Below are 57,671 nucleotides of genomic sequence, written 5' to 3' on the forward strand. Positions count from 1 at the left end.
GTATTTGTAGAAGTCTCCGCCCTGTTCGAGGATGCCGCCGACGATCCACTGCGGCTGGGCGGGCACGTCTTCGGGGCTGGCCAGTTTCGCCTGGTAGAGCGCGGCGAGCATTTCCGGGAGGCTCATCGGGCGGGGCTCGTCGCGATCGTCGGGCATGTAGTCCTCGCCTTCGTCCTCGTCGAACTGGACGACGCCGCCGTCTTCATGGGTGATGACGATGCCGAGCTGGAGGAGCGTCGGTTCGAGCTCGTTGACCTGTAGCGGGCCGGGTTCGAGGAAGGGCAAGCGGACGGCGCGGGACATCACCGGCGGAACAGGAAGCACGGATTCCAACGCTTGGAGGCGCTCCTGTGGGCTGGCGGGGACCAGTGTTTTCGCCAGGAACCGGCCGTAGAGGGGATCGATGCTGCGGAATTCGAGCAGACTTTCGATACCCTCGGCGAGTTGCACGGACTGGCCGTCTTCGCTGACGGTGAGATGGCCGAAGGCGGCGAGATTCTTCACCATGTGGTCGAGCTGATCCTGAAACTTGGAGAGTCGCTCGGGGGTGTTGAAGCGGCGGGAGAGGAATTCGCGGACGCCCTGGAGGGAGCCGGTGTTGAGCAGGAGGTAGATCAGCACCTGGTAGGGAATCATCGAGCGGCTGAAGAGGTCGGCGGGTCCGGCCTTGATGAGCGTGCCAAACTGCCCTTCGGTCCAGTATTGCTCGGTCTTGCGCCGCGTGGGGCGTTTGCGTTCGAGGTCCTTCTTGGCGCGGAGCAGGCCGGGGTCCTTGGTCTTGGGGTCGATCTGCTCGTATTTCTTCCGCCATTTTTCGATCTTGACGTCGTCCTCGTGGGCGAGGGCGAACACGTAGCCCTTCTTGTCGAACTGCGGGCGCCCGGCGCGGCCGAACATCTGGTGGGCGGCGGAGGGGGCGATGAGCTTCTTCTCGCCGCGCTTGCCTTTGAGCAATTCGCTGAGAACGACGGAGCGTGCGGGGAGATTGATGCCCGCGGCAAGGGTTTCCGTGCAGATGACGAAGGGGATGAGCTTCTGGAGAAACAGCGACTCGACAACTTCCTTGTACTTGGGCAGCACGCCGGCGTGGTGGACGGCGACGCCGCGGAGAAGCATCTGCTTGAGCTTGGGGCCGATGCCTTCGGTGAATAGTGCTCCGTCGAGCTGCTCGTCGATGCGCTTGCGCGTGGGTTCGTCGATCAGGGTGACGCCTTTGATCCGCTCGGCGACGCTCCAGCACTCCTCGCGATTGAAGCAGAAGACGAGGGCGGGGGCGCGGTTGGCTTCGTCGTCGGCCGCGAGCATGAGCGGCAGTTGCTCGGTGAGGAGCTTGTCGCCGACCCAGCAGAACTCGAGGGGGACGCGGCGCTCCTGCGATTCGACGAGACGGAGCTTGCGATCGTGCTTCTCGCTGAGCCAGCCGAGGAACTGGCGGCTGTTGCCCACGGTCGCGGAAAGGAGCATCAGGCGGATGTGCTTGGGCAGCAGGACGAGAGAGAGTTCCCAGACCACGCCGCGTTCGAAGTCGTTGAAGTAGTGGAACTCGTCCATGACCACGCCGCGGACGTCGCGGAGCTGGTCGGGATCGCCGAGAAGGTGGTTGAGGAGGATTTCGGCGACGACCACGCGAACGCGGGCGTCGGGATTGATCTTGCGGTTGCCGGTGACGAGGCCGACGTCGTCGCGGCGAAAGCCCCAATCCTCGGCCTTGTCCTGGAACTCGCGGAACTTCTGGTCGGTGAGGGCGATGAGCGGGGTGGTGTAGTAAAGGCGGTCGCCGGTGACGAGGGCTTCGTAGATGGCTGCCTCGGCGATGAGGGTCTTGCCCATGCCGGTGGGCGCGGCGACGAGCACGCCCTGCTCGGCCTCGAACCACGCGAGGAGAGCTTCCTCCTGGAAGGGATAGAGGTCGAATTCGAGCCGTTCGAGAAACTGGGTGCAGACGTCGCCGCGATCCATGAGACGACCATAGCACGGAATGTTGCTGATTACACGCTCGGAGGCGGTATGCGGGGACGAGCCGGATTCTGGAAATCGCTCAGGCGCTCAAGGCACCGAACCCATACACGATTCCAACTTGCACGAGTCGCCGTCGCTGCCGATGGCGAATCGGCCGACGAACTTTTCCCCCGCCAAACGGAACTCGATCCGGTCGGGAATCTGGGAAAGGAGCTCGAAAGTCCCTGATTCGACGCGGGTTACCGTTCCCCGGTTGCCACTGACGGGGCCCTCGTAATCGAGATAGGCCTTGCGGTGGTCGGCGATGCGGCGGGCGGGAATGGGCAGCGCCTCGGGGCCGGTGGGCTCCCGGGACAACTGCCACGTCATCAGAACATCCCCCGCCTCGAGCATGAAGTCCCAGTGCTCGCCCTGGGCCCGCCGGTGGTGTAGGATGACAAATCGGGTGGTCATGGGGAATAGCCCCCGAGGACCGAGCCGCCGCGACGGGAATCCGGACGGTCGTGACGGACGATCCTTGCAGGGTTGTACTTGACAGGAAGGAGATCGGCCATGCAACTCCGTCTGCCGGGACGGACGGGACGGGGCGTGAATGTGGGGCTCGCCCTTTCGATTGCCGCGCTGGTCGGCGCGGGAAGCGGGTGCGGACCGACGTACCGCGATCTGCGCATCCAGGGACAGATGGCCATGGCCGAGCAGAACTACGCGCCGGCGCGCGTCCTGCTCGAGCAGGCGGATGAGAAAAACCCCCGGCAACTGGAGAATCTCTACGATCTGGCCACGTGCAGCACGATGATCGCGCGGGAGCGTGCCGGGGAGATGAACCGGCCCGCCGCGATGCGCGAACTGGATGAGGCGATCGCTTACTACCGGCGGGCGCTGGAGGTTCAGCCCGGAAACCAGGCGGTGCTCGAAGGACTCAACTCGGCGCTGGAGTTGCGCGGGGATCGCGAAAAGGCTCTGGAGCAGGCGGAGTGGGCGGCGCGGTTCGTCGGCCCCATGGCGCGGCAATATTTATTTCTGGCACGGGAACTCGAGGAGCGCGGGCAGATGGACGAAGCGCTGCTGCGCTACCGGCAGGCGGTGACAATCGAGCCGCGAAACGCGGAGGCGCATCGGGCGTTTGCCCGGTTCCTTCTGAATACCGGCAACGAGACGGCCGCCATCTATCATCTTCAGGCGGCCTACCGTCTCGATCCGCGCAACGAGTGGGTGCTCGACCAGCTTGCCGCGCGCGGGCGCGTGCCGGCTCTTACCGAAGCGTCAACCACTACTACGACTCGCTGACTCAACTTCATGTGTGGCATCGCGGGCACGATTCGCTGGGACGGTCAGCCGGTGGAGCGCGACCGCCTCACGGTTGCCTGCGCTTCCTTGCGACATCGCGGTCCCGACGACAGCGACACCTGGGTGAGCCAGGCTCGGGAAGTCGGGCTGGGTGCGGTGCGGCTGGCGGTGCTCGATCCCAGCCCGGCTGGGCGGCAACCGATGCACGACCCGTCCCGTCGATTCCATCTCGCGTACAACGGTGAACTCTACAACTTCCGCGAGATCCGACAGGCCTTGATTCAGGAAGGGGTCACGTTCCGTACCGAGACGGATACGGAGGTCATTCTGGCAGCGATTTCGCGCTGGGGGCCCGAGTCGCTGCTGCGTTTCGACGGGATGTGGGCACTTGCGTTTTACGATTCTTTGGAACGGTGTGGCTTCCTCGCCCGGGACTTTTTTGGCATCAAGCCGCTCGTCTACGCGGAAGTCGGGGAATGCCTGCACTTCGCCAGCGAGCTCGATGCACTTCGTGAATTGACCTCAGTGGACGGCGAGATCGACCAGCACGCTCTGCGGGAGCACCTTCAATACGGTTTCATTGCCGCACCGCGGACCATCTTCCGCCAGGCGCGGCGGCTGCCACCGGGCTTCGTTCTTGAATTCGACCACCGAGGAGCCAAGGTGCCTCGACGCTACTTCGACCCAGTGTCTAATCGACGAACGGATATTGCGGAGGACTACGGCGATGCCCGCGCGGCCGTGCGACAACTGATCACGGAATCCGTCATCCGTCGGCGCGTCTCCGACGTTCCCATTGGCGCGTTCCTTTCCGGAGGGTTGGATTCGTCGATTGTGGCTTGGCATTTGGCGAAGTCGGTTGGCCGTCCCATCGCCACGTTCTGTATCGGCTACGCCGACGGCGCCGCGTACGACGAATCGCCGGCCGCGCGATCGATCGCCAGGTGGATCGGAACCAATCATCACGAAATCATGCTTTCCCACGGCGAGGTGCTGGCCGCGATCCCGCCCCTGCTCGATCACCTGGGTGAGCCGGTGGGCGACAGTTCGATTATCCCGACATCGATGGTGTCGCGATTCGCCCGGGAGCACGTCACGGTGGCGCTGAGCGGAGACGCCGGGGACGAGCTGTTCGGCGGATATTGGCGTTATACGGCCCACGCCGCGCTGGAAGCATGGCAGCGTTGGCCGGGGTGGATCAGGCGGGGTCTCATCGAGCCGATCATGCGGCGCGGGGGGACGTCGCGGTCGTCCGCCTGGCAGAATCGGGCTCGACAGTTGCACAAACTGTTGCGAGGCGCCGGCAAGGGGTGGCTCGATCGGCACCTCCAGTGGTCGCGAATCATGTCGCCGGAGGCGGAGCGGGTGTTTTCCAACGGGGTCGCAGCAGGCGATCTCGATGCGGAGATTGCCGAATCAGTTGCGCCGATTGTCGCGCCGATGCCCCGTGAAGATCCGCTCAATGCGATTTTCGCCCTCGACCTTCAGCATCAGCTTCCTTCGGACATGCTTCAGAAGGTGGATCTGGCCAGCATGATGCATTCGCTAGAGGTTCGCGTCCCGTTTCTGGACGACCGGTTGGTTGCCCTGGCACTGGGGCTACCCTCAGGCTGGAAGGTCCGAGGCGGTTTGCGGAAGCAGATCCTTATTGATGCGTACCGTGGCCACTTGCCCGACGAGGTGCTGGACCGCCCCAAGCGGGGATTTGAAGTGCCGGTGGGCGAGTACCTGCGGGGTCCCTTGCGCGAAATGTTTGAATCCGTGGTCACGCGTGAGACCGTCGAATCGCTCGGCGTAGTCGACCACGCCGGGGTACAGCGCGTCTACGGCGACCATCTCGGCCGGCGGGGCGATCATGCCGAGCTGCTCTGGGCGTTACTTTCTCTATGCTGGTGGCGCAGTCGTAAATTGGGTCGACAGCGGGCATCGTGAAGCTTCGCTGGAATCTTGTCCGACTTGCCTCGGCCCATCGCGGTGCTATAGTAAAGGGCTCGACATTTTTTGTGGCCGAGCGGTTGGAACAGGATTGAGCCGGGCATCTTCCCGGAGGCGGCAAACGACCATGAAAGAAGGCATTCACCCCAAGTATGAGAAGTGCACGGTAAGCTGCGGTTGCGGCGCCTCGTGGGAGACGCGCAGCACGGTTCCCGAGATCAAAGTCGAAATCTGCTCGTCGTGCCATCCGTTCTTCACCGGCACGCAGAAGATGGTGGACTCGCTCGGACGTGTGGATCGCTTCACCAAGAAATTCGGCGGCGAGTATTTCAAGAAGGCGCCGAAGAAGCAGCAGACCGCCAAGCGCTTTTCGGTTTAGGTTCGTTCGATTCAACGAAGGCACGCGCGTCGACCGCCCTGACGGACGATGCGCGTGTTTTTTGTTAGCGATCGAAACAACTGGAAGCAGAACCCATCCGGAGACGGGGCGGACCATTTCGAACCCGAGCGGCGGCGGTCTCCCGCTCGCGGCTTGAAGAGCGGCACGAGGCATCGAGTGAACCATGTCCAGCAACGATGTCAATGAGAAACTGATTGCCCGCCTCCAGGAACTCGCGGGGCGCGCCGACTCCCTGATGGAGCAGCTTTCCTCGCCGGAAGTGGCGATGGACGGGCAAAAGAGCGTGGCGATCAACAAAGAGCTGGGGCGCCTGCGCCGCCTGGTCGAACCGTACCGCAAGTTCCAGCAGGTGCGGGATCAACTGTCCGGTGCCGAGGCGATCGTGGCCGACCGGTCCCAGGACGCGGATATGCGCGAACTGGCTGAGACGGAGGCGTCGGAGCTTCGCGAGCGGTACGAAACGATGCTCGAGGATCTCAAGGGGCGCATCGTGAGCGATGAAGACGCCGCCATCCGCTCGGTCATACTCGAAATCCGGGCGGGCACCGGCGGTGACGAGGCCGCCCTCTTCGCCCGCGACCTGCTGGAGATGTACCAGCACTTCTGCGACCGCCGCGGCTTCAAGGTCGAGATGCTGGACTTGAGCGGGTCCGAGCTGGGAGGCATCCGGGAGGTCGTTTGCAATATTCGCGGCGAAGAGGTGTATCGCTGGCTGGGATATGAGGGCGGCGGGCACCGTGTGCAACGCGTGCCGGAGACGGAAGCGCAGGGGCGGATACACACGTCCGCCGCGACCGTGGCTGTGCTCCCCGAGCCGGAGGAAATCAACATCGAGATCAACTGGGAGGCCGACGTCGAGGAGTTCGTTTCCCGGGCGGGCGGTCCCGGCGGTCAGAATGTCAACAAGGTATCGTCGGCCATTCGCCTGGTGCACAAGGCGACGGGGCTGACCGTTTCGATGCGTGACGAGAAGAGTCAGCACAAGAACCGGGCCAAGGCGCGGCGCATTCTGACCACGCGTCTGTACGACCATTTCCAGCAACAGTCCTCGGCGCAGCGGGCGTCGACGCGCAAGTCGATGATTGGAAGCGGGGACCGGTCGGAGCGCATCCGAACCTACAACTTCCCGCAGAACCGGGTGACGGACCATCGCATCGGCCTGGACCTGTACAAGCTCGAGCGGATCATGCAGGGCGAACTTGATGAGCTGATCGAGGCGCTTCAGACCCATGATCGCGAGCAGCGTCTACGCGATTTGTAACGGTTCGCCCGGGATCACCTCGGCCCGAGGTGAGGCATGACCGGATGTTCCGATAACCCAACTCCTACGTTCGTTTTCCTTCCGTCCGACGGCAGCCATTTGCCCCCTGCTCTTCTTCCCGAATTATGGGGCGTCTGGTAAACTGGGGATTGCCGTTGAGAGAAAGCGCGACGGTGTACGGGGGGGCAGACTTGTCCGGGGGTCGCAGTTTTCAGTTCCAGTTCTTCTGGGCCTTGGTCGCGGTACTCAGCCTGGGTCAATCCGCCTTCGGCGAACCCGTTTTCGGCAAGGTCATGGCCCATCGCATGCCCGACGGTTCGCAGGCCTGGGTACGCGTCTGGGGCGACGAGTTTCATACGGTCGTCGAGTCACTCGACGGCTACACGCTGGTGCGGGACGCCGATACGGGACAGGTCTTCTACGCCACGCTTTCGCCCGACGGCGAAACACTCGAATCCACGGGAATTCCGCTTCAGGCTTCCGCGCCGGCCGAACTGGCGATTCCGCGCGGTCTGCGCCCGTCGGCGGACGCCATGCGCCGGGCCCCGCAGCTCGCGCGGGCACAGCGCGATGCACTGGGGACTTCTCCGCTCAGCGCGCTCGCCGGCGACCGCCGACAAGTCATCACGCACGGGAATATCCGCGGCATCGTGCTGCTGGTCGATTTCAACGATGACGTCGGGACGATTGCGCCGGCGGAAGTCGAGCGCTACTGCAACATGCCCGGATACACCGGATTCGGGAACAACGGCTCCGTTCGCGATTACTACTTCGATGTATCCGACGGTGCGCTGACGTACACCAACTTTGTTCCCACGGCCTACTATCGCGCCGCTTTTAATAAGCTGTATTACGTGGATCGCCACCAGCCATTCGGGATCCGCGCGCGGGAGCTGGTTCTCGAGGCGCTCAACGCCCTCGAGGCGGGCGGGCTCGACTTCAGCCAGTTCGATGCGAACGAGGACGGCGTCATCGACGGCCTGACGTGCTTGTATGCAGGCTATCGCCAAAGCGCCTGGGGTGACGGGCTCTGGCCTCATTCCTGGACGGTGGATTTTGCCGCTGACGGCGTCTTCACGGACACCTACGCGATCATGGACATCGACGACGCGCTCCGCCTGAGCACGTTCTGCCACGAGAACGGCCACATGCTTTTCGACTGGCCCGACCTGTACGACTACGGCTTCGAGTCCAACGGGGTAGGGAGCTACTGCCTGATGAGCGGCTCCCAGGGATATGCATCGCCCTTCAATATCCAGGAGCCGTGCGCGTACCTGAAGTACATTAATGGATGGACGACGACGAATCTTCTTACAACGCCGCAAGACGCGCTGACCATCCCGGCCGGAACCAATTGGATCTACAAGTATCCCCATCCGACGCTTTCGACGGAGTATTTTCTCATCGAGAATCGCGAGCAGTCGGGCCGGGATGCCGGACTTCCCGACGCAGGGCTGGCCGTGTGGCACATCGACGAGCTGGGAAGTAACAACTTCGAGGATATGACGCCCGAGCGTCACTACGAGGTGACGCTGGTTCAGGCGGACGGCCGATGGGATCTCGAGAACGACGTGAACTTCGGCGATAGCACGGACCTCTGGCACGCGCCCACCTACACGCTACTCACGCCGAGCACGAACCCCAACACGCACTGGTGGGACGGGTCGCCGTCACTGCTGCACCTTCGCTCGATCAGCGCGTCCGGGCCGATGATGTCGTTCGATTACGATCGCGGTCCGGACTGTAACGGGAATTCCATACCGGACATCTGGGACATCGAGAATCTGACCAGCGAAGACTGCAACTTCAACTACATTCCCGACGAATGCGAGATCGCCGACGGAAGCGGGACGGATTGCGACGGCAACGGTCATCTGGATGCGTGCGAGCTTTCCGGTCACGACTGCAATTCGAACGGCACTCTCGATGCGTGTGAGCTTGCCGGCAACGACTGCAACAACAACGGCACGCCCGATGACTGTGATCTTGCCGGAGGCGATTGCAACGGCAACGGGGTTCCCGACGAATGCGAGCTCGCCTCCAACGATTGCAACGGCAATGGAATTCTCGACGCCTGCGAATCGTCGACGGACTGCGACGGGAACGACATTCCGGACGAGTGCGAACTCGCCGGGAACGACTGCGATGGTAATGGGGTACTCGACCGGTGTGAGCTGGCGGGCAACGACTGCAACGCATCCGGCATTCCCGATAACTGCGAAATTCAGGACAACGACTGCAACGCCAACGGGGTTCCCGACGAGTGCGATCTTGGCAGCGGAGACTGCGACGGGAACGGAGTCCCTGATGAATGCGAACTCGCCACGGGCGACTGCGACAGCAATGGAACACTGGACATCTGCGAACTCGCGGGAAGCGACTGCGACGGCAATGCCGTGCTGGACGTCTGCCAGCTTGCCGCCGGTGAGCCGGACTGCAACGGCAATGGAACGCTCGACGCATGCGACCTGGCAGGCGGCGCGGCCGACTGCAACGGCAACAGCGTTCCCGACGACTGTGAGCTCACGGCCAATGACTGTAATGTGGACGGCGTTCCGGACGACTGCCAGCTCGCGGCGAACGATTGCAATGCCAACCTGATTCCGGATGACTGCGAATTGGCCGCCGGAGATTGTGACGGCAACGGAACACTCGATGCCTGCGAGCTCGAGGGCCGTGATTGCGACGGGAACGGCCAGCTCGACGCCTGCGAACTGGGCGATCGCGACTGTAACGGGAATGGACGATTGGATTCCTGTGACCTCGTCGAAGGCAACAGCCTGGATTGCAACCTGAACAGCCAACCCGACGAGTGCGACATTTCGGATTCGACCAGCCCGGACTGCAATACAGACGGAGTTCCGGACGAGTGCCAGCTCACGGACAACGATTGCAATGCCAACGGAAGGCTGGACGAATGCGATCTCGTCGGCAACGACTGCAACACGAACACGGTTCCCGACGACTGCGAGATTGACGGGAACGATTGCGACAACAGCGGGGTACTCGACGTCTGCGAGTTGTCCGGGCGAGATTGCGACGGTAACGGCGTGCTCGATTCCTGCGAGCTTGTCGGCCGGGATTGCGATGCAGACGGCGCTTTGGACTCGTGCGAACTGGCCAGCGGCACGGAGCTTGACTGCAATCTCAATGGCATTCCGGATCGATGCGACCTCTCCGGCGGCTCAAGTTCGGACTGCAACGGCTCGCAGGTCCCCGATGAGTGCGAGCTGGTGGACAACGATTGCAACGCCAACACCATTCCCGATGACTGCGAGTTGACCGGCAACGACTGCGATGGAAACGGGCGGCCGGACGAATGTGACCTCGTCGGCGCCGATTGCAACGCAAATGGCGTTCCGGATTCGTGCGAGCTGGCCGGCAACGACTGCAATAGCAACGGGCTGCTCGACGAGTGTGATATTTCCGGCGGTGGCAGCCTCGACTGCAATAGCAACGGCCGGCCCGACGAGTGTGACATCGCATCCTCGCCGGGTCTGGACTGCGACGGCAACGGTGTACCCGATTCCTGCGAGCTGTCGACGCGGGATTGCGACGGAAACGGGACGGTCGACGCGTGCGAACTGATGGGCGCGGACTGCAATGCGGACGGTGTCCTGGATCGATGCCAACTCGCCGGAAATGACTGCGACGCGAATGGAATCCCGGACGATTGCCAGCTCGCTGAAAGTGACTGCAACGGCAACGGGCAAGTTGATTCGTGTGATCTCGCATCGGGCGGGAGCAACGATTGCAATGCGAATGACGTTCCGGACGAGTGCGATCTCGAGGCGCCCGGCGCTGCGGACTGCCAGGACGACGGCATTCCTGACGAATGCCAATTGATCGGCAACGACTGCAATGGCAGTGGAATCCCGGACGACTGCGAATTGGCCGGGAACGACTGCAATGTCACCGGCATTCCCGATGAGTGCGAGCTTGCCAACAACGACTGCAATACCAACGCACTTCCGGATGACTGCGAACTCGCGGGTGGCGATTGCAACAACGATCAAGTACTCGATGAATGTCAACTCTCCGGCAATGATTGCGACGGAGACGGCACCCTCGACGCATGTCAGATCCCGGGCAACGATTGCAACGGGAACGGCCAGCTTGACCGCTGCGACATCAGCCAGGGGGCCAGCGACGATTGTGACATGAACGGTGTTCCGGACGAGTGTCAGATCACGGGTGGCCAGAGCGCGGACTGCAACGCGAACAACATTCCCGACTTGTGTGAACTCGTCGGCAACGACTGCAACGGCAACAGTCGGCCGGACGACTGCGACCTGATCGGCAACGACTGCCAGCCGGACGGCATACCCGACGATTGCCAACTTGCCGCGCAGGATTGCGACAGCAACGGCGTCGTCGATTCGTGCGAACTTACAGGCAACGACTGCAACGGCAATGGCATTCTGGATTCGTGCGACCTTTCCAACGGCGGGTTCGTGGATTGCGACGCGGACCAGATCCCCGATGTCTGCCAGCTTGTCGGCAACGACTGCAATGGGAACGGTACGCTGGATCGCTGTGAACTTGCCGGCGGCGATTGCGACGGCAACCAGGTACTTGACGCCTGTGAGCTGGCGGGTCGGGACTGCGACGACAATCAGGTACTCGATTCGTGCGAGCTGGCCGGGAATGATTGCGACGGCAACCTCGTGTTGGACGCCTGCGAACTGACCGGTGCCGACTGTGACGGCAACCTGATCCTCGATCGTTGCGAGTTGGAGGGCAACGACTGCAACGGCAACCTACAGCTCGACCGCTGCGATATTGCACTGGGAGTCAGCGGCGATTGCGATCTGAACGGCGTTCCCGATGAGTGCCAGATCAGTGGTGGTCAGAGCGATGACTGCAATTCGAACAGCATCCCCGACCTGTGCGAACTTACAGGCAACGACTGCAACGGGAACGGCCGGCCGGATGAATGTGACCTCAACGGCAACGACTGCCAGCCGGACGGCATACCCGACGATTGCCAGCTCGCCACGCAAGACTGCAATGCGAACGGCGTTGTTGATTCGTGCGAACTTACAGGCAACGACTGCAATGGCAATGGCATTCTGGATTCGTGCGACCTTTCCGGCGGGGGATTTGCGGATTGCGACGCGGACCAGATCCCCGATGTCTGCCAGCTTGTCGGCAACGACTGCAATGGGAACGGTACGCTGGATCGCTGTGAACTTCCCAGTGGCGATTGCGACGGCAACCAGGTACTCGACGCCTGTGAGCTGGCAGGTCGGGATTGCAACGACAATCAGGTTCTCGATTCGTGTGAGCTGGCCGGGAATGATTGCGACGGCAATCTCGTGCTGGACGCGTGCGAGCTCTCCGGTGCCGATTGTGACGGCAATCTGGTCCTGGATCGGTGCGAGCTGTCCGGCAATGACTGTGATTCGAACCAGATCCTGGACCGCTGCGAACTGACCGGCAACGACTGCGACGGAGACGGCGTCCTCGATGCATGTCAGATCGCGGGCAACGATTGCAATGATAACGGCCGTCTGGATCGGTGCGACATCAGCCTGGGTGGCAGCGGCGATTGCGACACAAACGGCATTCCCGATGAATGCCAGATCGCCGGAGGGCAGAGCGCGGACTGTAACGCGAACAACATTCCCGACTTGTGCGAACTCGTCGGAAACGACTGCAACGGAAACGGCCGGCCGGATGACTGCGACCTGACCGGCAATGACTGCCAGCCGGACGGCATACCCGACGATTGCCAACTTGCCGCGCAGGATTGCGACAGCAACGGCGTCGTCGATTCATGCGAACTTACAGGCAACGACTGCAACGGCAATGGCATTCTGGATTCGTGCGACCTTTCCGGCGGCGGATTTGCGGATTGCGACACGGACCAGATCCCCGATGTCTGCCAGCTTGTCGGCAACGACTGCAATGGAAACGGCACGCTGGATCGCTGTGAACTGGAGGGCGCCGACTGCGACGGCAATCTCGTACTGGATATTTGCGAGCTGGAGGGGCAGGATTGCGACGGCAACGGCATACTGGATCGTTGCGAGCTCACCGGGAATGACTGCAACGAAAACCAGGTACTTGACCGGTGTGAACTTCCGGGAAACGACTGCGATGGCAACCAGATCCTGGATACGTGCGAGCTGGCCGGTGCCGACTGTGACGTCAACGGCGTGCTGGACCGGTGCGAACTCACGGCACGCGACTGTGATGATAACGGCATCGTAGACGCCTGCGAAATCGAACAGAATGACTGCGACGGCAACGGAACGCTCGATCGGTGTGAGATCGCAGGCCAGGACTGCGACGGGAATCAGACGCTCGATCGCTGTGAACTGGAAGGCCGGGACTGCGACGCCAACGGTGTGCTGGACTCATGCGAAATAGCCGGGCGGGACTGCAACAGCAACGGCGTGCTGGATGCCTGCGATATTTCCTCCGGTTCGGAGACCGACTGCAACCGCAATCTCAAGCCGGATGCGTGCGATATTGCGGACGGAACCAGTGATGACGCGAACGGAAACGCGCTGCCAGACGAGTGCGAACTCCCGCCCTGCGTCACTTCGCTTTCTTCTCGGATCGTCGCGACGGACGGATCGGCACAGGATTTCTACGGGTACGCGTTGGCAGCCAGCGGCGATCTTGCGGTAATCGGCGCCTACGGTGATGCCGTGTTTGCAAGCCGGTCGGGATCGGCCTATGTCGTCCGCTTTGATGGCACGCAGTGGCAGCAAGAGGCGAAGATCACGCCAAGCACCGGGTCAGCGGCAGCGTTTTTCGGCGAATCGGTCACGACGGATGGGGACTGGATCGTCGCGGGCGCTTTCAACGATGCAGGAACGAATGGCTCCGGTGCCGCGTACGTTTTCCGCAAGGAGGGCAACGGCTGGACGCAGAAGGCGATGCTGAAGCCCTCGGACGGAGCGTCCTCCGATTTCTTCGGCGATACGGTCGTTCTGGACGGCGGCATGCTCTTCATCGGTGCTCCGCAAGACGACGATCGTGGACCGAACTCCGGTTCGGTGTACATCTACGGCTACAACGGCACCTCGTGGGCCATGCGTCAGAAGCTCACGGCCAGTGATGGCGCAGCCTACGACTTTTTCGGGGCGTCGATCGCCGTGGCGGACGACGTTGTCGCGATCGGCGCATACGGTGATGACGATCGAGGAACGTCATCGGGAGCGCTCTACGTCTTCCGGTACAACGGAAGTTCGTGGGTGCAGCAGCAGAAGCTTGTCCCGGGTGACGGCGCGGCGGGTGATCAGTTCGGATTTGCGGCAGCCGCGCGACCGGGTTGGGTCTTCGGCGGTGCCCATTTCCACGACGGCCCCGCATCGGACAGCGGCGCCGTGTATGGCTTTGAATTCAATGGAGTCCAATGGACGCAGCGACAGAAGCTCGTTGCGCCGGACGCCGCACCAAATGACTGGTTCGGATATGCACTCAAGGCCCGGGGCGATTCCCTGATGTGCGGTGCGATCAACGATGACGACCGCGGACCTGACTCCGGATCGGTGTATGTATTCCGTCTCGAAGGCGAAACCTGGGCCTATCGCGCCAAGCTGCTGCCGAACGGTGCAAGCGGAGGCGAGGCGTTCGGACGCGCCCTGGGCATGGATGGTGCCGGCTCGGGGCTGGTCGGTGCCTACGGTGCCGCCCCGGCGGGTCCACGCTCAGGCGCCGTCTTTGCGTTTGCCGGAGCCGGAGTCGATTGCAACCAGAATTTCTCACTCGACATCTGTGACCTTGCTGCGGGTTCAGGGTCGGACGCCGACGGGAATCGCATTCTCGACGAATGTGAACTCGCAGCTCCCGGCGACTTCAATCGCGACGGACTCGTCAACCTGGTGGACTTCGGGTCCTTCGCAGATTGCGCCGCGGGACCGCTCAGCGGCCCTGCCCCGCAAGGAACATCGCCGGACGCCTGCGTGGCGGTTTTCGACTTCGACCATGATGGCAACATCGACATCGCGGACTACGGAAGGCTTTCGGCACTCTTCAGCCCGGCCATACGATAACGCGCACTTATCCGCCGCCCAGACTGTTTGGGCGGTTTTGCGCCCTGCCTTGCCGGCCGATGATGATCCCGGGCGCAGAACTCGATTGTAACGGATTGAACGATTTGGGACCGATTTGTCCGTTGGTATCGCAATTGACTACTTAGGAAGCGGTCCTATAATGAGCTTTCTTTTTCAAGTCTAGTCCGGGCCGTTGCGAGGGGAGAGAAGTCTTTGGGACATCGTCGTGCAGTTCTTTTGCGCGTGCAGGCAGTTTGCGCGTTGAGCGTGGTTCTCCTGTTGGGCACCGCGTGCCCTTCGATTCCAACGGAACAATCCCGCGAGCCGAATCCCGACTCGACAAGCGGACCCATCGTCGACCCGTTTGATCCGCAACCCAGTTCACCCGACGAAGTCCAGGGCGGTTCTCAACCAACGGACGACGAAATCGCCGCGATACTCTCCGTGGACAGCGACAACGACGGGGCGACTGACCTGGAAGAGCTCGCATCCGGCGGTGACCCCAACGACCCGACCGACGGCCCGGACATCGACGGTGACGGCATACTCAACGGCTCGGATCCGGACGTCGACGGCGACGGCTTGGACAACGGCGTTGATCCGGATGTCGACGGCGATGGACGCCTGAACGGTTTCGACGACGACATCGACGGAGACGGCCTCCTCGAAGCTGAGGACGATGACGACGACGGTGACGGCATTCCCGATCTCATCGACAACGACGACAACGGCGACGGCGAGGACGACTGCGGCTGCGAGCACGGCGTGTGCAGCGCGTTCGGTGGGCTCTGCTTCTGCGACCGGGGCTGGGAGGGCGAGGACTGCGACGAATTCCACTGCCGGGACGTTCGCAACTGCAACCACGGGAAATGCGTGGGACCCAACACCTGCCGCTGCGATTCCGGCTGGGAGAGCATTGGCTCAATTCCTTGCGCTACATTTCATTGCCGCCAGTTGAAGAACTGCAACCGGAACGGGTTCTGCATCGGCCCGAACGTGTGTCGTTGCGACGCGGACTGGCAGGGATTGGAAGACTGCTCGATCCATACATGCGACCGCAATCCCATGTATTGCGACGACGGTGACCCTTGCACGGAGGACGTGTGCAACCCGGCGATGGGCTGCAGCCACACTCCGATCATGTGCACGTCGCCGGAGGAATGCGTCAACGGAACTTGCACGACGCGATGCACAAATGCGTCGGCCTGCATGAACAATCAGGGATGTCGCGACGGCGGGTGCTTCGAATGCGAGAACGACGCGGACTGCCGTGATGGCGACCCCTGCACCACCGATTTATGCGACCCGCTCATCGGCTGTACGAATCAGGCAAAGACATGCGGCGCCGGCGAAGAATGCGTGCGCGGGGCCTGCGTTACGTCCTGTATGAACGATTCTGAATGCGGAAACGATGCCGGCGGGATGCCACGGAAGTGCAGCAGCGACAATGGCTGCTTCGACCAGTGTGATGACGGCGAATGCGGCGATGAAGAGGTTTGTGACGACGGCATCTGCGTGCCGGAGGATCAGGAAGAAGACCAACCATAACGAAGAACCCGCACCGCGGGATCCGGGCCAGGAGAGAGAGGCGAGGATAGATGAAGTTCGTGAAGACAATCGTTACCATGGTGCTGACGGCAATCCTGCTGCCGGCAATTTCAAGCTGCAACAACCAGATCGGAGCCGGAGACAGCGTCGCACAACGGTCGCTGGGGCGCATCGAGACGGCCAAGGCCCTCAGCCGGCATTACGTCTCGGTGTCGTTGAGCGACGACGCCGATCCGTCGGCGATGTCGCCCGAGCGTTTCCGAATTCAAACGGGCGATGGATCGGCCAGCCTGCGCGTGGCAAAGACCGAAGTGGCGCCCGACGGTCGCTCCGTCATCCTGGTCACCGACCCGCAGGACGCGGTGCTCTATCGCTTGTCGATGGTTTCCGCGGACCGCTCGGTCGATGCCGTCGACGCAGCCGCCGACAGCGGTGGAGTTCTGTTCGCCGGCTCGTTGACGGACGAGCCCCAGCTTCTCAGCGCCGTATCCCTTTCCAGCACGACCGTGCTGCTGACCTTCAGCGAGGCCATGAATCCGGTCACAGCGGAAGTGGCGGCATTCTATCGAATCGCTGATCCCGACGGGGAACCGGACATCGATATCACGGTAACCAGCGCCGATCTCGGCCCTGGCGGCACGACGGTTCTGCTTACGACGACTCCTCAGGAAAACCGCGAGTACATGGTCTTTGTTTCCAATGTGGACGCGGCGTACCGCGCCAGCACGAGCTGCCTGGGTGACAGCTTCCCCTTCCGCGATCCGGGCAATCGCTGCGCCTCGCAAATCCGCCCAACGGACGACGCGGGCATCGGCGGACCGTTTGTTCTGACGGCACGCACGCAGATCGACGCAAACAGTCCCACCAACCCGGACGCCACCGGGCAGACGGGCCATGTGTATCTGTCGACCGTGGCCGCGGGCGTCGTCAGCACGAGTTGTGGCGGCATTCCGAATATCGCCGGAACCGGAACAGAGCGCGACGAAGAGTTGATTATTCAGTTCGATGCGCCGGTTCAGCATGAGGCGTTAACGCTGGGCTTTATCGACCTGTCCTTCTTCACGGACGATCCGGTGATTTTCGTATCCAGCACGGCATCGGCGGCTTTCGACTACGTCGTTCCCGAATCGGATATTGTCACGGCGTTCACCGCGGCCGGGGCCGCCAACGGAACCGTATACTTCGGCGATCTGTCCACGCTTCCGGCGGGGCTACTTGTGGACGCTGTCAAGATCAGGGAAACAAACTCGGGAATCTCGGTTTCCTCGATGTGCATCGCTTCTTCGCGCCGGCTGAGCCCGGCGGCGTCATCGGCGCTGTTCTTCGGCATCCCGCCGGTGGATCAGGCCGGCCCGATCGTGCTCGGTGCCGTGACGACGAGCAACAACACCGTCCTGGTATCCTTCAGTGAACCGCTCCGGCAGGAGTCGGCCGACCCCGTCAATTTTTCGATCAGCCCGGCGCTCACGGTGCTCGGCGCTGAACTGACCCGCTACGACACGCAGATTGTGCTGACCACGCTGCCCATGACCGCTGGCCAGCAGTACACGCTCACCGTCTCGAACGTGCGCGACCTGGCGGGTAACCTCGTCGGCACGCAGGCGCTCGTTTCGGGCAACACCGTCAATTTCACGTTTCCGGGTAATACCGTCTTCGAGGGCGATGAGAAGCCGCGCGTCGTCGGAGCCATTTCGATCACCAATGACGCCGTGGTTGTGACGTTCAGCAAGCCAATGGGTGACAGCGCGGTGCAAGCTGAGCACTATGCGATCGCCCGCGAAGGGAATAATCCTCCCGGTGGCGTGCTGGAGGTTGTCGGAGCGCAGTTCCACATGCAGGGATCGCGGACGGCCGTGCGACTCACGACGCTTCCTCAGTCGGACGTGCTCTATCGCTTGACCGTAGTCAACGTGCAGGATCTTCAGGGTAACCAACTCGCCCCGGCCGAGTTGCTGGTCGATCCGACCAGCGTGACGTTCCTGGGGTCGCCCACGACCTGCCCGGTCTGCTCGAATGGGGCGCCGGGCCTCGATGGCGCGGGGCGCTGCCTGACGGATGCCGACTGTGACAACGACCCGCCCTGCAACGCTTCGGAAGCCGACTGCGAAGACAAATGCGTCGATGCCTGCGCGGCGCTCGACAGCGACGGCGACGGCCTTTCGGATCAGGCCGAACAAAGCGGCTGGGTGATCACGGTGGTAACGGCAACGGGTGACCAGATTTCGACGCACGTCACGAGCAATCCGCAGGCCAAGGATTCCGACGGGGACGGCGTACTGGACCTGGACGAGCGGGTCTACGGATGTAACCCGCGAAATGCCGACACGGACGGCGATCTGCTCAGCGACTATGATGAACTCAACCTCTGGTACAGCGATCCTTGGAACCAGGACACCGACGGGGACTCCTTCATCGACGGTCTCGACGTGATCTTCGAGACATCGCCGATTCTCGCGGACACCGACGGCGACCAGATGGACGACGCCGAGGAGCTCATCGAGCGGAATCGGAATCCACTGATCGCCGACCTGCCTCTGCCGCAGGTCAGCGTGTCCGATTTCGCGTTGGAACTCAATGTGACGTCGAGCTTCACGGACGAGGAGGGCACGACGAATTCTCTCTCCACGACCAACTCCTCGACGTTTACGCAAAGCCAGACAACGTCCCTGGGCACCAGCGAAACGAACTCCACGCAATCCGAGAATACCTTCGGTCAGAAGATCGGCGCGGAAGGCGGCACGGCGGGCTTCAAGATCTCGGGCGAAGTGAGCTTCGGGCAATCGCAGGCGGCCGGCTACAGTACGACGACTGACCGCCAATCATCCGCCACGTCGCAACAGGAGTACCAGGAGTCCGTGACCAACGCGCTGGAATTCAGCGAAAGCCGCTCGGTCACGCGAAACATCGACTCGGCCATCGTCCAGGCAACGGTCAATATCTCCAACAGGAGCGACATCTCCTTCACCATCACGAACATCGAGCTCTCCATGCTCCAGCAGGATCGCGTGACCGGACTGACCTTCCTGCCCATCGCCACATTGCGTCCCACAGGCGCGGATGACCCGCTGGGCCAGCCGGTCTACAACATTTCTCCGCTGGAGCAGAATCGCGGGCCGATTATCTTTGAAAACACGAGCATATTCCCCAACCGCGTCGACGACCTCATGCGCGAGCCCACCGGTCTCATCTTCAAGGTGGTCAACTACGATGTGCTCGACGAGTTTGGTCGCAACCTCGTCTTTACGACGCAGGAAGTGATCGACCGGACCGCGGCGATCACCATCGATTTCGGGGATGGCCGGGTGGAGCTCTATCGCGTCGCGACGGCGAGCGTCTACGGCCCCGATGCTCGCCAGGTGGGCATCACCATGGAAAGGGCGCTGGAAATCGCCGGTCTGACGCATGACACGGTCGCTTCCACGGACATGAATACATACGCGACCAGACCCGATATGCGCATGCTTCAGGGCGGGGGCACGGTCACGGTGGAAGCGCTCGTTCGTGTTCGCGACGTGGCGAACACCATGGATGGCAAGAAATTCTGGACGGCCGTCAGTTCCAACACGGATCTCGACGAGAACTCCGACTTCCGCTCGATTCCGCTGAAAGCCCGGGATACGTTCCTGATCATGTACACGAGCGATGAGGACAACGACGGCCTTTACCTCCGCGAGGAATACCTCTACGGCAGCGACGACACCCTGGTGGATACCGACGGCGACACGCTTTCCGACTTCTCGGAAGTTAGAGAAGGCTGGTTGGTGTCCAAGGTTCCCGGGCTGCCCTACAAGACGTTCCCCAGTCCGGCCCGACCCGACTCCGATCTCGACGGGTTAATGGACAATGATGAGAAAACCGCCGGTACCGACCCCAACCGTTCCGACACGGACGAGGACGGCCGGTCGGACACGTCCGAGCTGCTCGACACGTACACCATCGAGTTGTTCAACCCCGATGCGGGTCCGAGCACCCCCCCCGTTGTACTCACCGTCGCGCCTTACAGCGACTGGGCCATCAGCGCGGGAACGAACGGCACTTGCGATACGACGACCGCTTCCGGCGATGACGTCGTCGTAACCCAGAACGGCACCGGTTCAAAGCTGTGCATCGGCCCGGGACCCAACGGCGTGATCGAGACGACGCCTTCCATGGACGACCAGGTTGTTGCGACGCCGAAGATCGATCCCGGCCCGGACGGCATCTGCCAGACCACGACGGCCTCCGGCGACGACGTCGTCGAGTTCAGCATGGCATCGAGCCCCCCGACCAAAAGCACCATCGGCAAGGTCTGCATCAGTGCCGGCCTCAACGGCACGCTGGACACCAACCCCGCCATAAACAGCGACGACTTCATTCGCGTCGCACACAAGGGCCTGTTCGGAACCGATCCGGTCAAGACGGACACCGATCTCGACGGCGTCAATGACGGCCGTGAAGTCATCCTGGGGATTAATCCCAACAGCCCCGACGCCGGTAAGGTCACCGATACCGATTCGGACGGTCTCTTCGACGACGAGGAGGACCTCTGCGGATCGGACAAGAACCTGCCCGATACCGACCGCGACGGCATTCCGGACGTGATCGAGTGCGCGCTGGGCTTCGATCCTACGAAGTCCAACTCGGACATGGATTCGATTCTCGACTATCTGGAGTTTGACTCTAGCAACCCGATTTCCAACGGAAATCCGCTGTACGATCCGGTGGTACTCGACACGGCTCTGACCAAGTGCAACGATGCCCCGAACTGCAATTACGTCGCGCCGCCGGTCAGCCTCCTCGCGCGGACGCACCCGGCACGCACCGATACCGACGGTGACGGGTTGAATGACGATACCGAAGTCAACTCCAGTTGGAACGTAACGGTTTATGGAGGCTCACCGGTGGCGGTGATGTCCGATCCGCTCAACGCCGACATGGACGGCGACGGGCTGAACGACTCCGCCGAACGAACCGCCATGACCGACCCGAACGACCCCGATACCGATGATGACGGCCGGCAGGACGGCGCGGAACTCACAGCCATGCTCGACCCGCTCCGCAAGGACAAGCGGATCAATGTCACGCTCGTTGACATTGATGTGGTCGATGACTGCGACGATACGTCGCTCGAAGGTCTGGAACTCAAGGGAGTCTTCACGATCGAAGAACCCGATGGTTCCACGGTCACTTTCAGGACTTTCGACTGTGAGGCGGAGAAGGGCGCCTGCGGAGTCAGCAACTGCTGCATGAGCGAAGGCGATGCCTCGGCGTGCCCGGGCGAGAGTTTCACCGTCGGCGTTGGCAGCGGAAACTTCGTGCTCAAAGACGGCGAGTCCTTCGTTCTGGAAAGCAACAGTCTTATTGACATCGACAGTCTCGACTGCACCACGCAGTTCGGGAACACCATCGGCACTCTGTCGGAAACAGTGAGCTTCGCCTCGCTGCCGGCGACAAAGAACGTCACCGTGGGAACGGGCAGTTGTCAGATCGTGGTCAATTACACGATTACGATTGTCAATTGACGCGAAGGCCGGCGCGGCCTCGCAAGACCTTCAACAAGAACGGGTCCGGCACGCTTGCCGGACCCGTTTCGTTGGAGAACCGCAGGTCGCAGCTCGGGTCGGGGCGCGTAGGTTTCTGTTTCATGTGCCCCGGGGCCTGCAAGGGAAAACCCGGCGGACGATCCCGATTCGTTTGGGCACAAACGGCTTTTGAGTCGGGCAACCCGCCGGCTTCGTAGTCGCCATCGCGGAATGGGCTGACGTGAAACTCGAATCGCCTGCCGCCTCGCTTCGCGAGCCATATGCGCACGAAAGACCGCCCGCCCGGACCCCGCAACGCGAGGAACTCCTCGCTCAACCCGCCCTTCCGAGGCTCGGCACGGCTCAGAGCTCGCCGACGTCGCGGAGGCCGAATACGCGAAACTCGGAAAAACCGCCGCAGGAATTATCCTGGTGTACGATCAACGTCAGAATGATCGTACGGCCTTCCACGCCCTCGGGAAGGGCAAGGTTCAAGTCAACGCGGAAGGCCGACATGCTGAGAACCCCGCTGTCGTAGACCGTTTCGCCGGCGAGATCCTGCACAAGAACCTGCACGCTGGCGAATCCGAATTTCCCCCCGCCTTCAAAGGTGTCGGGGTCGGTCTCAATTCGCGTAATGCTCGTGTTGCGCACCTCGTTGAACACCCACGTGAACACCTCCGCTTCAGGCCCCGGCCCGCCGCCACCGCGGCCGTCCGAGAACCAGTTCGTCCCCGTCGAGCCATCGACCGCCAAATATGTCTGGAAATCGTCCCGGTCCTGGTAGACGGACGAACTCGAGACTGAGCCTTCGGCGGTGATGTTCGTCACAACCGTGCAATCCGGGTCCGGAGGATCGCAGTCATTGATGCAGGTGGATGATTCGTCGGCGCCGCAGAGGGCGCAGTCCGGATCCGCGCCCGCACAGTCGACCTCGCAGAAATCATCGCGGGGACAGGTGTCGGAGCCCTCGCAATCGGGATCGCTCGGAGAGCAGTTCAGAATGCAAACGTCGTCGAGGTTGCCGCAATAGGCGCAGTCGTCGTCGGATTCCGGACAGCCGTGCCCGTTGACCGTTGTGTCACACCGATCGTCATCATCGCAGCAAGTGGCAAGCCGATCGCAGAAATCAAAATTGGTGCAGTCCGCATCCAACTCATTGCACCGCTGGATGTCGCAGACCTGATCTCCGACGCAGCAGAATCCCTTGGCCGCGCAGATCTCCGCATTGCTACAATCGGGGTCCGGTTCCGTATCCGGACAATTGACGTTGCATGCGCCGTTGGGAGAACAGTCTTCCGGTGTTTCGGGCTCCGGATCGTCGGACGAGGTGCAGGGGTTGTCGTCCAATTCCTGTACGATCCCATTCCACTCCTGGCAGAATTCGCGCTGCGCCTTCAAGGCATCATCCACCTGGCCCTGAATGATGCTTCTGGGCACGATAACCAAGTCCGATTGAATCATGTCGACGACATCGTCGAGAAACAACGTCGCGTAGAGTTCTGCCAGGGCACAGCCGTTGGTAATTTGGCAGAACGTTGACAAGTCGAGCTCGCCGAAATCATCCAGTTCGCGCGCCGTCGGGCTGGTCTTGGGTGTAGTCGCCGCCGAGTGGACGGTGAGAGTTTGCAGTCCATTCACCACGCTGCGTGCGGTGCGGAGCGCCGGATATTGGGTAAGTGACACCGAAACGATGAGCATGCCGAGTTCCGGATCGTCCACATCAATCGACAACGTCTCGGCATCGGTCCGTGTAATGACGAAAACGCCGCCATCCAGGGACATGATGCGGCTCAGATTACCGTTTTCATCAATACTGAAGCTCCCGACGTCTTCGGAGGTGATTGCCGCGAGTTTACCTTCGGCATCGCTTTGAAGCTCGAAGCTGCCTCCGTCATAACTGAATGTACCAAGGGAATCTCCGGAACCGGGAGTGAACATGGCGGTGGATGACGGGCTGGGGGGTCCGCTCGGCGCACACCCCGAGTTCGGCAAAATCATAAGCAATGTACCGGTGCAAACAGCGATTCCCTTGGAATGCACAACGCCCTTCCTTTCCAGTTGATTTCTCAGATGTCCGATTTCTGATCCGTCGCAGCGCCCGAACGCTCCGTTTGCTGGACTATAACAAAAAAATCCACCGCTGCGCGATTTGTCGTGGAGTTTCGGCGATAAGGCAAATGATTCCGTGATGATATCGGCCGCTGCCTCGAAAAGCAGAGCTTGCTTGATCGTGGGTCCATGAGAAGACGGGCCCGGCGACTTCGCCGGACCCGTCCTTTGAGCTGAATCAGGATTAGGTGAGGACCGGTCTACTTGGTGTCCTTCACCTCGAATTCGGCATCAATGACGTTGTCGTCCGTGCCGGATGGTGACTCGCCGGCGGAGCCTTCCCCGCCGCCGGCAGGCGCAGCACCAGCCTTGGCCGCCTGCTCGTAGATGATCCGCCCGATCGCCTGGGCATCCTGGAGCAATTGGTCGCGGGCCCGACCGATGGCCTGGGCGTCGTCTCCCTTCATGACTTCGCGGACGTTGTTGATCGCAGACTCGATCTTGCTGCGTTCCTCGGCCGGGACCTTGTCCCCGTGCTCGCGTAGCTGCTGCTCGATTTGATAGCAGGCGTTGTCGGCGTCGTTGCGGGCCTTGATGAGCTCGGCCCTCTTCTTGTCGTCCTCGGCGTGCTCGGCCGCTTCGCGCTTCATGCGCTCGATGTCCTCCTTGGACATGCCGCCACTGCCTTCGATGCGAATCGACTGCTCCCGTCCGGTGGCCTTGTCCTTGGCGGAGACGTTGATAATGCCGTTGCGATCGATGTCGAACGTGACCTCGATCTGCGGAACGCCCCGCGGCGCCGCGGCGATGCCCGTCAGATTGAATCGACCGAGCGTGCGGTTATCGGCGGCCATGGGACGGTTGCCCTGAAGCACGTGAATCGTGACCTCGGTCTGCCCATCGGCGGCCGTGGAGAAGACTTCCGACCGCGACGTGGGGATCGTGGTGTTGGCCTCGATCAGCTGGGTCATGACGCCGCCCAGCGTCTCAACACCGAGCGTCAAAGGCGTGACATCGAGCAGGACGATGTCTTCCTTTTCGCCGGAAAGGATCGCACCCTGGATGGCCGCGCCTACGGCGACCACCTCATCGGGATTGATGCTCTTGTTGGGCTCTTTGCCGAAGACCTCCTTGACCAAGGCCTGGACGGCGGGCATGCGCGTCGAGCCGCCGACGAGCACGACCTCGTCAATGTCCTTGGGTGACATCTTCGCGCCGGCCAGCACGTCCAGGACCGGCTTGCGGCAGCGCTCGGTGAGCTTCCGCGTCATCTGCTCGAACTGCGCCCGGGTGACGGTCACCTGCAAGTGCTTGGGCCCGCTCTGCGTCGCGGTGATGTAGGGTAGATTGATGGTGGTCTCGAGCACGGTGGAAAGCTCGCACTTTGCCTTTTCCGCCGCTTCCTTCAGTCGCTGGAGGGCCATCGGATCGGTACGCAGGTCGATGCCCTCCTGCTTGCGGAAGGTCTCGGCGAGGAAGTTGATGAGCTCCTCGTCGTAGTCATCGCCGCCCAAATGGCCGTCGCCGCTGGTGCTCTTGACCTCAAACGTGCCGATTTCCGGATCGATCTCCAGGACGGAGATGTCAAACGTACCACCGCCGAGGTCGAATACGGCAATGGTCTGTTCCTTCTTCTTGTCGAGACCGTAGGCCAGCGCCGCTGCCGTCGGCTCGTTGATGATGCGCTCGACCTTGAGACCGGCGATCTCACCGGCGTCCTTGGTCGCCTTGCGCTGCGAGTCGTTAAAATAGGCGGGTACCGTTATGACGGCCCGGTCCACTTTGTGGCCGAGGTAATCCTCGGCGGTCTTTTTCAGATCCTGAAGAATCATGGCGCTGATTTCGGGTGGAGTGTAATTCTTGCCTCGTGCCTCCACCTTAACGAGTTCGTCAGGCCCGCCCACAACGTTGTAGGGGACGATCTTCTCTTCCTGAGTGACCTCGTTGTGACGTCGCCCCATGAAGCGCTTGATTGAGAAAATGGTGTTCTGCGGGTTCGTCACCTGCTGGTGGCGGGCAACCTGTCCGACCAGCCTCTCTCCTTTTTCCGTGAAGGCTACCACGGACGGCGTGAGGCGTGAGCCCTGGGCGTTGGTCAGGACCTTGACCTGTTCGCCCTCGGCCACGGCCACCACCGAGTTCGTGGTTCCCAAGTCGATTCCGATGATCTTTGACATGATTTACCTCCTGGCCATTGAGCCTTTGGGGTCGGCGCTCCCTGCGCCTGATCATCGGGTTTACATGCCTCATGCCAGCGGGCGATGCCCGGGGTATTCACATAAAGATATGCAAATCAATAGATTACAATATTCGCACAAACCTCCGGCGGAGGGCGACTGCCATCGTGACAGGCTCGGATCATGCGAAAATGGCACGTCGAGGCTGGTTCGGAGGTGGCCGGCGGCCGATGTTTAACGGGGGGAAAGTCGGTTTCCCCGAGCCACAGGACCGATAAACTCATACGCCATGAGCATTGAGCCGTTCGAGACCGCCGAAGCCCAAGGCTTCCCCGTCGTGCGCCAGCAATCGGTATTCATCGAAAACAGGGTTGGACAGCTCCTGCGGCTGACCCGCCTATTCGATCAGACGGACGTGCGTATTCTCGCCGTGTCCGTCGTCCACTCGGTTGATTGCGCCATTTGCCGTTTTATCGTGGACGATCCCGATGCAGGCGGTGACCTGATCCGCAAAGCCGGATTTCCGTCCTGCGAGTCCGAGCTCCTGGTCGTGTCACTTCCGCACGGCAAGAGGGCTTTGCTGGAAACATGGGCGGCGCTGCTCGGCGGCGAGGTGAACATCCACTACACCTACCCGCTCCTCACCCATCCCCAAGGGTCTCCGGCCATTGCCGTGGCCTGCGACAACCTCGAGCAGGGCGTCCGCGTCCTCCGCGAGCGTCGGTTCACACTGCTCGACGAGGGCGATCTGCGCGATACCCGCCTCGAGGATTGATCGACGGCCAGCGCCTTGTGCCGCAGACTGCTGCGTTTTGCGGCTCGTTCAAGCACTCCTTTCTTTTCCTGCACGACGCGCCTGCGTCAATTGCGCACGGTCTGCCGGCCGGAAAAAGCCATCATCGCACCCGTGGGAATTCCGGGCGTGTACCAGAAGTTGGAACGGCTGACAGGCGCCTTGTCGGAACCTGTCGATCCTCCAGAAAAGCGTTGCATGCCTCCGACATTTGTAGTAGGCTACCTACGACAGTTGTAGGAGACGGCGGGCGAGGATTGGCGGAACATGGCAGCACGACCGTTGGAGCTGGGAGACGCGGAGCTGGAGATCCTCAAGGTCTTGTGGGATGAGGGTCCCGGGACGGTCCGCGACGTTTTGATGCACTTGCAAAAGCGCAAGCGCCGTCCCGCTTACACGACGGTTCAGACGCTGCTGACTCGGCTCGAAAACAAGCGGTTTGTTACCAGCAACAAGACAGGACTGGCATTCGTGTACCGGCCACGCGTGTCGCGCGAGCAGGTCACCCGAGCGCGGCTGAACACACTGGTCAACCAGTTGTTCAACGGGGAGGCCGGTCCGCTGGTCCTGCAACTCGTGAAATCAGAGAAGCTCACGCCGAAGGAGATCGGCGAGCTTCATCGGTTGATCGACGAGCTGGATCAGGGGCAGGCGTAACGGAATCGACGCACCAACCGACCCGGGGGTCCGAGCGGTGAACGAAGTTGTGGGGACCATCGCGGAAGTCCTGTGGCGAAACGCCCTTCTCCTCGTGCCCCTGGCGATGATCGTGGCGATTCTCTCGCGATCGCTCACATGGCGCCCCGGCACCCGTTACGTTCTCTGGCTGGTGGTCATTCTGTGGCTGGGATGCGGGCCATTTCTGCCCTCCCCGCCACGATGGGAGGCGGGGACGGGCCCCGGCAATCGACCGCTGCCTGCCGATTCGTTCGACTTGCGGCTCGATGTCGAAAGCGATGCTGCGGCCGCCAGATATCACGAATCCCTTGCACAAAGTCATGTGGAAGGCGACGAATTGTCGTCTGAATCAGGTCCGCCCGTTGGGGAAGAGGGGATAGAAATGGTCCCATTCGTCCCCGAGTTGGAGCGAGGATTGGTGGAGTCCATCGGGGCGGTCCTGGCGTGGGTCACGTCGCCGCTGCCACCCGCAGCACGAATTCCGCAAATCGCCGGTATCGTAACAGGCGAAGACGCCGTACCGGTGAGGATCGACGAAGACGACAAGGCCGTGCCCGACAACTGGGTAGCAGCGCAATCGACGCCGCAGACGCAACTCGAAAACAACTCGAATTGGGAAACGAAAAACGAGGTGACCCGGGCGGATGCGACGAACCCGGAACCGCTCGCCCAGGCCAGCGTGTCCGTCGGGTCGCCTTTTTCATCATCCTCAATTGAAGAGAGCCAGGCGGAACTCTTGCCTCCGCCGATCGAACCGGCGGTTGAGACCTCAACGGAATTGCCGATCGCGGCATCTGTCCTGGGTGAGTCCGCTCCCGAGAAATCCACGGGTGCAATGGACACTCGCATGGCCTCGCAGGCTGAAGCCCACGGCTCGCCACGCGAAGAAGAGAAGTTCGTCAGTGAACCCGCGTCGCAAGGATCGTTCATCTCGGCAGCAACCGGTTTCGCCGGTACCGCGTGGGCTGCGTTAATAGGGGCTGTGGGCGTTGGTGCATCCTCACTTCGTGAAGCCGTGTCGTCCCAAACCAAACCGTGGTTTGATGCCGTCGGCCGTTTGTGGCACGACGTGTCGCACTTGCCCGCGATACCGCTCCCCGTCTGGGTTGGCGGTTTGATGTTGCTGGTGACATGGAAAACGCTGGCAACATTGCAATTCCGCCGTTGCCTGCGGAGGGGAACGATTGCGCCGGCCGACGTTCAAGACCTCGTTCAGAGTGTCGGTAAGAAGCTCGGATTGCGTCGCATTCCGCGCGTGCTTCTGGTCGACGCGCGGGTTTCACCCATGATCTGGGTCGGTCGCCGACCGGTGCTGATTCTCCCCGTGGAACTCTGGAATCAATACGACCCGGTCGCCCGTCGAGCGGTGGTGTGCCATGAGCTTGCGCATCTGCACCGGCGGGACCACTGGATCATGTGGTTTGAGCAGTTTGTCGGGTGTCTCTACTGGTGGCATCCGGTGGTCTGGTGGATCCGCAGGCGGCTTCACGAAGAGATGGAGTCCAGCTGCGATCTTTGGGTCACATGGCTGATGCCCGAGGGGCGGCGAACGTACGCCCAGGCCCTGCTCCAGACCCGGCAATATTTGGGTGCGAAGGAACGAACCGTCTACATGACGGGAATGGGTGTATTCACTGGGCGAGCCGGACGCATTGCAAGGAGACTGACGATGGTGATGACCAAGAGAGAGAGGCCGGGGGCATCGATCCCCGGCGTGATGCTGGCCCTCGCGCTGGCTGCCGGCGCCTGGTTGCTTACTCCGGCCCCCCTTGTTGCCGAAGAAACGGCTCCTCCGGTCGCTTCGGTGGGGACGGGAAGCGTCCCGTTTGCCGCCGCGGCGATTTCCGGGGAGGCAGCACCCGTTGCGGCGGCGCAGGGTGTGGTCGTAGCTGACGCGCGGGACGAAGGTCGCCGCCGCGCACGTGCGCCGCGGGCACGGGCAGGTGAGCCGTCCAATGCGCTGGAGGATCGTCTCGACGAACTGGAGGCGCGCTTGGAGAAGCTCACCCAGCAGTTGGAGAAGATGTCAGAAGGCATGGGAAAATCCCGTGTCTGGGTAGCGCCGGCTCCTCCCGTCCCGGCGGTACCGCCTGCGCCACAGGTTCCGCCGGTGCCGGGCGTTCCCAAAGCTCCTGCCGCACCGAAGGCCGGGTCGCTGTTTCCGTCCCCACCCAAGGCGCACGACGCACCAGGCCGATTCCAATTCAACGCGGGAAGCGCGTTCTGGAGTAACGAGGGCAAAACCGTGGAGCGCACCTACGCGCTCAGCGAGGGAAAGCTCGAGGCGCTGACCAAGCTCATGTCCCGCAGCGATGTTCCCGTGCTGATTCGGCCGGGCAAGGACGAAATCACAGTGATCGCGACAGAGCCGGTACAGCACGTTTTCGAGAGCTTCGTGCAGATGATCGATCCCGGCGAGAACCGCTGGGAGGATTACAAACTGTCCGAAGGAAAGCTGAAGGACCTGACCGAATTGATGGCGAGGCCCGACGTCCCCGTGCTCATTCGCCCCGACGACGAAGCCATCCACTTCCAGGGAACCGACCTTCAGCAGTCCATCTTCGCGGATTTCGTCGGGATTATTGAAGGCAAGCCCGCACCGCACGTGGGCACGATTCGGCGACTCGGTAAGACTTCCGGCGAAATGAAGAAGGCCCAGGAGTTCTTCGAGCAATCCAAGATTGAACGGAAGGAAAAGGAGAAACAGGTTAAGCGGAGCCGGGAAGCTCGTCGCGCGGAGCTCGAGGCGGCGCGTGGAGCTCGAAGGGCTGCGCGCGCCTACGGCATAGCGGCGTCCCCGGAATGGCGGGCCGAAATTGAAAAGGACATTCAGGCCGCGTTGGAGGCTGTGCCCCGGGAAACCATGGCAGGCTCGCAGCAGGCCGCCGAAGTGGTCGAGCAGTTGAGGAAAGCAATCGCGGCCAACGCCGGACAATGGGATCACGATCAACTGGTTCAGCACATCAAGCAGGCGGCCGCGGCGCATTCGCAATTCGGCGACCAGCAGCGTGCCGCGCTGGAGGTTCAGGTTCAGGCGTTGATGGAGAGTTCCCGGGCATTGGAACGCAAGGCCCGCGAGCTTGAGAAGAAGGCTGAACAGCTCGAGCGCGAAGCGGACAAGGTGGAAGAACGCGCCGGTCGGATCGACGAACAGGCCGAGGAACTCCGCGAAAAGGCAGATGCAACGCCCAACGACGCCGAGCGCGGCGTGCTGGACCGCGAGCTGGAGCAGTTGAACGTGATGTTCGCCGGCTACATGGACGACTATTCGGCCCTCGGTCAGCGGGCAAGTGATATCTACGCCCAAGCGGAACAGGTCGGGGCACAGGCTGAGCGGCTTGCAGAATTCGCGGAAGCGTTGGAAGACGCCGCGGCGGAAATGAAGAGTGCCCCGTGCGAGCGGCTGAGAGGACAATCGGAGAAAGATGGTTGCGTGACGCCTTGTCCACAGGAGTGCACGCAACCCTGCTCCAACGATTCCCGGGTGGCCCTGGAAAAGCAATGAGCCAACAAGTCTCGTGTCGCGCGCGGTGACGCCGGCGGGACCGGAGTCGCCGCGCGCGGCGGACGAGCGAACTGCGATGCCCCATTGGACGCGTCGAGCGCGGCGGAGCATCCAGCGATCTTCGCTACCCTGTGCAATTCCCATTCACGCGAGGCCGGCCTAGACAGGGAGGGATTCGACCGTGCGATATCGACTCTCAGGGATCAACTGCGCCTTGCCGTGGTTCGCTTGCCTGTTTACGTCGACTTTTTCCTGCGTTGTCCTTGGAGCGGAGGAACCTGATGCGGCTCAGCCCCGATCCAGCACCGCGCCGGTCACTGATGACGAGGCGCTGCGCACGTACTACGCGGGTAACGGCTTGCTGAACCGCGGGCTGTTCGATCTCGCTGCCGAGGAGTATCAGCGATTCCTCTCGCGATGGCCTGAGCATGAGAAAGCGATAACGGCGCGCTATGGTCTGGCCGTGAGCCTGTTTCGGCTCGATCGCTGTTCGGCGGCGTTGCCGGAACTGGAGATGCTGAAACAGGCTGAAGACCTGCCGTACGCGGCTGAAGTTGCGGTCATGTTGGGCCAATGCCGGAGTCGCGCAGGCGATTTCGCTGGCGCGGTCAAGGCCTATGAAACCGTACTTACGGAGCATCCCAAACACCAGCTTGCAGATGACGCGGCGCTGGGCGCGGCCGAGGCATCGCACCGATTACATCGCAAGGAGGATGTGCTCCGATTCTGCACAATCGTCCAGCGGGACCACAACCGCAGCGCGTTGCGCAATCGCTGCGACCTTCTCGGCGCTCAAGCGCTTTCGCAATTGAATCGCGATCGAGAGGCGGTAAGGCTCTTGAGTGAGCTGCGTCAACGCAACCCTGAAGGCGAACTGGCCGCACAGGCAGAATTGCTGGAAGCGAGTTGCTTGCAGCGCCTTGGTGAGGCGACTTCGGCCACGCCACTCTACCGCCGGGTAATCGAGTCGGCTCGAGACGACCTGCTGCCGGAAGCGCTCTTCGGCTTGGGCTCGATACTCTCCGACCAGGGCAACACCGACGAAGCCGCTGAGTTGTTCGACCGGCTGCTGAGCGCGAACCCGGAGTCTTCGCTTGCGCCCGCAGCGCGAATGGTGCGAGCACGGCTCTATTTCGACGCCGGAGACTACGATGACGCCGTAGCGCTGTGGGGGCGATCTCTGGATGCAGGCGGTGAGTCTGCAGATGAAGCGGCCTACTGGTTGGGGAAATGTCGCTTGCGACAGGAGCGGTACGCCGACGCTGCCGGACTGCTGGAAAAGGCGTTGGATCGATTTCCCGCGTCCGACCTGCGACCGCAAATGATGTACGACCGGGCTGTGGCGCTGTCTCGCTCGGGCGATACTGACGCGGCCGCAGCGGTGGGGAGGCGCTTTCGTGAGGCTTTTGCGGGGCACGAACTCGAGCCCGACATGCTCTATCTGCTGGCGGGTCAGGCCTACCGCCAGGGTGAGATTAAGACGGCCCAGGAGGCTGCACAAGAAATTGTCGAGAAGCACGCCGACCATGCCCTTGCCGTAGGGGCAAGAATGCTGGTGGCGGAATGTGCCTATCAACAGGGCGAATTCGCCAAGGCGGCGGAGCAGTACGAGCTGGTGCTCGCGACCTCACCCGACGAGACAACGACCCGGCTGGGGCGCTACCACCTGGGTATGTCATTGTATCGTCTGGAGCGGTTCGACGACGCGGTGGAAGCACTCACGCCCGTCGCCGATCGTGCCGCACAAACCGGCGAGCATCGTGCCGCCCAGCTGACCCTGGGCGACATACACGTTTGTCGCAGCGAGTGGAAGCAGGCTGAGTCGCGACTGCGGCAGTACCTGGCGGATGGCATGGATGTGCCCTCCGCCGACGACGCCCTGTTCAAGCTCGGACTGTCGCTGCAAAGGCAAGGTCGCACGGAAGAGGCACTCGCCTGCTACGAGTCCTTTCTGGCGACGTTTGCGGAGAGTCCCCTCCGAACACAAGTCATGTTCGAGCGGGGGCAGATGCTGTTGGCCCTGGACCGTCTCGACGAGGCGGCCGAGGCGATGGAGCAAACGCTCCGCAATGACAAAGAGGGAAGGTTCAGCAACTTCGCTCGAAAGCACCTGGCCTCGATTGCCATGCGGAAAGGGGAATACGCTCGTGCGGCCGACGAGTACGGCCGGCTGACTGAAGACGGTTCCGCGGAGTCGAATGCGGCACGGGTCCGCCGGGGTGAGGCTCTGCTGGCCGCGAGACAGTACGAACCCGCCCTGGTTCTATTTAGCGAAGTATTGACGGAAACGAAGACTCAGGCGGAATCAGCGCCGGCAGCCGCCGGGCGAGCGATCGCGTTATCGCGGCTCGACCGATACGACGCAGCACTCGCTGCGATCAGTGAAACCGAAAAGGAGCACGCCGATCGACTGGACCCGGCAACTCGACGAGCCTTGCGCTACGAGAAAGCGTGGTGCTTACGGCGTTCCGGCCGCACGGACGAGGCGGAGAGCACCTATCGAGCGCTTCTGGCAACGGACGGTGACGGTCCGCAGGCCAATCACGCCCGGCTCGCCCTCGCCGCCATGCTCATGGACCGCAAGGAATTCGCCTCCGCGCGGCAACTGCTCGGTGAACTCGATCAGCGCATCAAGGGGAATGCCGACGACGGGCTGCGCGAGCAGGTGCTCTACCGCCTTGGCGTTTGCGACCACGAGCTCGACCGGCACGAGGAGGCGCGATCGCAGCTCACTACATTCGTTGGTCGCTACCCGAGAAGCGCCATGCTGGCTCCAGCTCTGTATCTGCTGGGTGCTTCCGCCGCGCAGCTCAACAACCACGAAGAGGCGGTACGGGCATGGCGGCGTGTGGTCGACGAGTTTCCCGATCACGAGCTGGCCGCGACGAGTCAACTGCGCGCGGCCGAGAGTCTTCTTGCGTTGCAGCGATGGGCCGCGGCGGAGCAGGGTTTCTCGGTGTTTCTCGATCGTCACCCCGGCCATGCGCAGCAGTTTCAGGCACAGTTCGGGCTGGGCTGGGCGCGAGAAAACCAGCAGCGCTACGACGACGCCATAAAGGCCTATTCGGCGGTCATTCAGAACCACCAGGGGCCGACGTCCGCGCGGGCACAATTCCAGGTCGGCGAGTGCCTATTCGCGCAGAAGAAATATGAGGACGCCATCAAAGAGCTCCTCAAAGTAGACATCTTGTATGCGTACGCGGAATGGAGCGCGGCGGCTCTTTACGAAGCAGGACGTTGCTTTGAGCTGCTCGGGCGATCGGCGGAAGCCCGCGGGCAATTCCAGGCAGTGACGGAACGGTTCGCGGACACGAAATGGTCCAACCTGGCCCGCGAGCGTTTGGAAGCCAAGCCGCAGGACACGCCGCCGGGCCGATGATTCGAATGGGATTCCGGCAAATCTGCGAGCATTCCAGGGACCACTCGTTTGAACGAGGGAGGACGATGACATGCTGGCATTAACGAAGTTGATCGCAGTCTGGATGATCGTCCTGGGGCAGATGCCGGCCAATCCGACGACGGCCCCGGCCAACGAGCCCCGGCAGGCGGAGCAAATCAAGATCTCAACAACACCGGACGGCGGACTTCCCCACGAGGCATCTGCGGGCACCGCGAAGATCAACTCGGTATTCGATTTCGTGCAGCGCGGGGGGATCATGATGATCCCCATCGGTCTCTGCTCCCTCATTGCCCTCGCCGTTATCGTGGAGCGTTGGGCAAGCCTGAGACGAAAGCGCATTATCCCGCGAGGATTCGAACCGGGACTGCGCCGCATTCTGGACCAGGGATTGGAGCGCCGCGGCGAGGCCGTTGATTACTGCAATCGCGATAACAGCCCCGTGGCACACATCTTTGCCACGGCCGTCAAACGCCTCGGTGAACCCGTGGAGCTTCTCGAACGGCACGTGCAGGAGGCGGGCGAACGCGAAGTGTTCAAACTCCGTAAGTACCTGCGCATTCTCGCCGTCATCGCCGCAATCTCCCCGCTCATGGGCCTGCTGGGTACGCTTTTCGGCATGATCAAGGCGTTCCAGACCGTCGCCACATCCGCCGACGCTCTGGGCAAAACGGAGATGCTCGCCTCGGGAATCTACGAAGCGCTGATCACTACCGCGGCGGGGCTCCTCGTGGCGATCCCCGCGTTGATCGGATTCCACTGGCTTTCGGCGCGGATCGAGTATCTCGTAGCGGAAATGGACCGCATGACGCTGACGTTCATCGAAGAATACGTTCTCCCTGCCGGGGAATTCATGACTGTTCGAGGGGGAGATGTGCGTACATCGCGATCCGCACCTCGCGTCACGAGCCACGACAACGGCAAACATGCGGCGGAGGAAATCGAGTCCGAAGAGACCGCGTCCGCCTGAGTTGGGGACCATGCGCGGCAGTCAACGGCGGCCCGAAGAGGGGAACCAATCATGCTCATCAAGGCGCCATCCGACGAAACGGGCGCACACATCGAAATCACGCCCATGATCGACATGGTCTTCCTGCTGCTCATCTTCTTTCTGGTGGCAACCACCTTTCACCAGACAGAGCGGGAAATGCAGGTCGCCTTACCCCAGGCCAGCCACGCGGCGCCGATGAGCTCACTGCTGCGCGAACTGGTCATCAACGTCGATGAGGAGGGTCGGATCATCATCACGGGGCGGACCGTCGAACCGGGCGAATTAAAGTCCATGATCGAGAACGCCGTCGCGGGCAATCCGGAGCAGAAAGTGACCGTCCGCGGCGACCGGCGCACCGCCTACGCGAACATTGTACGCGTGCTCGATGTCTGCAAGGGCGGCGGCATTCGCGAACCCTATCTCGATACGGTATTGGTGGAATGAACGGTTCCCTACCGCTTGACCGTGGAGACGGCCCGGGCTTGTCGCCGGGGGGAACGGGCCGGCGGCGCTCGCCGTGGCTGGTGGGCCTGATCCTCCTTGCAGCGACGCTCGGCGGAACCACAGTCGGGGTTCTGGCCTACGCTTTCTGGCCACTGCACGAGGCCTTTTACACCGACGCCGACACCATTCGGGAGGACAGCGACGTCGCGCGCGTGCGTGACGTCCTCTGGCAACCTCCGAAGATGGTTGCGGAGCTCAGTGAACTAGGCTCGGAATTGTATGAGCCACGAATCAGTGCCGACGGATCGACGCTGTTCTTTGTGCGTGGAAAAGCTGGCGATAACGCTGACATTTATGTCGCCCGGCGAACCCTTGACGGCTGGGTCGACCCCCAGCCACTCGAAGGCATCAACACGCCGGATGACGATCTCGGACCGCAGCCGTCCCACGACGGCCGGCAACTGTACTTCTACAGCAATCGCCTTGGCGGATTCGGCGGATACGATCTCTGGGTCGCGCAACGTCTGGAAGGGGAAGGAGATCGGGTCCGCTTTGGCGAGCCGATGAACCTCGGTCCGGCGGTCAATTCGCCGTTTAACGAATACGTTCCGGCGCTGACCGCTTCGGGCGACGCGCTGTACTTCGCTTCCAATCGGCCCCAGCCAAGCGATACGGCGCAGCCCGATCCGGGCGCCTGGCCGGGCACCGTCCGCGAAGACCTATTCCATCGAACCTACGATCTATACGTGGCGGCAATCGGCGACGCCGGAGTCCAAACCGCCAGGCCGCTTGCGGCTCTGAACACCCCATACAACGAAGGGTCGCCGGCCGTCACCCCGTCTGGCGATTTTCTCTATTTCGCGTCCGATCGACCTGGAGGAAGCGGCGCATTCGATCTCTATCGAACGCGACGGCTGAGTGGTGAACATCTTTCAGCGGAGAACCTCGGACCGGCGGTCAACAGCATCGCGAATGATCTCGATCCGGCTCTGGGCATGGACGGATTCGCCCTGCTGTTCAGCTCCGATCGACCAGCACACTTGATGGGCGGTGCCGTCGCGGATGGCACGTCGCGCACCGATACCGCCAACGACACGACCGCGGCGCCACCTTACCGACTCTACAACACCGTCTCCCGAGAGGTTTTCCTCGACACACGGACCTACAGACGTGAGTTCGACTGGGCGGCATTCCTGTGGAACCTCGGCACAGGACTGCTTTGGACGCTCCTTGCGCTGTTGCTCCTCCTGGCGTTGCTTGCGCTGGCCCGCGACCTGCGCGCCCGCAAGTTGAGCCTGCTGGCACGATGCCTCCTGGCTTCGCTTGCGCTGCACTTGCTGCTGCTGTTCTTGTTAAGCATCTGGCATGTGACCGCTTCGATTCTCGGTCCTCCTCGGGCAGGTGGCGGCGTGCAGGTGGCCCTGGCCGCACCGGCAAAGGGTCAGGATCTGGCGAAACAGATACGCGGGCGCGTTGTCGAGGAACTGGCTGCCGCGCTGCCGGAACTGAACGAGGTTCGTTCAGAAACGCCGGTTCTGCGGAAGGACGTGCTTTCCGAGTTGGCCGAGGTCTCTTCGGCTTTCACTCCGATCAAGGCCCCTCGAGACGTGGTTCCGTTGGAGGAGCTTCGCGAGGCACCGGCGTTCGAGCCTCGATCGACCTCATTCACTCCCGACCTCTCCGTGGACATCACCCCCGTGCCGATCAGAGGGAGTCTCGCGCTGCCCGAGACCGCAGTGCCCATTCGTTTGGAGGAGGAACGGCCGCCCGATCAACCGAACGTTTCCGCCTCGGAACCCAGATTGCCAGACTTTCCGGTCATTGCGGGGACGACGGAATTCACGCTGCAAACGATCGACCCGGAACGTCTCGCGCCGCGAATTTCCGATACTCATGATGGAGAGAAATTCGCGGCCATTATTCCTGCGCAGATCGAAACCTCCCCCCAAGAAGGGCGTCCGTCGCCGCGACGAGTCACTCTGCCTTCCTTGCAACAGACGCTGATGGAATGGCCTGATATCACCATGCCTTTGACGGAACCGCGGCCGATCCGTTCACCAGAAACGGCCACACTGGACGTGTCGGCCGCCGAGTTACTCGGTGCAGCGCTGCCTCCGAGAGCCGCGCATGTCTCCACGGCGCTCTCGGCTTCAGACACGGTGCGGGTGGAGCCGGCGCCGGCTTCATGGCAGCCGGAGTCGAAACCAACGACCCTGAACCTGGAACCGGCGCACGACTCGCAGCCGCCGAAATCGCCGACGGCCTTCGCTCCTCCAATGCACGAGGTGCCCCCCGCCATGCCATCATCCGACGCCGCACTGACCCTGGCACTGCCTAATTCGGCGCCGATAACAAGGCGAGACGAGACGACGGACAACGCCGCGCCCCCCACCTTCACGAGATCGGCCGATCCGCTTCGCGCCGATCTGCCCGTCTCAAGCGCGCCTGCGCAGTTCGAATTGATCGAGATCGAACCGATAGCGCCACTGGGCAACCCCGAATACGAAAACGCTCGCGACCGGATTGCCATTGCGCAACCGCCTACCGAGGCGAAGCCTCGGCCGAGTAACAATCCAAACACTCTTTCGCCGGTCGCGCTCTCTCTGGATCCAGATGTCCTCCCCGCATTGGCGGAATTCTCCGTAGAGCTGGAAACGCAGCCGTACAACAGTCCTTGGCCAATGCGCCGGGCGGAAGAGCGCAATCGCGCGATGGGCAACGATGGTCAAAGCAAGGTCGAGGACGCCACCGCCATGGCCCTGCGCTGGCTCGCGGACCACCAGAGTCGAGACGGCCACTGGGACGGGCGGACGTTCGACGCCAACTGCGGAAGGTGCGGCGGAGAGGCAACCGTCGATACGAACGTGGCGTTGACTTCGATGTCGATCCTATCCTTTCAGGCAGCCGGCCACGACCACCTTCGCCCGGGGCCATTCCGCCGGATGCTGGCGCGCTCCCTCGACTGGCTGCTCGTGCAACAATCGCAGGAAGGCGAATTTGGGGCCGACGAATCACTCTACAGCCACGCGCTCGCAACACTGGCCCTGGGAGAGGCGTTGGCGATGACCGGCGATCCGGCGCTGCGGAACCCGTTGGAGGGTGCGGTTCGATTCCTGGAAAGCAGTTCTCGCAGCAGCGAAGCAGGTTGGTCCGCAAAGGAGGGAGAGCCTCCCGACACGGCCGTGCTGGGCTGGGTCGTTCATGCACTGAGTGTCGCGCAGACCGCGGGCGTTAATCCCGCTCCCGAATCTCTCGACCGTGCCGCACAATGGCTTTCGCGTGTTTCGTCGCGAACGCAGCCGGGAGAGTACGGCTTCCAACCCGACCGCGGCCTCACAACCGCCATGACGGCTGAAGCACTGTTCACGCAGCAGCTACTCGGCCGACGACCGGATGAACCGTTGATGCGCGCCTCGGCATCGCTGATCATGCACGAGCCGCCTGACTGGAAGCGCGAGCCCAACACCTACCTCTGGTATTTCGCGTCCATGGCCCTGCAACAACACTCTGGAGAAGGACCCCTACAATGGATCAGCGCCGCCACGCGCGAGCTCATCGAGAATCAGCGGAAACAAGGTCCAGCGCGAGGCAGTTGGGACCCGATCGGCCAGTGGTCACAGACTGGCGGGCGCGTTTATCAGACCGCGCTTTGCGTGCTCATTCTCCAAACGCCGTGGCGATACCCCATTCGTGTTGAAACCGGCGATGTACCGGATGTTCCCGAAGACGCCATTGGAATCGTTCAGGGACGGGTAGTTTCGGCCGAAGACGGACAGCCGTTGCCTTCAGCGTCGGTACGACTGGATCTGCCGGATCGCCCGGCTGTCGTCGTTCGAACGGACGGAACAGGCCACTATCAGTTGTTTACGCCCGAGCTTCCACCCTACTTCGCGCTCACGGCCACGCTGGAAGGATACACGCCGCTGAGCGTCAATGCGTCGTCCGCACCACTGCTCAATCCCGGACGGAGCTTCCAGGACGGAGTCGTGGTCGACTTCGAACTGGAGCGGGAGCGTGAAAGCGTCGTCTCTATCGAACCGGAACCGGAGCTGCACCATCTCGGCGACAACCGCTTCGACGGAAGGATCAACAGCCAATTCCAGAAGAAGGCCGAGGGAGCGATCTTTGAGACGACATTCCGAATTTCAGCCGATCAACTGCCACCACGATTCACCGCCGCGGAACTTCGACTGCTGGCCAAGGGCGTCCAATATCCCCACAGGTTGTATATCAACGACATCCTGCTCGAGGAGTATCTCGATGACGCCCCGTCCGACGGAAGCTTCGGCTCGTTCGGCACGGATTTTGATCCGGGCATTCTCCGCGAAGGCGAAAACACGCTCACCATCCGCGCGGGCGGACGTCCCGGCGACGTGGACGATTTCGAGTTCGTCAATCTCCAGATCCGGCTCTCGCGCTGACCGTTAACGACGGGGCCAACGGGAAGCTAATCGGCTTCGGATCGCCAGGGAGCTTCGGTAGGGGCCTCGGCCCACTGCTGGGGACAACCAACCGGTTCTGCCCGCTGGGGCGTCCTGAATCGGACGGCGCCATCAGCAGCCGAGCAGCCAGAGCGATTGGCCGCCCGGGCCTACTCTTTTCGGGTCGGCGGCGGATCGGCATGTGTACGCCCCCGCCGCCGCCCGATTCAAGGCCGCAATTCCGAGAACCTCGGTCCAGCAGCCGGCTTGGAAAGAGACTTGTCGGGCGGGACCCGCGCAGCTACGATGCCCCTCTTCGGTCGGCCGATCGGCACGACTGGATGTTGCCGAGGGGCCAAAAAAGGACGGCTCGTACCGCGGCGGCGTACCCAAGTGGACCAAGGGGACGGATTGCAAATCCGTTATTCGTGGGTTCGAATCCCACCGCCGCCTGTTTCCTCGATCCCCTTCCATCACGCGAAATACGCTGTTTTCTGCGGGAAAAACGAGCACTTTCCGGTTTCGCCGCTTGCCCGTCTCTGCCCTCGCGTGCGGCACCGCTTACCCTGTGAATGCTTCGCTTTTGGCCTGCATTTGGCATGCGCGCGGCATGCGCTTTTCCATCGGTGCCGGTTGCCCGCTGCCGCTGTTGCTCCGGCTTGCCCCCGAACGCGGGGAGCACGGCCAGCGCCGAAGCCAAGTCGGGCAGCACGGTGTGCGTGTAGCGGTCCATCGTCAGCGTGATTGTCGAATGCCGGGCGAGCTGTTGGGCAATCTTCGGATGCACACCCCCTCGGGCAAGGGACGAAATGAACGTGTGCCGCAGAGCGTGAAAGTCTGCCACGCGGCCGGAGCCGTCGCGGATCGCCAGACAATCATCGTCCCGCCGCTTTCGCCGCTGCGTCCGGTCCCGCGTCTCTCGAATCCACCGCGCCTTCGCGGTCCGCAAGTCCGCCCGAATCATGTCCGCCGTGTTGCGGGTCAGATTCGGGAACACCGCGCCGGATAGGTCCAGGGCTTCGACCGGGCCGCGCCACGCGGCGATCGCGTCCGCCGTGTCCTCTCGCAGGGGGATTGCGTCACGTCGGCGATTCTTGGCGTAGGCCGCTTCGACGGTCACCGTCGGGGTATCGGCGTCCAGGTCGAAAGATCGCCACGTCAGGGAGCGCAGCTCGTTTGCCCGCAGGCCGGTTTCAAGAGCCAGCCGGTAGAGCATCGCCCGGTCGGCGCCCGCCATGTCGAAAGACTGCGGTCCGCTCTCTGCCGCCTTGAGCAGCCGAGCGGATTCATCCGCCGTCAGGGTCCGCCGGTCGTGGCGCCGGTCGGTTTTCACGTCCAGAGCCGACAGGCACAGCAGGGGATTCTCGGGCGCCCGGCCGTCTCTCACGAGCCAGTTTAGAAACCCCTTGACCGCGACCGCGTGATAGTTGACCGAAGCCGCCGACAGCCCATCGCGGCGCAGCTCCCCGAGGAATTCGGTCACGCGGGACGGGGAAAGGTCCGCCCATCGCTTGAAGCTGCAGCCGTCGAGCAAGCGCGCTGCCCGGTTGTGCGAAAGGTCGGCATGCTGTCGCGTGCGTCCCTTGGCGAGCAGCCCGTTTCGCCAGTCCGCCAAGTGCTCGCGCAGGGGTCGATTCTTGTGGGCTTCGTAGCGATCAGTCAGACCGACAGCCGTTCGGGCCTGCTTGCGTTGCAGCTCGCCCAGGAGCAGCTCGGCCGCCGAACGGTCCGAAGTCCGCAGGGACACGCGCATCCGCTTCCCGCTGTCAGGGTCGAAGTATTCCCCCCACCATTGCGGCGATCGTCGCCCGCGAAATGTCGGCTTAAAGATTCGCGCCATGATCTTCCCCTATTGATTCCTCGGGCATTTGCAACGAAAAGCGACCACTCACACGTCTGTCTCTCTTTTTCGCCAGCTACCACACAAGGCCGCCCCTCGCGTCGTAGAGTCTCCGCACGGTGTACTCAACCTTGAGATCGTCTCGCTTGTCGAAGGGGATTTTCAAATCCCAATCGGAGAAAATGCCCGCGCTTAGATGCCATTCGACAGTCTCGTCAAGTTCAACGCCGCCGGGAATCTCGTACGTGAATTCGCCCTCGCACCAAGGAAGCGTTCGACCGGGGCTCGTCACTGCGAGGCGGTAATCCACTCTAGAAATAACTCTGCCAGTGGCGTTCTGTGCTTTGATATCAAACACTGCTTCGTTGAATAGCGCACCGCTTTTGCGCGCCACGGTTGCTTCAAGTATCCGAAACAAATGAAGGCGAGAGCCAGTTATCGCGAGTTTCTTCAGGTCGGAATCGAGATTCACCGTTTCAGCTAACTGGCGCGCTTGAGTCTCGTGCAGCTCAGATTCAAGGTTGTTCATTTGTCGCCGATAGCTTTCCCGCGTCTTAGCAACTTCAGACTCAAGGCTGCTCGCCCGCCGTTTCAGCGTCGAGTTTTCTTCTCTTGTGGCGACGAGTTCGTGCGCGCACTCGTCGCGAGCTGTCCCACAATCCCGAAGTCCGTCAAGCGAGACAGTACAGCTCTGGAGCTGCGCTTGCGTTTGGTCACGAGCGGAAACGCACTGTTTCAGTTCAGTCGTTGTCTGCTCGAATCGAGTCTCGCACTGATTGGCACGCTCCCGCGCGCGCCCCTGTACAAGAGAGAATCCGATGCAGAAGCCGACCACAAGGCCGATCGCCCCCGTGATTCCCACCGGCAATATGATTTCTTTTCGATTCACGATGCGTCCTCAATTACGGGGAGCTACGGCCGCAGCTTGGATTTCTGCTTCCGAATGGTGAGATCGTAGCCGAGCCCGTTGAGAATCCGAACCAACGTCGAAAGCGTCTGCTCCCGGGTGCCGCTGACGAATCCGTGAGCCATCGCGTAGCTCACGCCCGATTCACGCGAAAGCCGCTTGATGCTCCATCCCGTCTCGTGAAACGCTTGGCGAGCTAATTCGATGAGTTGTTCAGTTCCTTGCACGAATCGCATGATATCCTTGGTCGGATAGTCCGTCAATCTGAGAAGCCACGACTACGGGGCCACGGCGCAATAGCCATTTCTCGTTAATCCGTGAGTTTTTCTCTGCGCTTGGCGACACGGTCGTTGATCCGCCAGTTTACAGAGATTTGGCCCGCCCCCGTCCGATTTTGACACACCACTTCTAATGTCTTTAATTGCGGGGGCGCGCGCGCGCCGGGTCAAACGGTCCGGGGGCCGAAAGCCGCAGATATTCTCGGTGCCCCCCCGCTGGGACTAGTTACCCGATTCGTAATCCGACGGGGGATCGGCGCCCGTACACTCCTCGGGCAGCACGTCCAAGGGCTCCCATGCCGTTGTGCCGATCGTCTCATTTCCCGCTGTGCTCTCGACGAAACCCTCACTCTCGGGGCCGTCATTCGGAGTTTCGCTGTGTCGATGCGGGAGCGTTATCCGAAATACAGCCGTCGGACGCCCCGGGCCGCTGGACCAATCCCATTGCCCGAGTCCATCATTTACCAGGGCGTCGAGGGCCAGCTTTGCCCCTTGGGGATCGCCTCGATATCGCCATACACCACGGACTACATCGCGGGCAGTACACTTTCCCCCGTGCGCCTGCACCCAAGTCAGGAGCTTACGCCCCTCACGCTTACCTTCAGGCTCCCGCAATCCAGCGTATACGTTGAGCGTTGCCAGCGATGCCCATCGAGCAATATCAATACCCCGTCGCATGGAGTCGGCTTCGAGCACGTCCTCGGGAATATCAGGGCTGCTTACGATTCGCGTGCAGTGATCGATGAGAGCCAGGCGGGCAGGAAGCTCCTCGGCCTTGGAGAGAAACGCCTTCACGTCATCATCAAGGGCAGCATCGATACGGGCTCCGATCTCATCAACCCATGCAACCCATAGGGCTTTCGCCTCGGGGGAGAGTCGGATTAACTTCGGGCCAAGCTCCCCTTGTTCATCTGCTTGGTGATCGAGTGCGAGCAGTCGTCTCAGTAGCTCCGTGTATCGCTCTTGCGCGTGCTTGGGGATATCAGCCTCGACGTATCGACGGGGCTTCTCGGGGGGAGCAGCGAATATGAACCGAGCAGCGAGCCCATTCTCGAAATACTCGGGCGTCAGGAGCCGTTGCAGTGTGCCGGGTTGCACCGTGCCCGCGATCGTTACCGCTGCCCGGGGCACGTATATCGTCTTGGGATTTCCATGCTTTCTATCAACTACCAGCGTGCCCGCCCGATGAAGCTCCAGCCATCGAGCAGCATCACCGCCGCCCTTGCTCTTGTAGGCATCAAACGACTTGAGGAAACCGGCAAGCTCATCATTGAATACGCCAACTCCTCGACGGTTCGATTGCAGGAGCCATGCAAGGGCTTCAATCGTCGTGTCGCTCGTCAAATACCGGATCGGGATCGGCTCCTCAGGTTTTGCCGGGGGTTCACCACGAGCACCGGGCTTGCCCTTTCCCCAATCGCCCAGGGCCGTCTTGTATTGCAGGGAGTCGGCTTCGTACCGTTCGAGGGCAAGCTCGTATTCCCGCAACCGCCCAAGCTGGAGTCTCGACAGGGGATCGAGCACCAGCTCCTGAGCTGGGCTTTTCCGCCCCCCACTCCGTAGCACCGTCGCAGCCCACAAGATCGAATAAGCGATCCACGATCTCTGTAGGAGCAATGCCCGCGTTGTTCCGATGCACGTTGCGAGCACAGCCAGCCCAGGGAGGGCAACAAGAGCCGGATCGACACCGAGGGCCTTTGCCCCATGCTGCACGATCTCCCGCAGCCCCACGGGGAGAGCATCCTCGGGGAGAGCTTGCCACTCAAAATCCGGATCACTTACCGCCTCGACATATCCGAAACCCCCGCTCTTGGTATCGTCGCTTGGGGTTTCGTCGAGGCGGGTGGGGTTTTTGGTGAGGGCACCGTTGCCGCCCGCTCGGGCGTCGAGGAGTCGTCTTGTCACTTCACCAGCTCTCACACTCGCACCGTCCTTAGTGCCGATCGCACCTTTGCCCGTGCCGTCCGCTCATCGACGGGGGGCGTGCAGCGTCCAGCCGCTTCGAGAATTGCCGCTTCCACGTCGGGGCCGTCGATGCCGAATCCGAGCATCGAGCACGCCGCCACGAATAACTCGCTATCACGGGAGCCCTCGGCCGCCCCCCGGGCGAGAAAATCCCGCACCCGTTGGGGCAGCCGTTCGAACGGATCGCTGCCGTCACGCCCACGCCATCGCGGAGCCACCCGCTTGGGCTTCGCAGCCTCGGGGGGGATCGATGCTCGGGTTTCGTCGATAAGTCGCCGCCACGCTTCGGGTGAGCATTGGGGAAGTGCAGTCAGCTCGATCCGCTTGCCGCTGAACGGGCATCGAGCTTGTGTCGGGATCGCCAGAGCCCAGCCCAGCCTCGGGCGGGAGTCGCTCAATGGGAATAACTCCACGCCGCCAGCCGTGCCGGGCTCCGTGATTCGTAGGTGCCCATTCTGAAACGCATGGGGATGCTCACCGCCGCTGTCCTCGAAGTCTTGGCCAGCGAGATCGTAGGCCGCCGCTACAAGGGCACTCACGCCGAGCACGCCCTCGGCGAGCATCACCGGATAGGGGAGCATCACGAAAACGTGCCAGCCCTCCCCCGATGCACTGCGAGCAAACACGCACGCGGGATAGAGCCCGAGGGTTTCGGCCGCCGATGCAATGCACCGCACTGCACGAGTCGGGCTCCACAAGCCGCCGCACCCGTGCGAAAGCCCATCGAGATCGATGCCGAGCCAGAACACGAGCCCGTCAGCGTTCGGGCAGTAGGCCGCGAGCTGAAGCTTGGGCACTCGTTCCCGCCAAGGCTCGCAGCCCTCGGGGGAAAACGTCACTGTAAAGGGCTCGCCCAGGAGAGCCGCTTCGATAATCTCCCGTCGCTCGGCGGGATCATCCGGCAGCTCGATCGGGCATCGCTTCTCGCCACGCTTGGCACTGGCAAAACGACTACCCTTGAGGACTTGAAGATTGGCGATTGCAAGCGTATTGTTCATGCGTCTTACTCGCCGCCCGCGCTCCGGTCGCCACTGGTCGCGGGCATTTTTTTGGTCACGATTCCAGCGATTCAATCCACGCTCGTATCGTGCTCGCCTTCCACCGCAAAGCCTTGCCGAGCCTTGCGTCTACCGGGGGAAGCTTTCCCGCCGCGCGAAGCGTGCGAAGCCGCCGATCGCTCACGTCGAGCAGCTCCCGGAGCCGTCGCGTCGAAATGAGCGGTTCGAGTCCGTCGGCGTGCGGTTTGGGAGCGTCATTCGGCATCCGGCACCGTCCCTCCGGGGCGAGCCGCGGCGCGCTCTGCCAGCACGGCTTCGACAAGCTCGGGAACAAAGAGAAAGCGTTTGTCGGCACGGAGTGCCGGGAGCCGTCCGGCTTCGGCTTCAGCTCGGAGCCAGGTTGCTGTCACGCGAAGCCGCCGAGCCATGTTGCCCAGGGGTAAGAGTCGGGGGGGATGCGTTTCGTTCATGCCCCCCATTTTCCGGGAGCGTCTGCGGGGATTAAGGCAATTAGCCGGTAATCAGTCGGCAATCAATTGCCGACAACGCGAGCTAGTGCTTCACGTCCAAGAGTTGTAATAACCCAGCCTTTGCGGGGATGTTCCTTATCGAAGAGCTGAGCAAGGCCTTTCTCGCTCAAGTACCGTAGCCGCTTGCCGATCGTCTTTTCTTTCGGTGCCGAAGGATTATTCGGATCGGCCAAGCACACTCCGACCACTGGCTGTCCGGTCACGCACAACGCAATGCCGTTTGCGTCTCGAAGTCGTTTGAGAATGTAGATGTCCTCTGGCAAAAGCTCGCAGAGAGCCTCGAACGATTTTTCTGTTAGCGTGCCTATATCATTGCCTGCCGCCAGCCGCGAGCCTTCGGGCGTGAGCCGCCACAATTTGATTCCATCCTCGAACCACTGCTCGCACGCCTCGACCGCATTGCGGAGTCCCGTGCCCTCACGGGTGCCGACGAAAGCCCGGGCAAGCCGAGCATCGATGTTGACGGAGATAAATACGTCGAGTCCATCGGGCCGCTTTGCCCATAGATCACCCACGGGCAGCATCGAGGGCGATCGGCTTATCACTACGTACCCATCGGCTTCAATCGCTTTCAGGGCTCGGTCAAAAAGACGGTCGAAATCGGGGCCCTCGTCGCGCCGCCGCACCCAAACGTAGAGCAGCCAACGCGGCACGCCGATTCTCAGCGTCAACCGTCTCGGTGGATTGGCGTCGATGGTGAGTCCGTCAACTTGAATAAACCGCAGGGCGTACAGGATTCGGGATTCAAGATCGTCCACGTTGCTGTCCTTGTTGCGGAATGCCCCGCCCGAGTGGCCTCGGACAGCGTGAGGGGATCACGTCGGGCGGAGCTGCGACCCCCCGTCGAGGGCCTACTCCGATAGTCGGCCAACTAGAATCGGATTCATATCTGCTTGTTTTGCAGTAGTTTACATTATTCTACGCCGGAAACTACACTCGTCGGACCATTTTCCCGTATAATTGAATAGCCATGAAGTCTGGAGCGCTGGAACGAGGGTTCGGGCTTTGCCCGATCGCCGTTGACAACCAGCCCATCCAGGCTTCGTGCATTATGGGGCACCGCTACGCCTGCCCGCTAGTCGCTGGGCTTCCAGAACCAAGCACTGAACTTCGGAAGTCTCTTGCTAAGCGTTTCCTTGGCGAAACCCTTCCAGAATCCCGCCGTAAATTGCTGGACACCGACAGGCCGCAAACTCTCGGCTAAGTGATGCTTAGCGCCAAGCTTGTATTTGGACTTGGCAGGAACCAGCGATTGATAGATGCATCCTGTTAAGAGGTCGCAGAGTTGCAGGCACTGGCTCGCATCCCGCCATGAGTCTATAAGTTCAAATCGATCGATGTAAGGCGACTCCCCTCGGTAATTCGCCGTGAATCTCTCCTGCAATTGACCGAGGATGTCGTATCCCGCCAACACCTGCACTCGATCCAAGAATAATTCAGCATGATAAATACCTACGCCCAATCGCGGGTTCTTAAGCTCAGGGTGAAGCAACATTTCAGCCCACTTCTTGTACGCCCGTTTTCGCTTGAGTGCTTCAGGTTCGAATGGATCGCCGAAGTGCTTTGGATTCCAAATCGTCCAGTCAATGACAACCGCTCGGAAATAGCAAGTCTGTTGAATAAAGACGTTAATCCACTCTTTGGCGACTTCGAGATCGCGCCAGTTTCGGAATTTATTTAGATGGCTCTCTTTCAGCCGATTATTCCCGCGCCCTTGGTTGTAGTACTTGTGTTTTTCCTTTACCTTAACCAACGCAGAATGAAGCGTGCCGTGATCGGGAACAAACAACATGCCGATGATGAACCACTGTTCGGCGTGTGTGCCTGATTCATCGACGTAGATGCGAAACCGCCCCACTGCGCAATCCGCCCAAAAAGTCCTGTGAATTCTTACTCCCTCGGTCAAACAGTTTAGTAGCTGCCCGTTGAGCCGCAATTCCGAGAATAGCGTAGGGCGAGAATCGTAATGCCGATCGCCTACGTACACTTGAATCGCATGGGGCTCAATCCCACCCGCGTTTGCGTCGGCGCCCCGTCGCCGCCATGCGCTGCCGCGCCCCTCATTCCGGCGCCGATCCCGTTCGCTCCAGCGTCTGTCATTTCCCGATGATTCCAGCGGAACGAGCATGCATCATAGTAACGTCACCAGGATCGCGGTTTCGCCGGGCTGAAGTTGTTGCTCCTCAAAGGAAGCAACCCGCACTCACGATACAAGGGGCCTTCGACAAGCACCGATCATTGCCACGATTCCCGCGCGGACGGCTTCGGGCAGCGTCGGCCACGCCCGGATCAGGGCTTCAAGATCGGGGTCCGAGAGCTGTGAATTCTCGCCGCCTTGGCATGTATTTGGCATGCGCGGGTCCGCCGAATTCTCTAACTGCTTGTCATTACTAGGGGTTACGGATTCGTCGGGACGGATTGCAAATCCGTTATTCGTGGGTTCGAATCCCACCGCCGCCTGTTTCCTCGATCCCCCGCCCGGCACCGCCGATAACACGGCATGGGAATTCGCCGTAGCACGTCAGTCTCTCACGCATACAATGGTCGCAAATGCCTCAATTCGCGGTCAAGTTCCTGATGATGTGGCTGCTGCTCGGTCCTACCGCGCTGTGCCGAGCGGGCGTTCTCTCTGACTGCTGCAAGCGCGATCCGAAACCTCAAGCACACAACGGGGAGCCGGCTAAGCCCGCCTGCTGCGCGGACCACGAAGACGACGATAGGGTCGGGAACTCGGGCACCGAATCAAGACCCCGAAAGTGCGGAGAGTGCGCCGATGTTTGCGGAACCGTCTTCAAACCGCCCGGCTCTATCGAGGTTGCCGTCTTAACGTCCGACTTCACTTCGATTCGATCGGTAGCGGAGCAGACTCCAGGCTTTCCAATTCAATGCGATGATCATTCCCGCAGGAAGCCGGGCTTGCCCTACCCGCCAAGCGACCGGCCTCTTCTGATCTGATCCTCACTTGAGCCCTATTCGACCTGGCATCACTGCGCGCGTCCTGCACGGGCGCAAAGTCCACTTGATAAAGCTCAAGTTGATTGGCGAATCATATCTCTATGTCCAATAGCCGGAGAGATCAGATGAAAACCGAACTACCAGCGCTGCTGGCGCTGCTTGGCCTCATGTGGGCAGGCGGGTGCGAGAAAGAGGATAACAGCGCGTCACTCGGGAGGCCTGGCATACCAGCCGTGAAACCGACGTCCCAGACGTACGGACCGTCCGGCAGCGCCATTGAACCCACGCTTGACCAAGGATGGTGCGGCGGACACGGTGTGCCCGAATCCGTTTGTACACGCTGTAACCAATCCCTCATTCCCAGTTTCAAGGAAGCCGGTGACTGGTGTGCGGAGCACGGGCTGCCCGAATCGCAATGCTCCATCTGTCATCCTGAAGTTGAGGCTGAGTGGGCCAAGCTCGATCCGAACGCGAAAAAGGAAACCCAGCATGGTGATGCTGGGGGTGCGGGAATGCAATCCCCATCACCGGCGAGGGCCCCCGCGGCGGCCGACGGTTCCACGGATGTCCGCGTCCAACGAGCCGATCGAATTCTTACCGGCTCCAATGACCCCTCTTGTCAGATCGAGAACCTGCGCGTCCGATTCATCGACCCAAGCGTTGCGGAGAAGGCGGGCATCACGGTGGAGCCCGCGCTGCGGCGTCCCATGTCGGCGTCGCTTTCCGTTCCGGCAGAAGTGGAATTCGATGCCAGGAAGACGATACGCATCACGCCCCGCGTCGGAGGCGTCATTCTGAGCGTACCCGTGGAAATCGGCGCGGACATCAGGGCCGGCGAACTCCTGGCGGTAATCGACAGCCCGGTTCTCGGTGAAGCCAAGAGCCAGTACATCGGGCGGGTACAGGATCTCAGGCTGGCCGACGCGGATTTGGACCGGGTCCAGAAGATTTTCAGCGGCGTGCAACGCATGCTCGATGTATGCACTCCTCGGGCGGACCCGGAGAAGGTGCGCGAAGCCCTGGCCGGGTCGCCGATCGGCGAGTCCAAGGCAAGCCTTCTGCGCGCGCACGCAGCATTATTGCTCGCCCGGTCGGAGGCGGCTCGGCAGGCAAAGCTTCTGGAGGAAAAACTCAACAGCCAGCGAGACCACCAAGGCGCGCAAAGCGCGCTCGCGGCAGCGGAGGCCGACTTCGTGGCCAATCGGGAGCAAATCGCATTCAGCGTCGAGCGGGAGCGCCTGGCTGCGCAACGTTCCGCGGAAATCGCCCGAGGGGCCCTTGAGTCGGCCGAACGTCGCCTGCACATCCTTGGTTTGAGCGAGGAACAAATCGGGCGCATCGGGACGGAGCCGGATGAATTGCTGTCCCGCTACGAGCTCAGAAGTCCGGTGGCAGGGCGCGTCGTGGATCACAGGGCAGCCATTGGAGAATCCGTCGAAACCAGCGATGGGCTCTTCGTCGTATCGGACAATTCAACGATGTGGCTCATGGCCGACTTGTACGAGCGAGATCTGGTTCAATTGCGACTCGGTCAGCCGGTTTTCTTCACCGTCGCCGGCATGCCCGGCGCAGGCTTTGAGGGCAGCCTCGCCTGGATCAGCAGCCAGGTCGACGACCGAACGCGTACGGTTCGCATTCGCGCGGACCTCCCCAACCTCGATGGGCTGTTGCGTGCCAAGATGTACGGCAGCGCCCGGATCATTTTGCACGAAAACGAAGAGGTCGTGACCGTTCCGGTCGACGCCGTTCAGACCGACGGATGCTGCCAGCTCGTGTTCGTTCAAGAATCGGGGACGGTGTTTCAACCACGAAAAATCACGCTCGGAACCAGCGCGAACGGGGTCGTCGAGGTTCTCAAAGGTCTCAGGGAGGGCGAGGTCGTGGCGAGCACGGGCAGCTTCCTGATGAAGACCGAAATCCTCAAGAGCAACATTGGCGCAGGTTGCTGCGAAGTTGACCCAGGAAGGTAGTGACCCATGTTGAATGCCATTATCACGTGGTCGCTGCGTTACCGGTTCATTGTCATTGCGCTAACGCTCATTCTCGTGATCACCGGTACGTACTCGGCCACGAAGCTGCCGGTTGACGCCTTTCCCGACACGACCCCCGTTCAGGTCCAGATCAACACCGTGGCGCCGGCGCTGACCCCGGTGGAGATCGAACAACAGATCACCTTTCCGGTGGAGCAGGCGATCAGCGGGCTTAAGGGGCTGACCGAGGTGCGCTCGCTGTCGAAGTTCGGCCTATCGCAGGTGACCGTGATTTTCGAGGACGGTGTCGACATCTACTTCGCGCGACAACTGGTCATGGAGCGATTGGGGACCGTAGACCTGCCCGAAGGATTCCCGGCGCCGGAGATGGGCCCGGTGGCCACTGGATTGGGCGAGGTCTATCACTACATCCTGACCAGCCCTACGCATACCCTGAGCGAACTGCGAACGATTCAGGATTGGATCATCAAGCCCCAGCTCCGCAGTGTGGCCGGTGTCGCCGAAGTCAACAGTTGGGGCGGCAGGGAGCGACAGTACCAGGTCGTCGTCGATCCACAGCGACTGCTCAAGTACGACCTCACGCTGTTCGATGTCTTCGAGGCCCTGCGACGTAACAACCTGAACGTCGGAGGCGGAACGATCACCCGGTCCGGCGAGTCGTTGCTCGTCCAGGGAATCGGACTCTTGGAGAGCCTGGACCAGGTTCGAAACGTTGTCATCAAATCGGAAGACGGCGTTCCAGTCTACATCCACCAGGTGGGCGATGTCGTCGACGGCTACGAGATCCGACGCGGGGCCGTAACGTACGCTGGCCAGGGCGAGGCGGTGCTAGGCCTGGGCTTCATGCTGATGGGCGAGAACCCACGAGACGTAACCGAGCGCATGAAGGAGCGAATGGAGACCGTCAAGCCGTCGCTACCCGACGACGTGCAAGTGACCACCGTGTACGACCGCACCGAACTGGTCGATCACGTCCTACACACGGTCGAGACAAATCTCTTCGAAGGCGCCTTGCTGGTCATCGTTGTGCTGTTTGTCTTTCTGGGCAACCTGCGCGCGGGACTCATCGTCGCATCCGCCATACCGCTTTCCATGCTGTTCGCCGCGAATTGCATGTTGCAGGCGGGCATTGCCGGAAGCCTGATGAGTCTGGGAGCCATCGATTTCGGCCTCGTTGTCGACAGCTCGGTGATTCAGATTGAGAACGGCATGCGCCACCTGTCGCGAAATACAGCAGGTCGATCGCGGATCGACGTCGTGCGAGACGCCGCCATCGAGGTTCGACGGCCGACCATGTTCGGTGAGTTGATCATCATGATCGTCTATTTGCCGATCCTCACGCTCGAAGGCATCGAGGGCAAGCTGTTTCGCCCGATGGCCATGACGGTGGCCTTTGCTCTTCTCGGGTCTCTGATCCTCTCCCTCACGCTGATGCCCGTCCTGGCGAGCCTGTTGCTTCCCGCCAAACCGCGCGAGAGGGAACCGTTGTTCGTTCGCATCGCGAAACGCCTCTACAAACCGGTGTTGGAATTCGTTCTGCGGCGGCGGGCGACGGTCCTGACGTGTGTGGCCTTGCTGTTGGTCGGTGGCGTCATCTTGGCTACGCGACTCGGGACGGTGTTTATTCCTCGGCTCTCTGAGGAAGCGATTGTCATCAATACGGTTCGACTGGCCGGCGTGGCAGTTGACGAGTCGGCGCGATACGGTACGCAGATCGAAAAGCTCCTTCTGGACCGGTTTCCTGATGAGATCAAGCATGTCTGGTCACGAACGGGCACCGCTGAAGTCGCCACCGACCCGATGGGGCTGGAACTAACCGACGTGTTCATCACGCTGAATCCGCGCTCAGCCTGGGAGCGGGCCGAGACGCAGGCCGAGCTCGTGGCCATCATGGAGGCCGAACTGGCGGGCATGCCCGCGATGCGCACCATCTTCACCCAGCCGATCGAGATGCGCGTCAATGAGATGGTTGCCGGTATTCGCAGCGACTTGGGCGTCAAGATCTTTGGCGACGACTTCGGGGCGCTCAAGTCGCTTGGCGATAAAGTGGCCAACGTCCTCAAGACCGTCCCCGGGGCAAGTGACGTCACAGTCGAGCAGGTCACAGGCCAGCCGTTGCTCGAAGTGCGCGTGCGACAGGACCAACTCGCACGCTACGGTATTCCGGCAGCCGAAGTACTGGACCTCGTTGCGTCCATCGGAAACGTGAACGTCGGCGAGATTCGACAGGGGCAGATCCGCTTTCCGCTTACCGTACGACTGCCAGAGGAATACAGGACTGATCCCGAGGCCGTCGGCAATTTGCTGATCCCTACGGCCTCCGGACAGAGACTGCCGCTTTATCGTCTGGCGGACCTGCAGATTCTCGACGGTCCCTCGACAATCAACCGTGAATGGAGCAAGCGTCGCCTGATTGTGCAGTGCAACGCGCGGGAACGCGACATTGGGAGCCTCGTGTCCGAAGCGGAACGACGTATCGCCACGGAAATCGACCTCCCGCCGGGATATTTCATTCGCTACGGCGGCCAGTTCGAACATCTTCAGCGCGCGAGTCGGCGTCTGATGATCGTTGTGCCCCTGGCCCTTCTTCTCATCTTCCTGCTGCTTTATCTGACCTATGGTCGCGTAACCGACGTCATCCGCATATTCATAACGCTGCCGCTCGCCGCCGTCGGGGGAATCGCAGCATTGCACCTCCGAGACTTACCATTCAGCGTCTCTGCGGGCGTCGGCTTTGTAGCCATGTCCGGCGTTTCCGTGCTTGGGGACATGGTCTTCGTGTCGTTTCTGCGCGATCTGTTGGACCAAGGCAGAGCGATCGGTGATGCGATCCGCGAGGCGGCCTTGACGCGGCTCCGACCGGTCCTGATGACCGGCCTTGTTGCGAGCGTCGGTTTCATTCCCATGGCGCTCAACACCGGCGTCGGTGCGGAAGTGCAGCGCCCCCTGGCGACGGTCGTCATCGGATGCGTCGTGACTTCAACATTGTTGACCCTGCTCGTAGTTCCCGCGTTTTATTCGTTTTCGAGAGAAGGGCAGCGTGATACGGAAGCCCCAGCCGGACGTGAGTAGAAATCCGGGCACGGCCAGTTCACTTGCGGCGCCCTTCGGGCCGTGCCATTCTGGCCGGGGGAATCCGAAGTGGGAGAGAAAACCCGCAAAGGACCCGTCCGCGAGATGTCGCCGGATTCGGACAGGTGATTGGGGAATTAGCGGGTGACGGGACTCAAGACCTCGACCTTTACATTGGCAGCGTGAGAGCGTCGAGTCTTAAACTACCGTCTCGCGATTGGTTATGTTCCTACACCGGTTGCCCTTTGCCGACGTTTTCGGGCCTCCAAGGCCCATGGGGTAAACCCCCGGACGCCTGCCAATTTGGGCCTGTCGCCTTTGGCGCGAATAAGAAGCTGATCCTGAAGGGTCGGAACAAAGTAAAGCTGTCGGCGTCGACTGCGCCACGGGCGGAAGGCGGTGAATCGCGCAAGAAATTTCTCCTGCCGCGTCAATTCTGAATTGATCCCGATTGTTCAGTCTTGGTACAATCGGCCCGTGTTCCCTCCGCTCCAATCCACGGGAGTTTCTCCATGTTTTCAGCACTCACACGGCGGTCCCGGTTTTCAGCCTTGTTGATTGCCTGCGTTGCCCTGATCGCAACCACCACATTGGCGGAACCGCCAATGCCCGGAGAGGCGCTGGCCCCTGCGGATTACGGGCCGGGGGTGATCGAGTCCATGGCATTTGTGCAGTTGCGAGACGATGCCCGCCACGGCGCCCTAGATTCGAATCCCTCGGATCGCCAGGGGCAGCAGGGAGAATGGGTGGTTCCTGGCCCAGGCGTGGACAACCACCCGCAGTCGGGACAGAAGTATGTCGTCAACAAATGGGGCGACACACGAATGAGCATTTCTTTCCCCGAATTCACGAGTGTCGCAGGCGCTTTCTTCTCGGGGCACGGTGATCCCTCGGTCTGGTCGGAGGGACTTCAGGCAATCGGCTACGCTGAAGGCGTCGAGATCGCTCGTTCCAGCTGGCTGGAGAACCTCTCGGCCGTACCGACCTGGCTCAGCATGGATTTCGCCGGTGTCGATCGCATCGAAATTGTCGCCAGGCCCGTCGTCAACGGTGCCGGCTGGTACGGCATGGATGATCTGACCTTCACAACGCAGGAGGGCGACGGCGAAACCCCAACGGTCTTGGACTTTGAAGATCTACCGTTCAAGTTCGTGCTGACCGATTCCAGTTATTTCAACTTGGTCTGGGAGCATGGCACGGGCGATTTCGGCGCAGGCGATGCACTACCTCCACCGGGAATTCCGCCGGGTTGGAGCGAACCCGCCGTCCCCGGCACCGGCGAGCAACCACGCGTCGGCGCGGGCACGCTGCCGCAGCTGGAGCGTACTTTCCAGGGGGTCATCCGCGGTGATGCGGGCTCGTTCAGTTATCCTCCGGACACCATGGGAGCTGTGGGTCCGAATCACTATGTCATAACGGTCAACCGCAATTTTGCCGTTTACGAGCGCGAGACCGGGGCGGAGCTCATCAACGTACTGCTCGGTTCCTTCTTGCCGGGATCGAACGGCGATCCGCGAGTGATCTTCGATCAATATAGCCAGCGTTGGTTCGTGATCGTTTCGGATTTTTCCTCACGCATCTATCTTGCCGCATCGCGTTCGGCAGACCCCACTGGAGACTGGTTCAAAACGAGCTTCCTCACATCCACCGGTGCTGACGCCGGCAGGTTTCCGGATTATCCGACGCTCGGCGTCGACGCCAACGGCGTCTACACTTCCGCATACATGGCAGGCGGCTATTCGATGACGATCTTCGCCATCGACAAGGCTCCGCTCATTGCGCCAAGCCCGTCGCTCGGCACCGTGACGGCCTTCCGCGGTTTCCCCTTTGAGGGCGCCATACAGCCTGTTCACACATACGGCGCTACTGCAGGCGAATATTTCATCTCTCGCTCAGGTGGTTTCACGCTGACCCTTCGGCGCGTTCTTCCTCCCCTATCCGCTCCAACGATTCAGACGCTGGGAACCATTGCCGTGCCGGGGCACGGAACGGCTCCCGACGCACCCGCGCTGGGCAGCTCCATTCCTCTCGACACGGTCGACACGCGCCTGATGAACGCTGTTTTCCGCGACGGCCGCATCTGGACCACCCATACCATTAATGTCGACGGACGGGCCGCCTGTCGATGGTACGAAGTCGATCCCGGTTTGCTTGCGCTCGTGCAGTATGGAACGATCAGTGATCCCGTCCTCCACTACTTCTTCCCGACCATCATGGTGAATCTCAACGGGCATGTCGGGATGGGATTCAGCGGTTCCAGCGCTCAACAGTTCGCCGGTGCCTACTTCACCGGACGACAGTCCAGCGATCCGCCGGGGGAGATGGCCCTGCCTGTCCAGTATCGCGCCGGTCTGGCCCCCCAGAACAACATTGACGGTTACGGACGCAATCGCTGGGGCGATTACAGTGCAACCACGCTGGATCCCGTTCTCCAACAGCAAGTCTGGACCATCCAGGAATACGCTGAAGCCCAGGATATCTGGGGAACATACGTCGCGGTACTCGGTTTCGACTGCAACGAAAACGGCGTGGACGACGTGGTCGACGTTACCTCCGGCACGAGTGCAGACTGCAACGCGAATTTCCTCCCGGACGAGTGTGAGCCGAACGACGACTGCAACCTCAACGGCATTCAGGACATCTGCGATGTCGCGGCCGGAACCAGCCAGGATTGCGACTCAAACAAAGTCCCCGACGAGTGCCAGTCGCAGGCGGATTGTGACGCGAACGGCATTCAGGATATCTGCGACATTGCAGTGGGAACCTACCCCGACTGC

The 57,671-nt window shown here is 61.6% G+C and carries 30 protein-coding genes, 1 tRNA gene and 1 pseudogene (1 of these 32 running past the window's edge); 19 read left to right on the forward strand and 13 right to left on the reverse strand.

Annotated features, from left to right (window positions below; genetic code table 11):
* The coding region (locus J5J06_06315; protein MCO6436686.1) for a DEAD/DEAH box helicase at positions 1–1,959 on the reverse strand (1,959 nt) is incomplete at its 3' end.
* Between the two features lie 87 nt (positions 1,960–2,046).
* Positions 2,047–2,412, reverse strand: coding sequence for a hypothetical protein (locus J5J06_06320; GenBank protein MCO6436687.1), 366 nt, complete (start codon positions 2,410–2,412; stop codon positions 2,047–2,049).
* Positions 2,413–2,511: 99 nt separating this feature from the next.
* On the opposite strand from J5J06_06320, the gene J5J06_06325 reads away from it, so the two are divergent.
* The 7 genes from J5J06_06325 (at position 2,512) to J5J06_06355 (ending at position 21,900) form a co-directional block, all read left to right on the forward strand.
* The gene (locus J5J06_06325; GenBank protein MCO6436688.1) at positions 2,512–3,246 is read left to right on the forward strand and encodes a tetratricopeptide repeat protein; all 735 of its coding nucleotides are present in this window, start codon (positions 2,512–2,514) and stop codon (positions 3,244–3,246) included.
* Positions 3,247–3,255: 9 nt separating this feature from the next.
* Positions 3,256–5,178, forward strand: coding sequence for an asparagine synthase (glutamine-hydrolyzing) (asnB, locus tag J5J06_06330; GenBank protein MCO6436689.1), 1,923 nt, complete (start codon positions 3,256–3,258; stop codon positions 5,176–5,178).
* A gap of 130 nt (positions 5,179–5,308) precedes the next feature.
* Positions 5,309–5,560 (forward strand): 50S ribosomal protein L31, encoded by a 252-nt coding sequence (gene rpmE / locus J5J06_06335; protein MCO6436690.1) that lies wholly within the window; start codon positions 5,309–5,311, stop codon positions 5,558–5,560.
* Between the two features lie 184 nt (positions 5,561–5,744).
* Positions 5,745–6,842 carry a peptide chain release factor 1 gene (gene prfA, locus J5J06_06340; protein MCO6436691.1) on the forward strand — a complete coding sequence of 366 codons (1,098 nt, stop codon included), beginning with the start codon at positions 5,745–5,747 and terminating at the stop codon, positions 6,840–6,842.
* 191 nt (positions 6,843–7,033) lie between these two features.
* Entirely contained in the window at positions 7,034–14,851 is a 7,818-nt protein-coding gene (locus J5J06_06345) for a M6 family metalloprotease domain-containing protein (GenBank protein ID MCO6436692.1), read from the forward strand.
* Between the two features lie 261 nt (positions 14,852–15,112).
* Entirely contained in the window at positions 15,113–16,399 is a 1,287-nt protein-coding gene (locus J5J06_06350) for a hypothetical protein (GenBank protein MCO6436693.1), read from the forward strand.
* Between the two features lie 59 nt (positions 16,400–16,458).
* Positions 16,459–21,900 carry a hypothetical protein gene (locus tag J5J06_06355; protein ID MCO6436694.1) on the forward strand — a complete coding sequence of 1,814 codons (5,442 nt, stop codon included), beginning with the start codon at positions 16,459–16,461 and terminating at the stop codon, positions 21,898–21,900.
* Between the two features lie 363 nt (positions 21,901–22,263).
* Here J5J06_06355 and J5J06_06360 read toward each other — a convergent pair whose 3' ends face one another.
* Together J5J06_06360 and dnaK are read right to left on the reverse strand one after the other, a co-directional pair.
* Positions 22,264–23,901, reverse strand: coding sequence for a hypothetical protein (locus J5J06_06360; GenBank protein ID MCO6436695.1), 1,638 nt, complete (start codon positions 23,899–23,901; stop codon positions 22,264–22,266).
* A 311-nt stretch (positions 23,902–24,212) separates the two neighbouring features.
* Positions 24,213–26,129: a molecular chaperone DnaK gene (gene dnaK, locus J5J06_06365; protein ID MCO6436696.1), complete on the reverse strand. Its 1,917-nt coding sequence runs from the start codon at positions 26,127–26,129 to the stop codon at positions 24,213–24,215.
* Between the two features lie 289 nt (positions 26,130–26,418).
* On the opposite strand from dnaK, the gene J5J06_06370 reads away from it, so the two are divergent.
* From J5J06_06370 to J5J06_06410, 9 genes are all read left to right on the forward strand, one after another.
* Entirely contained in the window at positions 26,419–26,904 is a 486-nt protein-coding gene (locus J5J06_06370) for an acetolactate synthase (protein ID MCO6436697.1), read from the forward strand.
* Positions 26,905–27,189: 285 nt separating this feature from the next.
* Positions 27,190–27,579: a BlaI/MecI/CopY family transcriptional regulator gene (locus tag J5J06_06375; GenBank protein MCO6436698.1), complete on the forward strand. Its 390-nt coding sequence runs from the start codon at positions 27,190–27,192 to the stop codon at positions 27,577–27,579.
* A 37-nt stretch (positions 27,580–27,616) separates the two neighbouring features.
* Positions 27,617–31,105 (forward strand): hypothetical protein, encoded by a 3,489-nt coding sequence (locus tag J5J06_06380; GenBank protein MCO6436699.1) that lies wholly within the window; start codon positions 27,617–27,619, stop codon positions 31,103–31,105.
* Positions 31,106–31,286: 181 nt separating this feature from the next.
* Complete coding sequence (locus tag J5J06_06385; GenBank protein MCO6436700.1) at positions 31,287–34,484, forward strand: tetratricopeptide repeat protein; 3,198 nt, start codon at positions 31,287–31,289, stop codon at positions 34,482–34,484.
* A 70-nt stretch (positions 34,485–34,554) separates the two neighbouring features.
* Positions 34,555–35,472, forward strand: a complete 918-nt coding sequence (locus tag J5J06_06390) for a MotA/TolQ/ExbB proton channel family protein (GenBank protein MCO6436701.1) — start codon at positions 34,555–34,557, stop codon at positions 35,470–35,472.
* A 51-nt stretch (positions 35,473–35,523) separates the two neighbouring features.
* Positions 35,524–35,937, forward strand: coding sequence for a biopolymer transporter ExbD (locus J5J06_06395; GenBank protein ID MCO6436702.1), 414 nt, complete (start codon positions 35,524–35,526; stop codon positions 35,935–35,937).
* Positions 35,934–40,358, forward strand: coding sequence for a PD40 domain-containing protein (locus J5J06_06400; protein MCO6436703.1), 4,425 nt, complete (start codon positions 35,934–35,936; stop codon positions 40,356–40,358). Before J5J06_06395 ends, J5J06_06400 begins: the two co-directional genes overlap by 4 nt.
* Before the next feature lie 379 nt (positions 40,359–40,737).
* Positions 40,738–40,811: transfer RNA gene (locus J5J06_06405), tRNA-Cys, on the forward strand.
* A 157-nt stretch (positions 40,812–40,968) separates the two neighbouring features.
* Positions 40,969–41,367, forward strand: a complete 399-nt coding sequence (locus J5J06_06410; protein ID MCO6436704.1) for a hypothetical protein — start codon at positions 40,969–40,971, stop codon at positions 41,365–41,367.
* 366 nt (positions 41,368–41,733) lie between these two features.
* Here J5J06_06410 and J5J06_06415 read toward each other — a convergent pair.
* From J5J06_06415 to J5J06_06455, 9 genes and pseudogenes are all read right to left on the reverse strand, one after another.
* A pseudogene (locus tag J5J06_06415) lies at positions 41,734–42,198 on the reverse strand (site-specific integrase).
* 76 nt (positions 42,199–42,274) lie between these two features.
* A complete protein-coding gene (locus J5J06_06420; GenBank protein MCO6436705.1) occupies positions 42,275–43,033 on the reverse strand; it encodes a hypothetical protein in 759 nt (252 codons plus the stop codon).
* A gap of 77 nt (positions 43,034–43,110) precedes the next feature.
* A complete protein-coding gene (locus tag J5J06_06425) occupies positions 43,111–43,332 on the reverse strand; it encodes a helix-turn-helix transcriptional regulator (protein ID MCO6436706.1) in 222 nt (73 codons plus the stop codon).
* 273 nt (positions 43,333–43,605) lie between these two features.
* Positions 43,606–45,288, reverse strand: coding sequence for a DUF3987 domain-containing protein (locus tag J5J06_06430; GenBank protein ID MCO6436707.1), 1,683 nt, complete (start codon positions 45,286–45,288; stop codon positions 43,606–43,608).
* Positions 45,289–45,299: 11 nt separating this feature from the next.
* On the reverse strand, positions 45,300–46,346 hold the full coding sequence (locus tag J5J06_06435) for a hypothetical protein (protein MCO6436708.1): 1,047 nt from the start codon (positions 46,344–46,346) through the stop codon (positions 45,300–45,302).
* 55 nt (positions 46,347–46,401) lie between these two features.
* Positions 46,402–46,611: a helix-turn-helix domain-containing protein gene (locus tag J5J06_06440; GenBank protein ID MCO6436709.1), complete on the reverse strand. Its 210-nt coding sequence runs from the start codon at positions 46,609–46,611 to the stop codon at positions 46,402–46,404.
* A complete protein-coding gene (locus J5J06_06445; protein ID MCO6436710.1) occupies positions 46,601–46,816 on the reverse strand; it encodes a hypothetical protein in 216 nt (71 codons plus the stop codon). The genes J5J06_06440 and J5J06_06445 overlap by 11 nt, the downstream gene beginning before the upstream one ends.
* A gap of 62 nt (positions 46,817–46,878) precedes the next feature.
* Positions 46,879–47,634 carry a hypothetical protein gene (locus J5J06_06450; GenBank protein MCO6436711.1) on the reverse strand — a complete coding sequence of 252 codons (756 nt, stop codon included), beginning with the start codon at positions 47,632–47,634 and terminating at the stop codon, positions 46,879–46,881.
* Positions 47,635–47,951: 317 nt separating this feature from the next.
* Positions 47,952–48,734: a DUF3800 domain-containing protein gene (locus J5J06_06455; GenBank protein ID MCO6436712.1), complete on the reverse strand. Its 783-nt coding sequence runs from the start codon at positions 48,732–48,734 to the stop codon at positions 47,952–47,954.
* 1,222 nt (positions 48,735–49,956) lie between these two features.
* Here J5J06_06455 and J5J06_06460 point away from each other — a divergent pair.
* The 3 genes from J5J06_06460 to J5J06_06470 all read left to right on the forward strand — a co-directional run.
* Positions 49,957–51,801, forward strand: coding sequence for an efflux RND transporter periplasmic adaptor subunit (locus J5J06_06460; protein MCO6436713.1), 1,845 nt, complete (start codon positions 49,957–49,959; stop codon positions 51,799–51,801).
* 6 nt (positions 51,802–51,807) lie between these two features.
* Positions 51,808–54,894: an efflux RND transporter permease subunit gene (locus tag J5J06_06465; GenBank protein ID MCO6436714.1), complete on the forward strand. Its 3,087-nt coding sequence runs from the start codon at positions 51,808–51,810 to the stop codon at positions 54,892–54,894.
* 512 nt (positions 54,895–55,406) lie between these two features.
* Positions 55,407–57,671, forward strand: the beginning of a protein-coding gene (locus J5J06_06470) for a hypothetical protein (GenBank protein ID MCO6436715.1). The gene runs 3,006 nt beyond the window's last position; the window shows 2,265 of its 5,271 coding nt (coding positions 1–2,265); the start codon lies at positions 55,407–55,409; its stop codon lies off the right edge, out of view.

The sequence above is a fragment of the Phycisphaerae bacterium genome, from assembly GCA_024102815.1.
Taxonomy (GTDB): Bacteria; Planctomycetota; Phycisphaerae; order UBA1845; family UBA1845; genus JAGFJJ01.

What these genes read in the sequence shown, in the direction of transcription:
- J5J06_06390 (MCO6436701.1), top strand. Translation starts at nt 34,555, where the DNA reads ATGCTGGCATTAACGAAGTTGATCGCAGTCTGGATGATCGTCCTGGGG.
- rpmE (MCO6436690.1), top strand. Translation starts at nt 5,309, where the DNA reads ATGAAAGAAGGCATTCACCCCAAGTATGAGAAGTGCACGGTAAGCTGC.
- J5J06_06320 (MCO6436687.1), bottom strand. Translation starts at nt 2,412, where the DNA reads ATGACCACCCGATTTGTCATCCTACACCACCGGCGGGCCCAGGGCGAG.
- J5J06_06440 (MCO6436709.1), bottom strand. Translation starts at nt 46,611, where the DNA reads ATGCCGAATGACGCTCCCAAACCGCACGCCGACGGACTCGAACCGCTC.
- J5J06_06445 (MCO6436710.1), bottom strand. Translation starts at nt 46,816, where the DNA reads ATGAACGAAACGCATCCCCCCCGACTCTTACCCCTGGGCAACATGGCT.
- J5J06_06360 (MCO6436695.1), bottom strand. Translation starts at nt 23,901, where the DNA reads ATGATTTTGCCGAACTCGGGGTGTGCGCCGAGCGGACCCCCCAGCCCG.
- J5J06_06435 (MCO6436708.1), bottom strand. Translation starts at nt 46,346, where the DNA reads ATGAACAATACGCTTGCAATCGCCAATCTTCAAGTCCTCAAGGGTAGT.
- prfA (MCO6436691.1), top strand. Translation starts at nt 5,745, where the DNA reads ATGTCCAGCAACGATGTCAATGAGAAACTGATTGCCCGCCTCCAGGAA.
- J5J06_06465 (MCO6436714.1), top strand. Translation starts at nt 51,808, where the DNA reads ATGTTGAATGCCATTATCACGTGGTCGCTGCGTTACCGGTTCATTGTC.
- J5J06_06375 (MCO6436698.1), top strand. Translation starts at nt 27,190, where the DNA reads ATGGCAGCACGACCGTTGGAGCTGGGAGACGCGGAGCTGGAGATCCTC.
- J5J06_06410 (MCO6436704.1), top strand. Translation starts at nt 40,969, where the DNA reads ATGCGCTTTTCCATCGGTGCCGGTTGCCCGCTGCCGCTGTTGCTCCGG.
- J5J06_06460 (MCO6436713.1), top strand. Translation starts at nt 49,957, where the DNA reads ATGAAAACCGAACTACCAGCGCTGCTGGCGCTGCTTGGCCTCATGTGG.
- J5J06_06395 (MCO6436702.1), top strand. Translation starts at nt 35,524, where the DNA reads ATGCTCATCAAGGCGCCATCCGACGAAACGGGCGCACACATCGAAATC.
- J5J06_06400 (MCO6436703.1), top strand. Translation starts at nt 35,934, where the DNA reads ATGAACGGTTCCCTACCGCTTGACCGTGGAGACGGCCCGGGCTTGTCG.
- J5J06_06370 (MCO6436697.1), top strand. Translation starts at nt 26,419, where the DNA reads ATGAGCATTGAGCCGTTCGAGACCGCCGAAGCCCAAGGCTTCCCCGTC.
- dnaK (MCO6436696.1), bottom strand. Translation starts at nt 26,129, where the DNA reads ATGTCAAAGATCATCGGAATCGACTTGGGAACCACGAACTCGGTGGTG.
- asnB (MCO6436689.1), top strand. Translation starts at nt 3,256, where the DNA reads ATGTGTGGCATCGCGGGCACGATTCGCTGGGACGGTCAGCCGGTGGAG.
- J5J06_06325 (MCO6436688.1), top strand. Translation starts at nt 2,512, where the DNA reads ATGCAACTCCGTCTGCCGGGACGGACGGGACGGGGCGTGAATGTGGGG.